Origin of the sequence: Peribacillus sp. NPDC096448, assembly GCF_044762675.1 — a bacterium.
GTDB lineage: Bacteria > Bacillota > Bacilli > Bacillales > DSM-1321 > Peribacillus > Peribacillus frigoritolerans_B.
This window is the reverse complement of record NZ_JBIWEU010000009.1, coordinates 57672-115342: the sequence shown is the minus strand read 5'-3', so window position 1 is coordinate 115342 and position 57671 is coordinate 57672. Positions and strand designations below refer to the sequence as shown.

Below are 57671 nucleotides of genomic sequence, written 5' to 3'. Positions count from 1 at the left end.
TAACCGTAAACAAGAAGGCCCAATACCAGTACGATAAGATTAATAATCCTTATTGTCACTGCAATATCTATTTTTTCATTTTTGTGATGTAAAATTAAGGCGATCACGTCAAAGCCAACAGTGGAGGCATTTGCTGTTATACATAAATAATATCCTATCGCTATTAAAATCGACGAAATGAAAATCACTAAAACCATATTCATATCAAAATTAACGTTCAATGAATAAAAAAAATTAAAAAAAACCATATAGCTAAGGGAACTTACGATCGACTTAAAAAAGTACTCTTTCCCTAGAAAAACTAAACAAATGATTAACAGTAATCCTGTAACGAAATTGGCGAGCATGGCAATGTTATAACCCCATAATGCATTCAATAATAATGCCGAGCTAGTTACCCCGCCATTAATAATTTCATTGGGAACGATTAAATAAGCATAGGCAAAGGTCATGGAAATGTTTCCTGCAATAATTTTCAATAAATCCTTCATAAACTCTCACCATCCTGTTCGATATTTTGATAATGTTTTTTCCCCCCTAAATATATATTTATACTTGAACGATAGATGCACATTCACCTTTTATTCGAACCTTTTCCCTTTCGATAGTTTGGAATGATTATACGGAGAATGCATTTAGCTGTTCAAGTGAATACAATAATTCGCTAACCAGAATCCTCTCTCCTTCTAAAAAATAAAATAAAACATCCCCATTGAAACTTGAAGATGTTCCTTTTTACTACATAATCATTAAGGCACTGCAGTATTTCTGTACAACTTATGTACCTTATGAATACCTTTAAACGCTTGACAAAACCTTTGATTTACATGAATGATTTGATTTAAATTCCCCAAGGCAGGACAAGGAGAAGGCTTTTACAGAGTAAAACATAATCCCCCCTTTCATAATCACATCGTATACTCGCTTCAACAGACTTAGTTCGAAGATGTCATTCAGCATGACCCCTAATCATTTCAAAAGTATTATTCCGCAATAAAAAAAGTTGAGGGATATGCCCCTCAACTTTTTAGTGTTCAATAACTATTTCCCAAGAAATGTTTCTTAGGTTGTGGATCAGCCATTTCATGTTACAGGTAAGGCTGCCTCATCTTTCATTAGCCTTTTTCGGTAAACCATATTGGACAGCTGTACACTCACTTCATAAAGCACAAGCAAAGGGACGATAACCAAAATGTCCGAAATTATATCAGGAGGCGTAATCAGGATCGAGATGATAACCAGGATGAAATAAGAAATCTTACGTGACTTTTTCAACACTGTTGGATTGATGATGCCTAATCTGGTCAGGAACATGACCACAAGCGGCATCTCGAATAAAATCCCGAAAGGTAAGATCAAATTAATCATGAACCGGAAATACTTTTCAGCTGTGAACATCATCTCGAACTGCCCGGCCGATAGGGAAGTGAGGAAACCCAGCACTATTGGAAACAACACAAAATATCCAAATGAGATACCGGTGATGAATAGAATGAAGAGACCGGGTATGAACCGAAATGTAACTCTTCTTTCTTCCGGTTTCAGCGCTGGAGCCACAAAGCGCCATAACTGATAGGCTGCTAGCGGAATCGTTGCAGCTATTGCACAGACCGCAGCGATAATCATATAAACCCACAGGATCTCACTTGGACCGAGCACGGCAAGCTTTCCTTCCAAATCCTTAATGAGCAGTTCATAAATATCCTGTACGAATATGAAACTCACTATGAAAAAAGCCAGAAAACCTATCAGTGTTTTAATGATTCTGCTTCGGAGTTCCTCCATATGTTCAATAACGTGTAAATCCTTCCCCTCCACTTTCACTCCTCCTTTTTAAACATATTATTTGCTGCAAATAGCTCTTCCCCTCGAACCCTTCTCATGAAAAGGAGCAGGCGAGTCTTTCCGCCCGCTCTATCCCATTAAATTCATCCCTCTTTTTTAACAGCTCTCAATGCGGCTTTATTCTCGTTTTCATCTTCTTTTTCTGTATCATTCACCAATCCTTTGGTTGCACTTTTGAATTCGGACAATGTCCGGCCAAATGCACGGCCTATTTCCGGCAGCTTGGACGGTCCAAAAATAATCAGTGCAATCACGAGGACGATCACCAAACCGGGTATTCCTATATTTGAAAGCATTCTTACTCACTCCTTTGATCTTCTCATTTTTCTTTGCTATTTTTTGTCATGCATCATAAGGTTCCCTATCAATTAGTCACTTTCCCCTGCTTTTTCATTCTTTGTTTTTCGTGTGCGCGATTATGGGCACGTGTCCGATCTTCCTCGACTTCGTTCGTTTTTTGTACACCTTCCATAACCGCTGCTGATGCAACCTTTCGCAGCCCTGTTTGATCCTTATCAAAAACAAAGGATGCTCTTGTCGATATATCCGCACCTGGTTCTGTCACGAATGGGACTACACGGTAATCCGCCTTCCAATGTTCTGGTGTTACTTTGCATCGGACATATCCCCTGTAATCATTAAAGAACTTTATATGCGGATTCTGGCTTAGTATTTTATCCGTGTCCGCACGCTTATCCGCACCATTTCCACCAGATGTGATCGAAGTGCCGACAAACTCCACACCGAAAATCTTTGAATTTGGATCATCGAAATCCGCCTTTAAATTGGCGGCCCAGCTTGCATGTACATCACCGGTCAGCACGACCAGATTTTCCATGTTGTTTCTTTTGATTACATCAATTAAGCGATCGCGTGCAGCCGGGTAACCATCCCAGGAATCCATGCTGAATTTTGGAGCGGTTGGTGTTCCATAATTCCGTTGTGCAAAGAAAATCTGCTGAGGCAGAACATTCCACTTCGTTTTTGATTTTGATAGATTGTCAGTTAGCCACTGTTCCTGCTCTGGACCTAGTAATGTCCGTTTCGGATCAAGTGACTCAGGCGTTTGCGGTGAACTTCCATCACCGTTTGCCTGATCATCCCGGTATTGACGTGAATCCAATACAAAGAAAGAGGCCAGGTCGCCATATGTGAAATTTCGGTATAAGCGCATATCCGCTCCCTTAGGCAAAGATGATTTACGAAGGGGCATATGCTCATAGTAAGCCTGATAAGCGGCGGCCCTTCTCTTGATGAAAGCTTCTACCGATTGTCCTTTTTCCGGGATGACATTTGCATAATTGTTTTCAACTTCATGGTCATCCCAAGTCACGACCCATGGGAAAGCTGCGTGTGCCGCTTTTAAATGGGTATCAGAGCGGTATTGTGCGTATCTATTCCGATAATCTTCAAGTGTAATGATCTCCGGACCACTATGTACACGGACATTACCTGTAGAGGAAACATATTCATTTGGTCCATATTCATATATATAATCGCCAAGGTGGAAGACAATATCCAGATCTTCTTTTGCCAAATGTTTATAGGCCGTATAATAACCATGCTCAAATTGCTGGCATGAAACAAACGCGAATGACAAGCTCGAAACACTTGAACCTATTGGCGGAAGTGTTTTCGTTTTCCCAGTCTGACTTACTTCCCCGCCGCTTTTAAAACGGTAAAAATAGACCTTATCCGGTTTTAACCCGCTTACTTCCACATGAACGGAGTGGCCAAGTTCCGGCCTGGCTATTTCCTTGCCTTGCTGGACAATCTTTCTGAAATTCTCATCCTTTGCCACTTCCCATTTAACGGAAATGGCTTCTTTTGGCATTCCTCCGCCATTCAACGGATCAGGTGCCAACCTTGTCCATAAAACTACACTATCCGAGAGCGGATCACCTGAAGCTACACCGAGAGTAAATGGATAATCACTGAATTTCGGGGCAGCATTCACTTCAATCCCGCCCATTGATTGGGCAAGGGCAAGACCTAATGATAGTCCAGCAAGCTTACTTGCTCCCTGGATAAAGTTCCGGCGGTCCATATTCTTACCTAATTCGCTCCAATTCTTAATTAATTCATCCATCGCTCTATCATTATTCATTGATCTTTCCCTCCTATTATTTGAATCTGGTTCAAGTATAGAAGGCCATTTTTAATGGTGTATGAAGATGTGTAAATCAAAAAATTCCCAATTAGGAATTTTTAGTCAGGACTTATGGTACCCATTGAATGCAAAAAGAGTTTTGATTCGCTCTTGCATTTACATAGACCTACAAACTTTTACATATAACGACAGTCTTTCAGCCTAGTTCTCTTAACGAATCATTTATTTAATCGTTACAAATGACTTCCATGGGCTATTTTTACAAAAAACTTTTAAAAATTTATAACTTCCAATCTGTATATATAAGCGCAAAGAAGCGGGTGAAATAGTAGAATAAAAAAAGATCGCCATTAATTGGCTGTATTTCATCGTTGTAGAAACCCTTAGATTCGAAGGAAGTTATAGGAATCCTCATTATTTTCCAAAATCAGACTAATAAATACTTAACAATATTTCATAAGTAAATACTCACCTTTCATTTAAAAACATCCTAATTTATGTAATAATAGTTTCAAAACTAAAAAAGAAAGTACTTGAGGGATTCTGCATTGGAGAGTATGGAAGAATTACATGAAAAAATTGAAATGTTGAGGAAAGAATTAATAACCACCGGATTGATATATGGATTTACTGCCCCAAAAACATTACATAAAAGCCAGGAACTGGATAGACTGTTGAATTTACTTGCGAAATGAAAAAGAAAATGATTTAGATTATGTCTAAAAACAGGAATGAAACCTAATTTGATTTTTCTACTAATACTTCATGGGATCATTACAACTGCAGAAACCATCACTCGGAATTATTTGAGATTATTTTTAATTGTCACGGTGCAGTTTTGCAGCATATTTCTCTTACCTCTTATACTTTTCTTGGACTCGTGACTAATTTTTATGTAATATCCGCTAAATCATTAGATAATTGTTAACATCATCACTCTTCCTAATTAAAAAGCATCCAAAATGAATGGATGCCTCAGACTGTAGAAATTTGGACGTTGATTGGAACGTAGGGCACTCGCTTTCCGCGGGCGGTCCGCCCTCGGCGCACTTGCGCCTGTGGGGTCTCCCATGGACTCGTTATTCCCGCAGGAGTCTCGCACCTTCCGTTCCAGTCAACTATGTTAAAAAAATTTGGATAATACTCCTTTTGCCAACAGTCATTTTTGTTTTAAAATAGATCTATTAAAACTTGAGATGATGAGTTTGCTTTCTAAACATGATTCTATTCAGCGAGATCAACTTGAAATGATTACTTTAGACCCACTGGTGCAGGCAAACCATTGAGTTCGTAAAGTGGAGACTTCCATTGATTTCTCTTTCATTTATGATTTAGTGAAAGATATGTATTCAGAGAAAGGACGTCCAAGTATTGATCCAGTTAGGTTTTGAGGGGATTTTCATTGAACATTATGGGACTGCTACATAAAAAAATAGAGCCAATGAGGAAAGAATTAATAAATACGGCATTGAAACATTGGATCACTTCACCAAAAACTTTACATATAATCCAGGAACTAGAAAAAACGTTGGAAAACTAGGGAAATGAAACTGACTGTTTTTTCGTCCGGAAATTCCCCAATTTCATAAGTCTAGCGTTCCCTAAGCATTCATTTTCCTATATCTTACGGTCATATCAACGATTGTTAATAATAAAACAAACCACAACATAGGATTATTCAAAGAGATTCCTACAGTAGATTTTCCGCCCATTACCGTTAATACTCCTATTAGCACCAACATATAAAAAATAAATACTGCTTCTCCAATTAATGAATTTTCACAATCTTTTTCAGTCTTTCGATTAATGACAATATAGACAACCGCTAATGAGACCATTCCAATTGTCAATGCAGTTTTAGGAATGTCTTTGAGAACGAGATGAGGGAAATAATCAAAAATCATAAGAAAAGAAAATAATAAAAAGATACCTATTCTCAATAATATTTTCAAATTCATCTTATTCCCCATTTCCTCGATTTATTATTTCCCAAACCAGTAATTGCATTGGAAATATTGAACTGATTTAGGTGATGTGTAATTACTTTTGCCGTAATGAACCACTGTCGCATGATAATTTCTTTTCTTTTCTGCAGTGCTATATGAACTTGATACCCAAGAACCCACATAAGTTGGACTAATTTTGGACCAGCTATTTAACTTTACAAAAAGCCAATTAGCGAATACACTATCTGTCAATTTTTTAGGAATCTTTTTCATCATATATGCAAAAATTAGATTTTTGGCTTCATTTACACCGGTATTTTTGTAGGTTCTATAAATAGGAGCTATTTCAGTTTTTGTTGAGCCACCTGAAATAGGTCCATATGCAGTTATACCACCAGAGTTTAGTGAATTAATACTCATAACTTCATTATATAGATTTTCAATCTCTTGCTCCGTTAAAATTGTATTACTTATTATTTCTAGTTCATTAAAAGAATAGGCATGTTCGTTTACTGCTTGTTGTTTCGATGTCTCGTTGCTAACTTCTATACTTGCAAAGGAAGGAGCTACAAAACTAAATAAAATAATCAAAGATAATGAAAAGGCAAATATATTCTTCATAATATTCTATTCCCCTTCTAGTAGATTTTTTTCTTAACATTTTTCTTACATTTAAGAAATAAATTCTCTCTCATAGAAGATGCTGTTTATGGAATGATCTAAGTAGAGGCTGAAGGACAAGGTTTTAAGGCTGAAGGCTGAGGCGGGCACAATTCCGATTTCTATATCTGTTTATATTATAAAATCCTCTCCTTTCCACGATCAGGTATTATCTACCACTTTATATTAACATTAGCACGAAAATATAACTATATTTATTTTATTTTTATAAAAAAATATAAAAAATAAGGGTCTTAAGAATCATTATTGAATTATCGTTACCTCTTTTATAAGCTGTGGGTTTTTATGACTTCATTCAAACTTGGAATATGTCTCGGTCAAGATTCTTTTCTAAAGAAGTAGTTTTTTATGTTCGGACAATTCTTTGACTGGTTCACATAGTCGTCGTAAAAGATACTATTTATTATGACTTCTAATAATTTTTAAAAGTATCATTTCCTCATACATTTAAATGCTTTCATAATATTTGTTAAGCAATATCAAAATTAATATATTATATTTCGCAGTTACACTTATTGCTTTTAAAAAGCTCAAGACAACTATGCCTCATATTAAACTATTGATTCGTTAGTTCAATAAGAAAAGAGCCGTTGTAACAGCTCCTTGTCCCTCGCTTTCCCCCCTCAAATGATAGAGGAATGTTTCTACTCATTTTTTACTCTTTGCATGCGTTTGACCTTATATTGTTCAAAATCCCAATTTGACAAAAATTCTTTTGCAGAAGTATAACCTGATTTATAGAGAAAGTCGAATTCATCCTCATTCAGTTCAAAATCCGTTGCGTTGATGCTGCCAGTAGGAATTTGAATCGTACGTTCAATCGTTTCTTTGTTCATATGTCGTAAATCATGGGCTTGAAGCATCGTTTTAAATATATTTTTGAAAAGGTGGATTGGCGTTGGTATAACCGGATCTATATTAACTTCATCTTTCACAAAATGGAATCCGAAAGTTGGAAAACGAGGATTGTCTGTATCAAATATCCATATTGGGAAGTTACTAAGTAAACCACCATCTAAAATGTAGGATTTTTTCCGGTCTTTTGATTTCCAAATAACCGGACGGAAGAAAAATGGTAAGGAGGCACTCATCATTACGGCAGTTGAAACTTTTAAATCAGCAGGAGACATCCCATAGCGGACCAAATCATCCGGCAAAATAAGCATCTGGCCATTCGAAACATCAGAAGCAATTATCTTCAACTTTCCGTCTGGAAGATCAGCGAATGTCTTAATCCCTTTTTCTGAAAGAAGAGAATCCACCCACGTCTCCAAATAATCGTTTTTGTAAATTCCAAGATGAAACATAAGTTCCAAAAAGAAGCCCAAAATGGGAATTCGATTCAAAATTGTCCTGCCTCGCATCTTTGAGTAATTGATTTCACTAAACCGTTCTCTAATTTCATGGCTTTTATAGCCACTAGCCAAAAGAGCAGCTATTACTGCTCCTGCTGATGTCCCAGCAAGTCTTTCCCATTCGACTTTTTCCTCTTCCATTGCTTGAATCGCTCCAATAAAAGCAATTCCCCTGACCCCCCCACCTTCAAAAACGGCATCTGCTTTCATTTTTTTCCACCTCTCGATAAGAGTTATTATTATTATTAACAACACTTGAAAATAAAGCGAATTTTCACACTCTTCCATCCCGAAAATCGGCCCCGTCAGTTAAAGAATAAAACCGAATCCAATCCCTGATTGGAATTAATGACGGTTCTATTTTTCTATCAAATAAATTCGCTAACAATATCAAGAATCTCATAAGTCTATAAGGTTGTGTATGACAATCCATAACACACCCTCTGTATTGTCATGTTCTTTGACCTTGCCAGCTTTTCAGGTTGTTAGCATGAATTAACCGTACTTCTAATCTCTGGTTATGCTTTTCCATCCCTGATTGACAATTGGTTGCATATCTATCAAGTTTGTTTTATCACCATCATTATTACTTCATGTCTATGGATTCCCTACTTGATAAAACTCTGGCTCTTCTGAAATATTATCAAAAGTCGATAGACCCCCTTAACAGTGGTGAACCAAACACATTGATGGCATAACAGTAGTAAGATAGCACCTTTACCATGGTATGTATAAAACGAAACATTTGCATGGACAAATTATCAGACCCCTACTAAAAACTTTATAATATCAAAATAATGTTTACGTTGTAGAACTAATGCCTAGTGGGAAGGTCATTTATGTAAACTATAGACACTAAGATTAGATTAGTATTGGGAACTATGAAATCAGCCTTTGATAAAGGTATTCTTTAAATTATGTCGAAAAGGATATGTAACAATTAAAGGAGTGAGAAAATGGAAAATAACCGTGCCAAGAAAATGTATGATTACCACGTTTGGGCTAATCAGCAAGTGTTCCACAACCTAAAACAATTACCGGACGGAGTCTATGGAGACACGATAAAAAGTGTCTTTCCATCCATCAAGGAAGTCCTAGTTCACCTTTACGCAACTGATATTACCTGGTTGGAAATAATGAAAGGAAGCACAGTTCAAGAAACTTTTAAGATAGTTGAACAGCGGCGGAAAGAAGTGGACGGAATCTCATTAAATGAACTGGAATCCTCATATGGTGAACTTGCAAAGGATTATGACAATTTTCTTACTTCGCAGCCTGATCTTGAACGGACCATTGTAACCGAACATCCCAAAATGGGGGTTTGTGAGTTTGTACTTGCCGACCTCATCCATCATGTAGTGAATCATGGGACCTATCATCGCGGTAATGTATCAGCGATGCTCCACCAACAAGGCGAGAGTGGCACACCTACAGATTATGTATTTTACTGTTTAAAATAAGCGGTTTGACAACCTATAGGATTCGCTGTAACATGCCGCTCATTCCAGATGAAAGCCGATGATCCCCTTGCCAGGGAATCATCGGCTTAATTTGGATGATTAAAATCCATACGTTCGTAGAATGGCTATATTCAGTCAGTAAAATTGCCTTCATTATATGTTACATGATCTTTAAAGCTTTATCCTTTGAAGGCGAAGTGCATTCAATACGACTGACACGGAACTGAAGGCCATGGCAGCACCCGCTAACCACGGGGCAAGCAGTCCGATTGCCGCAATTGGTATTCCGATTACATTATAGGCAAAAGCCCAGAAGAGGTTTTGTTTGATATTTCTCATCGTCTTCCTGCTCATGAGGATTGCATCAGCAATACTGTTCAAATCACCCCGGATCAAAGTGATATCGGCAGCTTCCATGGCTATGTCCGTCCCCGTTCCTATCGCCATTCCTATATCGGCTAGTGCCAGCGCGGGAGCATCATTTATCCCATCTCCGACCATTGCCACTCTTTTTCCGGCGGCCTGCAGTTTTTTCACTTCTTCCGCTTTCCCTTCAGGAAGGACTTCTGCAATCACATGGTCAATGGCAACGTGCTTGCCGATGGCATTTGCTGTCCTTTGATTATCCCCGGTTATCATGATGACCTGGATATCCATTGCTTTTAACCTTTCAATCGCCGTTAGCGAGGTATCTTTTATCGTATCCGCAACGGCAATGAGTCCTGCATATTCACCTTCTATGCTAGCGAGCATTGCCGTCTTCCCTTGCTCTTCAAATTCTTCCATCGCTGTTAGCGCTTTTGTAATATCGACGTTATTTTGCTTCATCAATTTGCGCGTTCCGACGAATAACTCTTTTAGATCCACTACAGCTCTCACCCCGTATCCAGGAATCGCTTCAAATTCCTCAACCGCAGCAAGTGATATCTGTCTTGATTGAATTCCTTGAACGATCGATTGCGCAAGAGGGTGTTCAGATTGTTTTTCAGCTGCACCGATTAGTGATAAAAACTGTTCTTCCTCCATTCCATTCTCGATGAGGACATCGGTCAGCACTGGGGTGCCATTCGTTACCGTTCCCGTTTTATCCAAGATGACCGTATCAATATGATGAGTGGTTTCCAGATGTTCCCCGCCTTTAAATAAGATGCCGAATTCGGCGGCCCGACCTGATCCTGCCATGATGGATGTGGGAGTGGCCAGACCTAGAGCACATGGGCAGGCTATGACTAGCACTGCAATCATCGCTTCAAAAGCCGGGGTGAATTCTCCAGGGTTAACCCAAATCATCCAAACCAGAAAAGTTAAAAGAGCGATGCCGACTACAATGGGAACGAAGACACCGGAAATTTGGTCCGCAAGACGTTGAATCGGCGCTTTCGAACCTTGAGCATCTTCGACGACTTTGATGATTTGGGAAAGAGCTGTATCCCTTCCGATTTTTGTCGCTTTCATTTTGAGAAACCCATTCTTATTCAATGTTGAACCGATTACAGTATCCCCGTTTGTTTTATCGACTGGAATGCTTTCACCCGTTAACATGGATTCATCGACGGCAGAGTTCCCTTCAACCACTTCTCCGTCGACAGGGATTTTTTCACCCGGCTTCACCAAAATCGTATCCCCCACGATGACTTCTTCAAGTGGTATTTCACGTTCTTCCCCATTTCTTAAAACCAATGCCGTTTTGGCCTGAAGCCCCATCAATTTTTTGATAGCCTCGGAAGAACGTCCTTTTGCTTTCGCTTCAAACAGCTTCCCTAAAAGAATGAGGGTGATAAGAATCGAACTAGTTTCGAAATAAAGCTGTGCCGTATTGTGATGGGACCCCATCGAGATGATCGCCTGATAAACACTGTAAAAATAGGCAGCGGATGTTCCCATCGCGACTAATACATCCATATTGGCACTTTTATTTTTCAAGGCTTTATAAGCTCCTACATAAAACTGCTTTCCAATCAGAAATTGCACGGGGGTAGCGAATGCCATCTGTACCCAAGGATTCATGAGGAAATCAGGCATATAGATAAACGAAGTAAAACTAAAATGGCTTACCATCGCCCATAACAATGGAAAAGAAAAAATGACCGAAAAGATGAATGTATTCTTTTGTTTTTGAATTTCTTTCTGACGGAAATTCACTGATTCCATTTTATCTTCCTTGATGATCGCCCCATATCCCAGCTTCTCCACCCGTTGAATGATGTCCATTGGGGAGGCTTCGGAAGGATCATATTCGACGGTCGCACTTTCAAGTGCTAGATTCACATTAGCCATGCTCACCCCATCCATCTTATTTAACCCTTTTTCTATCCTTGTTGCACAGGCAGCACAGGTCATGCCAGTAATCGCAAATTCCTTTTTCTCTTTTACTACATCATAGCCAAGATCTTGAATTTTCCTTTCAAAGTCCTGGTTGTTTACTTTTTCCGAATCATATTTAATGACCGATTTCTCAAGAGCCAAATTAACGGTGGCTTCCTCAACGCCTTCCATTTTGTTTAACCCTTTTTCAATTCGGTTTGCACAGGCAGCGCAAGTCATTCCTGAAATCTGTATACTTGTTTCTTTTATTTGGCTGCTCACTTCATCCCCGCCTCCCTATACCACTATGGGGTATATTCATTTGTAAAAAAGAAGTGCTTAACAGCACTCTCATAACTTACTCGACATCGTAGCCTTGATCATCGATTGTTTCTTTTATTTTCTCAAGTGATACTTTTTCCTTGTCAAACGCAACATCCACTTTTCCTGCATCCAAATGCACCTTTACGCTTTCAACACCTGCAAGTTTTCCTACATTCCCTTCAACTGCATTCACACAATGACCACAAGACATTCCACTTACATTCAATGTTACATTTACCATCTTAACCACTACTCCTTTATTTTTTCATTAATTTTTGTATCGTTACAAGTACTTCATCTATAACCTCTGTATCCCCTTCATTCAGACGTTCAACCACGCAATTCCTTAGATGGCCTTCCAATAAAATCTTGGCCACACTATTCATCGCGCTTTGTGTAGCTGCTATTTGGGTGATCACATCATCACAGTACGTATCTTTTTCAATTAGACCCTTTATACCGCGAATTTGACCTTCAATTCGATTTAACCGGGTCGTTAAATTCTTTTTTACTACTTCTGAGTGATGACTCTTTCGGCCGTGGGAAGAGGTCGTACAGCATTCTTCTTCATTCATCGTTTCTTGCCCGTTCATCATTTCATCCATTAACCATCCCTCCTCAAAAATTAATATACCATACCCTCCTACCCTATGCAAAGAGAAAGATTTATGTTCCTTATTTATTACTATTCGTTTAATAACTTTTTCTATTCTTTAGAAACGCGTAGCCAGTTTATTAAACAAAAAAACACTGAAGATTCTCATGTATCCTCAGCAAGACTGTAGACAAACTTTAAGAAAAGTGATTTGTCCTGCAACGTTTCTAAAAAAAGTTCCAGCATGATTTTTCCGCCGACTGTCTGCCATAAAACAAGCATCTGCGGGGTCTCGGCTAGCCAATTATTCGGCAAGAGTGTCGCAAATTTTTTCAATCTCGTGTTTCATCCATATAAAAAGAAAAAAACATGAAGGATAAACAATTTTTAAAAAAGGATTGGGTTGAAATACTTCGGCCCCCTTATTTAGAGAAAAGTGTTTTTATATGAATAAGTTGATTGGAACGGAAGGTACGAGACTCCTGCGGGAATAGCGAGTCCAAGGGAGAACGCGAAGCGTCGAGGGCGGACCGCCCGCGGAAAACGAGTGCCTGGAGAGGAAATCAACTTTCCTTGTTCGGGGTGAGATCATTCCGAACCTCATTTTGTAAAAAAATGACTGAGGATACTTTCAATGTATCCTCAGCGTTTTTATTTTCATTTAATTTAGATTCCAAAATGGGATAATCACAGTTCTTTTGAAATATTATTATTCCTTTTCTTTTTCACTAAAAGAATGATACCAATGATAAAAGCAACTGCGCTGTATAACCATGTATACATAAAGGCAAGGCCCAATCCGATATTTGCGTCAATATAATCGTTTTTCACATGATCTATGGCTAAATATAAAAGCGGTGCAGCTCCAATGATGAACAGGATAACCCAGAGAACATTCTTTTTCGGACTCCTTGTTGATAAAATAATAATGATGAAGGATAGCAAGAGAAACGCTTCTGAAGCTATCGTCATCGTTACCAGATTGCTCATAATAATTCACTCCTAATCGTGGTTGCATAATTGGAATATATTTATGTTCCCTTATATCTATGCTACTTTTCGTTCCTTTTTCATAAATCAATATTATTATCTAAAAAAACCTGAATCCCCTCCAACTGGAATGAAGGATCCAGGTTTCATGTTAATTTTTCTTGGATAATTGCAAGGCATTCTTGATGCTTTTCAGTGACTTTGAGCTACCGTACATCAAGACTCCACCACGATAGATTTTTGCTCCGATTATTCCAAGTAAAACAATGGTTAAAATTAACAATGCAATGCTAATGGCGATTTCCCAAAATGGAACTTCCAGCATCCCTACGCGTAAGAACATGATCATTGGCGTGAAAAATGGAATGAATGATGTAATCGTAATATAACTCGCTGACGGATTCCCCAGTCCGAACATCGCAATCATGAAGGCGATGACAACCAACATGGTCATCGGTGAAATCATTTGCTGGACATCTTCAATTTTGCTGACAACGGATCCAAGGCATGCCGCAAGAGTCGCGTACAGAAAATAGCCAAGCAAAGCAAAGATGATTGCATAAATGATCGTTGAGATATCGGTGCTGCCAAAACCGAAAAACGAGAAGAATCCCTCATCCATACCTGTCAAGTTTTGTTTAATCGAGAAATAGCCCACCCCAAAAAATAAAATCATTTGTGTAAGACTAAGCAAAGCAACACCCATTATTTTGGCAAACATCTGTGTGACTGGCGGGACACTTGAAATCAGGATTTCCATGACTCGTGATGTTTTCTCAGTAGCGACTTCCATTGCAATCATCGTTGCATACATCAACACACCGAAGTAGATGACGAATAGGAGCACATACACGAGACCTCGTGCTTGATTGAGATCCTCTTCCGTTTTTGCATTTTTCTCAAGCGCAATCGTATCAAATGCTGGCGGCGTATTCAATTGAGCGATTTCCTGCTCTTTCAAATTCAATTCCTTCGCAGTTATTTGACTCTTCAATTGAGTAAGCGCTAAAAGCAAATCATTACTTACCGCAGAATCTGAAATTTGATTCGCTTTATACGTTCCCTTGAAGCCGACGGTTTCATCCTTTTTGATTAATAAATACCCAACGATTTCTTCTGCGCTGACCATTTCCTCCGCTTCCTTTTCATCCTGGGCGGATATTATCGATAGGTTATCGTTCACACCTTCTACTGCTTTTTTATAAGAATCAAATAAACTACCTTCAGTTTGATCGATGACGGCAACCTTTTCCTGATCATCACTGTCGAATTTATCAATAAGATTCGAAATATTCGTTAGGACGAGAATCAGTGCCATCATAATGATTGTAGAAATGATAAAAGATTTCGTTTTTAATTTTGATAGATATGTATGGGAAAGGACAATCCAAAATTTATTCATAGACGGCACCTACTTTTTCAATGAAAATATCCGTCAGCGATGGTTCTTCCAATTCGAATTTCCTGACGAAACCTCTTGGAACAAGGTCACGAATCATGTTCTCAGCCACATCTTCACCAGTGACTTGAAGAATTTTCCCTTCCATCGTGTTCTTTACTTTTGTTACCCCTGCATAAGTATCCAAGAAAGATAAATCGAAATCAGCTTTAATTGACACGTTCTTTTTACCAAAAGAACGCTTTATTTCTTTTAATTTTCCCGCCACAACGGGGGACCCTTTATGCATGATGCAAAGGTGCTCACACATCTCCTCAACATGCTCCATGCGATGGCTCGAGAAAACGATCGTCGTGCCGCTGTCCCTTAAGTCGATGACCGCTTTCTTCAGTATTTCCACATTCACCGGATCCAGCCCGCTAAAGGGTTCGTCCAGAATAAGCAATTCAGGTTTATGAATCATGGAGGCGATCAGCTGGATCTTTTGCTGATTTCCCTTTGAAAGCTCTTCAACTCGCTTATCGATATACTCGGGTACCATAAAGCGGTCCAACCAATACTCCAACTCTTTCAAAGCATCCCGTTTGTTCATTCCTCTTAATCTAGCCAAATACACAATTTGATCGCGCACCTTCAGTTTTGGATATAGTCCGCGTTCCTCAGGAAGATAGCCAATCAATGAACTGGTCGTATAATCGATTTTCTTACCATCCCAGATCACTTCCCCTTCAGTTGGGTCAAGCAGGCCGAGTATCATCCGGAACGTAGTCGTTTTCCCCGCTCCATTCCCGCCTAAAAAGCCGAACATTTCTTTTTCGGGGATAGTTAAATCAAGCTTGTTGACCGCAGTGAAATCCCCGAATTTTTTCGTAACTTCTTTAATTTGTAAAACCAATGTGCAACCTCCTATTATATGATTCTTATTATATGTTAACGGAAATGTTTTCCAACTTCAACTATCACCAAGAACCACATATCACTTTTTCTCCTTCGATTATATGTAAGTTTACGCAAATGATGTCCCGTCCTGCTACGAAGATATTTACAATCCACCGGCGTCTTTCAAGGGCTAACTCTCAAATGAAATTTCACCATTACATACAACCTTAAATATCCATAGTGCCACCATCACGAATTCCTTGAATATGTGCGATATGATAACTCTTAATGATGACATTGTTTTAGAACATGTATTCTAACGAGATATTTGTAGTAATATATAAACTGCCTAAATGGATAAATAAAACCACTAAATCTTATTGGACCCCCTTAAACCCTTGTCTAAAGCTAGTTACTACTTTCTTATTGAGGACCTGTATCTTAAGGTGATGAGACCGAGATGATATGAATCCAAATCATCCAATAAAAACAATATTATACAAGAATTGGCCAAACGCAAATATTTATAAATAAATAAAATATGACTTTCAAATTTTCATTCATTTCTTTAACCTAACACTTTAGGATTGAATCCAGCAGCGATCAAGTATTTACCGTCTTTTCATCTTGGACAAGAATATTCTGCGTTGAAAAGACGTTTTAGACTCTATAACATGATAGCTTCCAGTAAAATGAAACCTATTTAAGTAAAACCCTTCGCAATCTCTATGGCAAAAGCATTTTCCTAACGATCCTTTTAAACTAAACGACACGGAAAAACCTACTCTAAGCTCGACGATTGTCCGTGGGAAGGGCGGGAAATGGGCAAAAATAAAAGGCCGCCAGTCAGTTAGTTTTCACTGACTTTCTGGACAACCCCTTGCATACTTCCTTCATAATCAAGATAGAAACGACAAAGCGAATGATCTCGCTTTGTCCATACCTCATAGTTTTATGGAGACCTGATTTGAATTATTGCACTTTCGACTCTGCACGATAATAGTCTATGATCGCTTGTATCTCCGGATCTGCCGGAACATTCGTGACGTCGTAGAGGAATCCATTGGATTCTATCAAAGTCATTTTTCCGTCGACGACTTCAAAAGTCAAATTCAGGCGGCCCAAATAATGTTCTTGTTCTCCGCCAGCTTGAGTAATTGGCACCATCACCTCTCCGTTGAATTCGTATTCGGGAGTTTCGATGACCTTGTGTGTATCTGCGCCGATTACCGCCGAGACTCCGGGAACCTGAGCCAGCTTATGGTCTTCTGGGTTTCCGGCATGCGAAAGGATAATGTTAACGTCTGACTTTTCACTCACTTCAGGAAGCAACGCATTCAACGCTTCAACCGGTTCGATGAAATCAAGGTCTGCAACATCATCCCAACCGCGAATTTCCGGCTTCATCGAAGTAAGGCCGATCATGCCGACTTTAACGCCAGTGAAAGTAAAACTCTTCCAAGGCTTGACATTCTGTATGTACTTTCCTGTTTCCCTGTCAATGACATTACCAGTAAGGATGGGGAAATTCACGTTGCGGTGGTAATCCTTTAACTGTTCATAACGGCTGTCCGGTGTGCCCTCCCCGGCAGGGTAAACGCGGAAGTCGTTGTTTCCTAGCGCCATCGCATCATAGTCCAAAGCTTTCAAAAGAGACGTCTCCAACTCTCCTTGACCCGCTTGAAACTCGCCGCGAAGGAAGACATCCCCGCCATCGACGAGAAGCACATTCTCCTCTTCATTGCGCACATTTTCAATGATGGTGGCATACTTCGCAATAGAATTGTGATGAATGGTTCCATCGTCCAGCTTGACGATGTCATCCAGATGACCATGAAAGTCATTCGTCTGGAGAATGGTGAGTTTAAACTTCTCTCCTTCCTTGAGCTTTTCCTCCGCATCTGCCGTAACGGGCTTTGCGACAAAAGCGGCAGCCATAGCCAGCGAAAAGCAGCCCGTCAAAAATATCTTCCCCACTTTTTTCATAATATTTTCCTCCAAGCAATTACTCTATTAAATTGTAAAACAAGTTATTTAGTTCCAGTCTTTTCAGATTTCTCAGGAGCTACTACTTTATTTTTCTCTTCAGAGTTAGTTTTTTCTTCTTTGTCATTACTGATCAAATCATTTGTTGCTTTTTTAAATTCTTTTAAAGTGTTTCCAAAAGCACTTCCAATTTCCGGTAATTTTGAAGGACCAAAAATGATTAACGCAATGACTAGAATGAGAATTAGGCCCGGGATGCCGATACTGGATAACAAACTTCCCACCTCCTATACCATGATGGTTTGTTAGTACTCAAAAAATGTATCCATTACTTATAAAATTGGCATACCATGACGCTCTAAAGCTGCTGCTTCTAATATAGACATGCCTTGTTCTTCTGCGAAAGCAGTAAGTTTATCCGAAACAACAGGAGCAATACTTGCTGGCGGCAGAGCCTGGTTCATAGCTCGTCTACGGGTAGAATTTCTACGTGCAAATGGTCCCCAAATCGCGAAGGTGATACCTGGAGTTTGCATATTTACAAAGAAAGTATTTCCATCCGGGGAAAATGTAGGGCCAGCAAATTCAGAACCGTTCATCATATTTTCAGCGAAATTATAAATATTTCCTTCAGGAGTTAATCCGACAATACGATCATTACCGCCACCATCTTCGGCGATCCAAAGATCTCCCCAAGGAGTGATTGTAATGTTATCAGGTGCTTCTAACTCATTTTTATCAGTAGACTCATAGAATAGTTCTAAGCTGTTTGTCGCTGGCGTGTAGCGATAAACACGGCCAAGGTGTGCTGAACCTGCACTTGTATCATCAAACCATAAAGTACCTTCAGAAAAATAAGCCCCTTCTAAGCGGCTGAACTGAATACAGCCTTTATCCTTAGCATCTTGCTGTGCGATTTCAGGATTTAATTTTTTCCAAACAACCCCGAATTTTTGTCTAGTACTAAATTGACTTGCAGCTGCAGCCGGCAATTCATCAATCGCTGCTGCTTCAAGTATGCCTCCCTTTTGCAGAGAACCTAGCTTTTGACTTCGGTCATGTGGTGTAAAACGGTACAAGAAGCTTGGACTTGCGTCTTCGGTTAAATACCAAATTCCTGTTGAAGGGTCAACATGCCCAGCTTCATGTGAGAAATAACCCATATCACGGATCGGTGTTCTTGACATTTCGTTTTCAGGATCAAGCGGATTTACTTCAAATACAAAGCCATGTCCCATATCACGAGTTTCTTCCATTGTTAACCAGGTCCCCCAAGTCGTAGCTCCACCCGCACAGTTACGGATCGTACCTGAACTTGATACATACTGATCAATGACTTTGTTATTTTGTCCAACGATTATTGTGGTGGTGCCGCCGGCAGCACCAGCGCTCCAAGGTTTTTTCCCGTTTACAGGGTAATCTGAATTTGTCCCATTTTCATGGTTTCTTACAAGAATGGTTGTACCCTTCTCCCCTTTAAAGGCAGCCATTCCATCGTGAGCAGAAGGGACAAGGTCACCATTAGGCATGATATCACCAGTTTTCGAAAGCATTTTGTAATGAAATCCCCTTGGCAGATCAAGAACTCCATTTGGATCCTTTACTAGTGGGCCATATCCGCCAAATCCACTTGTTGGATTGCTGGAATCCGCTGCAAATCCTTTTGTAGCCCCCGCAAGAGAAAATACCCCAGTTGAACCAAGTGTTAATGCTAAAGTACTCATTCCGCCAACTTTTAAGAAATTACGTCTGTTTAAACCGCTATTGCTCGATTTCATCAACATTACCTCCAAAAAATCTTTTTGAGGGGTGCTATATTCCTTATAGCAAACCCTACCCTCAAAATTAACAGACCTTTTTAAATGCTCTGTTAATCCCATGTGTTTTTTATTCCTTCGCAAGGAAAATAAACCAAAAGTCACGGTATATCGAAAAAAGTGGAATTTATAACCAAATTTATAACATGTAAAGGGTGGAAATTGATGGTATAAGTCAAAAGAGGAGAAAAACCTAAGGATTTTGTCATAAAAAGACCGATGCAAAATATTAAAGCTTATTAATCGTTTGTAAATATAAGAGATACACTATTACAAACTAGTTAACCCGATTATTAATCCAAATCTAATGAATATTTGAAAGAGGGATCGGTTATTGACATGCTATATAATTGATCTGGAAATATTCTAGTTGTAAACCCACTCCGACATACTCCCCAAATAAATTAAAGGGCATATTTGGATTACTGCCATTTTTCAGAGTGTCAAATACTAATAATTTAAAAATATCCATCAGTCACAAGCATATGCTCATATTTACATGCATGATATCTTTTTAATTCGTATAATAGAATAAAGGGGAATTAAGATGAGTCTAATTTACAAGAAGAGGAGCAATTTGTTCTGTGGATCCAATAGGCGAAGAAATAAACTGCTTAGCATTAAAAGTCAAAGAGATTATTCATTCTTCAGGATGTCAACATGAAAATGTAATCTTTCTGTGTATTGGTTCAGACCGATCTATTGGGGATTCATTGGGACCTTTAGTCGGGACGATGCTTAAAGAACATAAGGTGCCTTATCGTGTTTATGGTACCTTGGAAAATCCAGTTCATGCATTTAATTTAAAAGAGACATTGAAAGAAATTAAAAAACAATTCAAAAAGCCTCTTATTTTTAGTGTGGATGCATGTTTAGGGGATCAAAACCAGGTCGGTTCTGTTTTCTTGAAGGATGGACCTCTTGTCCCAGGGAAAGCTTTAAAAAAAGTATTACCTGAAGTGGGAGACTATCATATTATAGGAATGGTAAATTATATAGACCCGCTGCCAACGATGCAATTTTTAAATGATACTCGTCTATACACGGTTATGAATTTGGCGAATAAAATCGTAAAAGTCATTACTCAAGCGACCGACGAGACTTCTAAACCTTATTAAAAGAATGGGCTGTCCCAAAAACCACTAATAATAATTGGTTTTGGCACAGCCCTAATTGTTTAAGTTCGAGAATTTACTTGATAACGTTATACTTATATAATAGCGCCTGACAAGATAGCAACAATAATAAGGACTAATGAACAAATTAGTGCCCATTTAAATGCATACCGCTGTAGTTCCCCGATATCCGTCTTTACCATCCCTACGAGTAAAAGAGTCGAGGCCACGAGTGGACTTAAGAAATGTACAGGCTGCCCCAGGACGGAAGCTCTGGCAATTTCTAAAGGACTTACCCCATATGCTTCTCCTGCTTCGGCTAGAATTGGCAAAACACCAAAGTAGTAAGCATCATTTGATAATACGAACGTAAATGGCATACTTGTGAACGCAACGACCATCGGTAAAAAAGAGCCTAAAGAATCCGGAATGATGGCCACTAATGAATTTGCAATTGCGTCTACCATTTTCGTTCCGGAAAAGATCCCTGTGAAAATACCAGCCGCAAATACTAATGTGACAACGGTTATAGCGTTTCCTGCATGTGACCCGATTCGCTCTTTTTGCTGTTCTAAATTAGGGTAATTAATGATCGAAGCAAGAACAAACCCGATTAGAAACAACACCGGTACCGGTACTAAGCCCATAACAAGAACGACCATGACTGTGAGCGTCAACAAAAGATTGACCCATATTAATTTAGGGCGCTTAAAATCGTCTTGTATGGAGGAAGCTACCGCTGCTTCAGCAAGAGCCCCTTTCATTTCAGGGGCAGATTTGATATAAACAACGCCAAGCCTTTTGCGCTCTTTTTTACCAAGTACATAAGCGGTAAAAAGAATAGCTGCTATTCCTGATAATAGTGTTGGGATAATCGGGACAAAGAATTCATTTGCATCCAGACCTAATGATGCTATTGCTCTAGTTGCAGGACCTCCCCAAGGAGTCATACCACTCATAATACTGACAGCCAGCAAAGAAATAGTGGCAAGAATAAGTGGATTCATACCAAGTCGTAAGTAAAGGGGCAGCATAGCGGAAATCGTAATCATATGAGTCGTGGTACCATCACCATCTAAGGCAACGGTCATTGCGATTACTGCTGTTCCTATCGCTATTTTAACCGGATCCCCTTTTACGATTTTCAACATGGTTTTAATAAGTGGATCGAATAATCCAGCGTCAATCAGAACTCCGAAAAACAAAATAGCGAACAATAGCAAAGCGGCTGAAGGTGCGACTACCTTTATTCCATCGAGCATCATATCTCCGAGCTCTGGACCAAATCCGCCAATTAATGCAAAGATAATTGGAATGACTACAAGAGAATTAACAGGTGATAACCGTTTAGACATGATTAAATAAGTAAAGACAACGACCATTGAAATTCCAAGTAACGTTAGAATATTAATCCCTCCCATTAAAGAAACCGCTTACAAATTGGATGAAAAGTTTGAATAATCAAAAAACATTACATATCATTCTGTTTCCCTGTTGCTTTATTTTCTATTTTTAGAATAGTTCATATCATTAAATAAGTGAAATACATATTTTTTGTGCTTTTACGAAAAAAAAACTTATAATCCATTTTATATTAAATTAAGAAAGCACAATGAAATGGTCAATCATTTCATTGTGCTTTTTCGTTAAAGATTGGAATTTTTATTCAAGAAATCAATAAAGTTTTTCACAGTAGAGAGTTTTAATGAATCCTGGTTATACATTAACCATGTATTTCTTAACACCGGCTTCCCATTTTTGTAGGATAACCCGTATGTATGCAAATTATCTGAAGGCTGCAGGCATATTTCCGGCAGAATGGAAACACCAAGATCATTTTTGACCATCTCTTTGCACGTCTCCTGCCGATCTGTTTCCATAGTTACAAATGGTGGCTCTGGGAATCTATCATGCCACCAGCCATTTATTAAGTTTTTTAAAGAACTGTCGGTCTTATAATTTATGAATGGAAGTTCTGGCAAATTATCCAAGTCTACCTCTTTCTTAGAAATTAAACAAAGTCTTTCTTTATGCAGTAACGATTTGATTCCATACCATTCATAATTTCCACGCAGAATGCCTAATTGAACACTAGAGGAATCCAGAAGATGCATGATTTCAGTACTCCACCCTGTATTCACATTAAATTGTACATGAGGATATTGTGTTGAAAACTTTTTCAATATTTCTGGTAGTTTATATTGGGCAAAGTTACTGGAAACGCCAAGCCTTAACGTTCCTCTTACCTCATTTTTCATATTCAGCATATAATCTTTCGTTTTTTGCAACTTTTTCACCATTTCTTCCGCATAGCCCGCTAAATGTATCCCTTCTGAAGTGAACTCAATGCCTCCTTTTATTTTGAAAAATAGGTTTGTGCTAAATTCTTTTTCTAAATTTTTAAGCCGGTACGTTAGCGCCGGCTGCGATATATATAAACGTTCTGCGGCACGGCTAATGTTTTTTTCTTCATATAGTACCCTTATCGCAATCCAATCTTTTTCGTCCACTTAACCATCTCCCGATTTTTGGATTATAAGTTTTTTTATCATTTTTATTAAAAAAATATGTATTTTACTTATGAATAAACATATCATACTATATTTTCAAAGGAACCGGTAGTGCTATAAATATTGATTTGAGAAAAGGTGGTTATACAATGAAAGTACCTGTAGTTGTAATGCGCGGCGGGACAAGTAAAGGTGTGTTCCTTAACTTTGAACATATGCCTTCGAATCCCTTACACTGGGTGGATTTCTTACTTGACGTGATGGGCAGTCCGGATCGGAGACAGATTGATGGTCTTGGAGGAGCGAATTCATTGACAAGTAAAGCAGCGATTATCAAAAAGTCAGATTCACCGGTATTCGATGTGGAATATACATTTGCTCAGATCAGCATCGATAATCAAATGGTTGATTTTAAAGGAAATTGTGGAAATATATCATCTGCTGTAGGACCTTACGCAATTGAGCAAGGATTAGTCCCTATACAAGAACCTGTTACAACGGTGAAAATTTTTAATGTGAATACACAAAAACTGATTATTGCAGAAGTAGAGGTTGAAAATGGACATGTGAAATCAGAAGGATGCTGCTCAATACCTGGGGTGCCTGGTAAAGGATCACCTATTTATCTTTCTTTTACTCGTGCAGAAGGAGCAGTTACAGGAAAACTTTTCCCTACAGGAAATCCGATTGACATGATTAAAACCAAGGATCGGCTAATTCAAGTTTCTATTATTGATGTTGCCAATCCACTCGTTTTTGTAAGGGCACAGGATATTGGTCTAAGCGGAACCGAATTACCCAATGATTATTCACAGGAAAAATTAATTGAACTGGAAGAAATCCGGTCAATTGCAGCTGAAATGTGTCAATTTTCCGATAAGAAATCAGCTACTATCAAATCTCCTGCTGTACCTAAAATGACTCTAATTGCTCCTCCTATGGATTACGTCGATCTAAACGGATCTGAAAGAAAAGCGTCAGAGATGGATTTGATGATCCGAATGATGTCTATGCAAAAGCCCCATCAAGCGCTTGCTATTACAGGAGCCATCTGTGCAACAGCAGGGGCTTACTTACAGGAAACGGTTTTATCTGAGATGGTGAACATTAAACAAGAAATTTTCCGATTAGCCCATCCTGCGGGGATAATGGAAACAAAGGTTGATTTCTTGGCAGGACACATACGTGCTATTAAAGTGGTACGCACAGCAAGAATCATATTGGAGGGATACGTGTACACGAAAAAAAATTACGAGCATTCCTATCAATTAGCTTGATAGGAATGGATCTGCAAATTACAGCAAAAAAATTTCTTTCACTTGGGGGCTTTGTCAAATGTGGGTCTTCACTGTCTTTTTAAAGGAAAATATTAAAATATTTGAATTAGACATAGAAACGAAAGAAATATTCAAAAATATGAAAGGCACTAAAATTCCCCAGATAAGCTAAAACCCCTATAAAAATTAGGATACAGTTACTGAAACCAGATTTTTATGGTTACTATAATATTTTTAAAAAGCTAATTACTATCCATCATCTTGTTTAGAGAAAAATTCCAATACACAAAATCACTACCCTTTTTCATGCTGAATTTTAGTATCGAGTGGTAAACAGCAATATAACCGGTAAATCTTGATAAGTCAGGACTGTATTCATACGCGTTAATGCCCATCTATCCATTCACGCTGTTGCTGAACTCGAAAAGCTAGTAATGAAGAACCTTATTGTCTGGCCATCAGGACGATTAAAGCTATACAATCACTTCATCTGAAAAAGCTCCAATAGATAAACTGCTACTAAGTTTGATCCTTTTATATACCTATATGATATGAGTTTTAGTCAAAGCATAAAGACTTTTAATATGTTAAAATACCAAACAGCCAAGGACTTTTTTTAGCCTTGGCTATTTTTCCTTCATCTACTTCACATATCTCTATTATTTTTTGGACCATTCTCATCTAATAAACCATTCAAGGAAAAGACTCAGTGATTATTGATCGTTTCAACCTTTTCTTGAGTATAGCGTGCTGCGGATGAGCCAGCTAATTTTCCAAAGACTGCTCCAGACATTAACCCGGATCCACCAGGATAGTTTTCATAAAAAATCCCCCCAATCATTTCACCAGCCGCAAAGAGACCTTTTATCGGTTGTCCTTCTTTGTCTAACACATGACCCGTTGTATCTACATGCAAACCACCGAACGAGAAGGTAATTCCGCACGTTACAGGGAAAGCATAGAATGGACCTTGCTCAATTCGAAGTGCCCAGTTGGATTTAGGAGGGGTAATTCCTTTCGTTCCTTTGCCATCTTTCTCTGCGGGTCTAAAGTCACCATCTTGTACCGCACTGTTATACTCTTCGATCGTTTTAAGAAATTGTGTTTGATTGACCGGCAGTAAACTAGCCAACTCTCCAAGCGTATCTGCTTTATAAAAAGTCGCTTCTTCAAGGTCATATTCTTTACGCAGCATCGGGCGTACCTGTGCATCATAAATTTGATATGCCACATGTCCAGGCTGTTTTAATACCTCACGGCCGTATTTGGCATAAGTGTAATTTCGCAAATCTGCTCCTTCATCAACAAACCGTTTCCCTTCATTATTAAGCATGACGCTGTACGGATAAGAATGCTTTTTAAAAATATCTCCCGGCTTCGTGAAGTCCCCTACTTTTGGCGCTTTATAATCTGTCCCAATAGAATGACATCCAGACCACTGCCCAAATTTTTGAGCCCCTACTGCCATAGCCATGGAAATGCCGTCTCCTGTGTTGAACTCGGTTCCACGAACAATAGCCGCTTCCCATTCTTCACCAATATTTTCACTTCTCATTTTCTTATTGGCCTCAAAGCCGCCACAAGCCAAAATCACACCGGATGTCTGCACTGTTACCATTGTATAATCCTTCTCAACAACGACACCGGTTATTGAATTATGCTCTGATACAAGCTCCACAGCACGTGAATCGTACCAAACGTCGATGCCAATTTCTTCTGTCCGCGCAAAGAGCTGTCTCATTAATCCAACGCCTTTATCCTCCGTTTTGATAGGCAGCCCTCCCCAGAAATTGCGCTTGCCAGCTTGTACGAAAGATTGATTTTCATAATTCAATTCAAATTTTATTCCCTGATCACGCATCCAGGCAATTGTTTCATACGATCTAGAAACCAGCTGTTTTGCTAACTCAGGATTACTTTGTCCACCTGTTACTCGCATTAGATCATTGTAATAATCGGATTCCGTGTATTCAGGCATTACAATTAACTCGGATTCTTCATCTGTTAATTCAGGTATTATATTTCTGATTGCGTCCAAATTATTGTATGCAACACGAATGGCTCCATCCGTGAAGAAAGAGTTCCCTCCACGCTTTTCCACTGGTCCCCGTTCTAATACAAGAACTTTAGCACCTCCCTCTTTTGCTGAGATTGCTGCACATAAAGCTGCGTTTCCTGCCCCTACTACAACTACATCATAATTTTGTGTATTTGACATTTTTATCCCTCCTGTTAAGTAGTGATAACGCTTCATGTAAATAATAAGTGAAAATAATGAATAAAAATAATATTGTTTTTTTATTCGTTGCCATAGAAAAATTTTATGAAATAATGCTGGAAAGGCAAAACTATAGTGAGTCTATTGATTTACATAAAATGATAGATTTCTTTTTTCATTAGTTGTATTATACTTTTTAGAAATCAAATAAATTATCATTTTTTATAATTACCCATAAATATTTTTTATGGTTAAAGGAGAAAAATTTTATGGATGAAAAAGACTGGCTTATATTAATTACTCTTTACGAAGAAAGAAATATAACAAAGGCAGCACAACGACTATTTATTTCTCAGCCAGCTTTATCCTATCGAATAAAACAGCTGGAAAAAGAGTTCAAAACAAATTTAATCTCTAGAGGCAAAAGAGGTGTCGAGTTTACAGTTGAAGGGGAATACCTCGTTCAATATTCGAAAAATATGCGTAAGCAATTAGGAGCTGCAAAAGAACACATTTCAAATTTGGATAAAAAAGTAAAAGGAACTTTACGTTTGGGTGTATCTGGCTTGTTTGCCCGATATAAACTACCAGTATTATTAAAAGAATTTCTAACCCTATATCCAGAGGTTGAAATCAGTTTGAAAACTGGATGGAGTTCTCAAATTCATCAAATGCTTCAAAAAGAAGAAGCACACCTCGGGATCGTTAGAGGTCCTTACAACTGGCAGGAAAATAAAGTGTTATTTCAAGAAGAAAAGATTTGTATTGCCTCCAGTAAGAAAATTGAATTAAAAGAACTTCCTTTTCTTCCTAGAGTTAATTATCAGACAGACCAATCGTTAAGAAATACTATTGAAAACTGGTGGCAGGAAACATTTGCGTTACCACCCAAGATTTCAATGGAGGTAGATCGGATTGAAACATGTAAGGAACTGGTTCTTAATGGTTTAGGATATGCCATTTTACCAGAAATCTGTATTAAAAATGATGAACCACTGTATACTTTCCCCATTGTATTAAGCGATAATAATTATTTGCTTAGAGAAACTTGGGTTTTTTATCGGGATGTGACTATGGATTTGGCACAAGTGAAAGCATTTATTGATTTTCTTAATGATTCTAAACAATGAAGCAAGACGAAACGAAGTAAAACTAATTCAAAGGAAGAGAATTAATATGAAAAAGTGGGATTTAAATAATGCAAGCAAGACAATCCAATTTTCGGCTGCACTTCTAACTGCTTTTATTGGAGGCGGCCTTTTCTCTCTTATCAGGTTTCCAATCCCCTGGCTTCTTGGTCCAATGGCAGCCCTATTAATTGCATCACGTTTCAAAAGCGTTAAATTGATTTGGCCCGTTTCGATGAGAAATACTGGATTAATTATTGTAGGTTATTCAATAGGCATCTCCTTTACCAAGAGCTCACTGTCTGATATGATTAGTCACCTTCCCTCAATGTTGATCCTTACAATCTTAATTTTCCTTGTGTGTGCATGTTCTGCTTTTGTTATGTCAAAATATTCCGGCATTGACTATCCTACCTCCTTAACGAGTAGTATTCCTGGAGGTTTGTCACAAATCGTTGTGTTTGCAGAAGAAATGAAAGGTATTGATATTACTACCGTAACCTTTTTCCATGTTACAAGAGTGATAATGGTGGTTTTCTTAGTTCCCCTTTTAATTATCAGTCCCATTCTTGCAGCGAATCGTACCAATGATTCCTCTAAAATAATGGATAACGTTATTCCAGATTGGAGTGATTTATTTCCTCTTATCTTTCTGTTCGCCTTTATTTGTTTTCTCGCAGCAAGAATAGGGAAAATATTCAAGTTACCAGCTCCTTACTTTTTAGGACCAGTAATCGTTACTGCTGCAATAGGTCTTTTAGGTTTGCAGGGACCACCACTTCCTCTTTCACTTCTTGATATATCTCAATTTATGGTTGGCGGTTATATCGGTTTACTATTAAAACCGGAACAACTTGATAACAAAAGAAAAACCTTATTATTGGCTTTGATGAACGGACTAATCTTGATCTGCGCAACAATGTTTTTTAGTTTTCTACTGACCCAGTATTATGATTTATCGCCTATTACGGGTTTTTTAAGTTTAGCCCCTGGTGGAATGGATCAAATGGGAATCATTGCACAAGAAGTAAATGCTGATGTATCTACTGTTACCAGCTATCAACTATTTCGGATGGCTTTTATTTATGCCGCAGTGCCTCCATTACTAAAATTGGTATTAAAATTAAGTTTAAGAAAAAAAGACAAGAACAGAAATGTAAAACTAAATGTTAAATAAAAAGGCTGTTTTCACATACTTTGTTGCTATTTACCAAGTAGTGCGGTGTGGTTGATTTCCCCTCCAGATGCTCGCTTTCCGCGGGGCGGGCGGTGAGCCTCCTCGGCGTAAACGCCTGTGGGGTCTCACCTGTCCCGCTGCTCCCACAGGAGTCTCACACTTCCGCTCCAATCAACCTTAAATAGTTTCGTTTTAAAAACAACAATCTTTACGAAAAGAGCCAATAAAAAAGAGGAAGCTTTGCTCAAGGACAATGAAAAAATTGAGATTTATAAAGAAAAGAAGGTTATTATACACAATATTTAGATGATGACCTTCTTTTTTTTTACTAAAAGTAGCATTAAATATAAAAAAAATTTCGTTATTGAAATCACTTATCCTATGGCTTTATTTGCTCTCCTTCCCATTCTTTTTTTAAGAATAAATTATTTTGATACCAATACAAAAAAATATGTATTTAACTTATTGTTCTCCCTGTATTACCTTTAATAAAGAAAAGCGCATAAGCATAGTGTAAAACTTATTAATCTACCAGTTAATTATTCCGAAAAATCACAAAATTATTTCTAGTCACCCAGAGATCATTTGAAAGCGCATTCAAAATATGGGAGGGGATTTAATAATGTTTCTTACAATTTTAGGCATCTCCATGGTTACCGTTTTTACCTATTTAATTATGTCCAAACGTTTATCACCCATTGTTGCTTTAACTTTAGTTCCGATCGTTTTTGCAGTAGTTGGTGGTTTTGGAAGTAAAATTGGCACTATGATGATGGAAGGCATTAAGCTAGTCGCTCCTTCTGCAGCTCTATTATTATTCGCCATATTGTTTTTTGGTATTATGATAGACACAGGCTTATTTGACCCACTTATCAAAAAGTTATTAAAAGTTGTCAAGGGAGATCCTGTCAAAATTTCGATAGGTACCACAATTCTTGCATTACTCGTGGCCCTAGATGGAGACGGGACAACAACGTATATCATTACTGTTTCAGCTATGTATCCACTTTATAAACGAATCGGTATGAATCCATTGGTTTTAGCTACAGTAGCCATGCTAGCTTTAAGTGTTATGAGTGGTATGACCCCCTGGGGTGGACCTGCTACCCGAGCAATAGCAGTATTGGGACTTGATGCATCCGAATTTTTTGTTCCACTTATTCCCACCATGATCGGTGGTGCTATTTGGGTTATTTTCGTGGCATTTATTTTAGGGAAAAAAGAACGTAAACGATTGGGTGTAATACACATAGAAGAGTTAAAAAATGAAATAGCTGCTACTGTAGAAAATGAAGTCACTGATGCATTACCTCATCTTGACATTAAACGCCCTCGTTTTTTATGGGTTAACTTATTAATTGTGGTAGGCATTATGGTCATTCTTATTATGGGATTGGTACCTTCCCCTATTTTATTTTTGGTCGGTTTCACTATTGCTTTAATGATTAACTACCCTAATCTGGAAATGCAAAAAAGACGTATCTTGGCACACTCTGGAAATGCTCTAATTGTTGTTCTACTAGTTTTTGCAGCTGGAGTATTTGCAGGAATCTTTTCCGGTACAAAAATGGTTGATGCTATTGCTAATGGACTGGTTGCGATAATACCAGCTTCATTAGGACAGTTTTTCCCTGTCATTGTTGGCATTACAAGTATGCCATTCACATTCGTTTTATCGAATGATGCCTATTATTTTGGAGTTCTCCCTATTCTTGCAGAGGCAGCTTCAGCCTATGGTATTAGTCCGTTAGAAATTGCTCGGGCTTCTATATTGGGACAACCCGCTCATTTAATGAGTCCACTTGTTGCATCAACCATTTTATTAGTTGGCATGGTTGATAAAGACCTTGGAGAATATCAGAAATTTGCATACAAATGGGTCATCTTGACATCGTTAATCTTAACAGTATTAGCTATAATTAGTGGCGCTATTTCTTTTTTGTAAGGTATACAAGTCCTTGTCTACTTGTTTGCTAGTAAATGACCCTTTCCAAAAACAACTACTAAGGACTTTTATCAATTTCATAGATGTGAGGAACAACAACTCTTGAAAGAATGACTCAGCGGCATATCATTAAGGGATAATTACATATTCTACACATCGTAATCTAATATGGTGTTTGTCCCTAAATAGAAATATAATTTAATAGATATATGAAAAAGTAAGTATGAAAAGGTGGAGTTTCATTGGATATTTTATGGTGGGGGTTAACGATCGTCTTATTTGCTTTAAGTTTTGTAGGAATTATCTATCCTATTATCCCTTCGGTTGTTGCCATTTGGGGAGGATTCGCAGTTTATCAATTCCTCATTAATCCTGATGAGTTATCGTTATGGTTCTGGATCAGTATGGTTGTGTTGAGCGGTGTATTAATCGCGGCAGACATTATCGCAAATAGTTATTTTGTTAAAAAGTATGGGGGGGCAAAAATATCCGAGACAATAGCAGCTATTGCCACGATTGTTGGTTCATTTGTCTTTCCTCCTTTTGGAATAATTCTCGTACCATTTTTAGCAGTCCTCGTTTCGGAATTAATCATTCAAAAAGATATAATGCAGGCTACTAAAGTTGGGTTTGCAACTATCATCGGTTTTTTAGGCGGCAGTTTAGCCAAAGTATTAATTCAATTATTGATGATTGTTTGGTTTATTTTAGCGGTAATCTTTTAATTATTTATAAACGGCCACATAAGGAAAAAGCTGACTTTCAACAGTCAGCTTTTTCTATTAACATAAGCCCCATTAACTTATCTGGTACAAGATAATAAGAAAAAAAGTGATGGAGGAAAAGGAACTATTAGTGTGGCCTAATGTGAACAATTCTTTAACGATATAACTTTTCACAACTGCTCCCTTCCGTGTCAAAACTCAAGTCATGATCCCCGCCCAAGTTTTCACAGCCGTCGCTAAAATCAATAGAGCCAGTATGACTTGCAGCACTTTTACATTCATTTTTTTACCGGCCATCGCCCCAAGCGGGGATGCTAATAAACTCGCTACCACCATGATCAAAGCCGGATAGAAGTCAACTTGCCCCGTTGAGATTTTCCCTGCTGTTGCACCAACGGATGAAATGAATGTGATTGCTAATGAAGACGCAATCGTGACCCTTGTTGGAATTCTTAAAACGATAAACATGATGGGAACTAATAGAAAGCCGCCTCCGGCACCGACAATCCCGGCACCTAAACCAACGATTAATGCTAGGATGGCCGCAAGCCATTTATTAAAGGTAACTTGATCCACAGGAATGTCATCTATCCCTTTCTTCGGAATGAATATCATGACCGCCGCTATCAACGCCAAAATGCCATAGACGATATTCACTCCGTTTTCCGACATCGATTGTGATCCAAAACTTCCAACCACGCTTCCAATCAACACACTGATTCCCATGTAGAGAATAAGCGTTTTATTTAAATGTCCGCTATTACGATAGCTCCATATACCTCCGATGGAAGCGAATAAGACTTGTACAGCACTTATACCTGTCACATCATGGGCACTAAATGCAGCTAAACCGAAGATTGGGGGAATAAACAGCAGCATTGGATAATTTATTATCGAACCGCCGATGCCGAGCATCCCTGAAACGTATGAACCTATAAAACCAATCAAAAAGATGGTAATGATAAAGGTTATATCCATTGTAAGTGCCTCCCTTAAAAGAAGGGAACCCAAATGGTCCCCTCCTCTTTATCAGCCTTTTCTGATCCAAAATTTCAGTATATCATTTTCTTCTGCCATTTCCACCAGTTCATGGCCACCGGATTTTGACCAAGCGGCTAAGTCTGCTTTAGCTCCTTTATCGGTTACATGTATTTCCAGCACTTGCCCGGTTTGCAAATCATTCATGGCTTTTCTCGTTTTGACGATCGGCATTGGACATGCAAGTCCCTTAGCATCTAGCACTATATCTGAATTCATATTTCATCTCTCCTATTTTCTTGGTTTCTATTTTTATCGGTATTAGCGAACCGCACAGCGATTTGGTCCAATTTCCATTTCGCGCTGTTTTTCATCATCGGGTTCGATTTTCCCCATATTGGTTTCGCGAATTTCTTGATAGGCGTTTGGCTGTGGCGGTAAATTACCTGTTACCAGCCCTCTGAATTCCGTTTCATCCGCTATGTTCAATCCGTGATTTTCAGCAAACAGCGTACCCAACTTTTTAGCGACACTTCCATCTTCATTCAATTCATCAATAATCATGAAATGTGATGGCAATACAATTAACTCGTCTGATAATTCTTTATAACGTGTATACAGTGTTTCTCTCAAGTCCCCTACCCAATCCTCAGCCAAACCAGCTAGGTCCGGCCTGCCAATGGAATCGATGAATAGTATATCCCCGCTTAGCAAGTATTTTTGATCCACCACAAATGAAGTGGATCCAATGGTATGGCCCGGGGAGTATAATGCTTGGATATCAATCGCTGTATGACCGATCGTTATCACTTTCCCGCTTTCTAATGGCTGATATTCAAAAGTTACTTCAGCCGCATCTTTTGGCGGCAGCCAGTAAGCTGCATTTGTTACTTCCGCGATTCGTCTTCCACCTGAAATATGATCGGCATGTAAGTGCGTATCCAGAACATGTGTAACCTTCACCCCGATATCATCGGCGAAATCAAGATAGGCATCTATCATTCTTGTGGAATCGATAACTGCTGCTTCACCATTGGAAACGACCATGTAAGATAAACAGCCTTTACCAAGCCGAACAAATTGGTAAATTTCGGCACCATTTGTCAATTCGCCTATCCTCACTGGTTCCAAGTGTTCACTCCATGCTTTCATGCCGCCCTTTAAATAAAAAACATCCAATCCAGCTTCAGATAACATTTCAGCTACCATGACGGATGAGCCTTCCTTTGCACATACTACCAGGATTTCTTTATTGGCCGGGAGTTGATCGAGAATTTCTTCCACGCCATCCAGAAGATCAAAGTAAGGGATATTAAGGAATTCGAAATTCCGCCCTTCAATTTTCCAATCATTAAAGTCACTTTCATTTCGAACATCCAAAATAAATAAGTCGTTTTTATTGATTACTTTCTTTGAAACTTCAGCGGCTGTCATTTGCTTAAACGCCATTCTTTATACCCCCTATAGTATTAATGACTTAAAAAATTTTTCCTTCATTAAAAGGTTAATGTAACATCACCATCTTTTGCGAACTCCAAAAATGTGACCGCTCCACCTACTTCGATACCGTCAACGAAAGCTTCTTATTCCAAGCCCAATACCATGGTCATTTGACACCCCTTTATTCATTCACGGATTTTTGTGAAGGACCGTTCCATTGGCTCATACCTGGTGCAACATTGAAAACCCGTTCAAATCCAGCCGCGGTCAGTTTTTGTGCAGCAAGATCACTTCGGCTGCCTGTACGGCAAATCACGAAAATCTCTGACTCTATTTCCAGTTCACCCATACGTTGTTCCAATTCACCCAATGGAAGGGATCTTGCTTCTGGAATATGATTAAAAGCATATTCTGCGGATTCTCGGACATCCAGGATGATCGTATTTCTGTTTTCTTCCATTACTTGTAGAAGTTCTTCATTTGAAATGATTTTTTCATGCTTCTTCACTTCTGTTTCTTCTCCGCTTGCTTTCCGAAGATAATGTTTTAGTGTGGTTCCTTCTTCAACCGTACCCAAGTATTGATGACCTGAACTTTCCGCCCAGGCTTTCATATCGGCGGTTGACCCTTTATCAGTTGCTTGAACTTCCAGTACTTCCCCCGCTTCCAGGCCATTCATTGCTTTTTTCGTTTTTACGATTGGCATTGGACAAGCTAAACCTATAGCATCCAAAACGGAATTTGTTTTAATCATTTTATTTCCTCCTTTTATCATAGGGATGGGGGTATATTCAAATTTATTATTTTTCTGTAGGACCTTCCCATTCATTCATACCACCCATCATATTCAACACTTTATATCCATGACCCTCAAGTAACTGTACAGCCTTTGAACTTCTGCCCCCTGACCGGCAGACCATGATATACTCTTTTGATTTATCCAGATCCTGCATTCTAAATTCCACTAGGCCCAACGGGATGTTCAAAGCATTTGGTATTTTCCCTGCCTTTACTTCATCCACCTCCCGCACATCAATAATGTGGACTGGCGAGTTTCCCTTCAATAATGCGTTCACTTCATTCGGTAAAATTTCTTTCATCTTTTAAGATACTCCTTTTATTCGCGCCAAGAAATCATGCCGCCTTTTACGTTGGTGACTTCATTAAAGCCTAGTTTTTTCAATGCTTTACTCGCATTACTGCTCCTCATCCCGCTTTGGCAGATTACAATCACTTCACTATCTTTTGAAAGTTCTTGTGTCCTTTTGCCAAGTTCGTTTAATGGTATATTTATAAAGCCCTTAATGTGATTGTCCCTATATTCATTAGGGGTACGGACATCAATCAATTGCTTATTTCCTTTATTATTCAACACAGCTTTTAGCTCAGCAGCATTTATATTTTTTATCCCCTTTACAGGGACAAAGCGCTGATATAAAAACCAAACGATGAAACCTAATATGATGAGATTAAATATAGTTCCCATTGGACTCATCCCTCCGGTACCCAAATTTATATAAATAAGTTTACATTTCCATCCTCTGCTTCAGCTAAATAAGCCGCAACACCTGCATACTCAATTCCATCCAATAATTCCTCTTGCTGCAAGCCCAATAAATCCATTGTCATCGTACAGGCTATCAGTTTGATTTCTTGTTCTTGGGCCAACCCAATTAAATTTGGGAGTGACATGGCGTTATGCTTTTTCATCACATGTTTGATCATTTTGGGACCCATCCCAGCAAAGTTCATATTGGATAACCCCATTTTATCAGAACCACGCGGCATCATTTTCGCAAACATTTTTTCAAGAAATCCTTTTTTTAATGAAACCGGCTCATTCTTCCTTAAAGCGTTCAATCCCCAGAATGTATGGAAGATGGTCACTTCATGATCGTAAGCCGCAGCACCATTTGCAATGATATAAGCAGCCATTGCCTTATCATAATCACCACTAAATAAAATGATGGTCGTTCTTTTCTTTTCATTCATTATGCTTTCCCCCTGATAGAAATTTCATTTCACGCTTTTATACCCAACGGGGTATATATTATGCTAAAAAAAATAGTTGGTCAACCCACTTCACAAAAAAAATAAATGATACTCTTTATTTACTTGGTCCATGATTGATTGAAGTCAAACCTTCATTCACTTCGAATATTTTCCCATTAACATTCTCTATACCAAACCCTTTTAACCGAGCTGTATGCATAGTCAAGTACTTATATGCGGATTCCTTCGTTTCAAACAGATAAATGCCACCTGCTTCCTTTGCCTCACTATCTTCCGTCCAAATCTTCCAGATCAAGCCTTCTTCATCATTAATGCTTTTTGCTAAATCTGTAAATTCTTTTACCATTTCGTTGCCGAATGGTCCCTCCATTTTAAAATCCACTTGTAAAATATAAGACATGAATAACACTCCTTTTTCTACAGGTCAATTCTTTTACCTGCTTCTTATTAGTAAATTAACCGCTTCCTTGACTAGATGATCAGTGCCTTCTCCATTCTCGACGTTTTCCCGAACGCATTGTTCAAGATTGGCACTTACGATAACACCCATGGTCCTATCGATGGCACTTCGAGCAGCTGACAACTGAGTGACGATTTCCCTGCAATCCTTACCCTGCTCCATCATTCCAAGAACACCCTTGATTTGACCTTCAATCCGCTTCAAGCGATTAATGACACTTTTATCATACTCCATACCCAGCCCTCCCATCTATTTACAACAATCACTAATCTCCTTTTGATTAAAAAGCGCAGCACCAAGTTCACCTTCCCTATTTATCAAAAACCATTATCGTGAATTTGCGTGCTTTTCTCTTGAGTTTGCGCATTTTACTCGTGAGTTTGGGCATTTTACTCGTGAATTTACACGTTTTACTCGTGAGTTTGGGCATTTTACTCGTGAATTTACACGTTTTACTCGTGAGTTTGTGTTTTCTTAACTGGTAGGCTTATATTATACCCACCTGGGTATATTGTCAAGCCGTTTAATCTTCACTGTTAAAAAATAAACGCCACCTAGTACTAAACACAAAAGGATTAAACTGACCTCTTGGCATAAGTTTACTAATACAATCACCAAAAATAAAAACGTGCCTTTTTGTGGGCACGTTTTTATTTTTGGTCCTACCTGTATCTAAATTCGCATACAAGCGATATTGGTCGCAGTTTAACGTCCTACTACGCTTTTACCTTGAATGGGGACACTTCTACTGTTCCCCCATTCCATCAAGATTGTTTGACCCAAAGTTTTCGAGCAAAGCACGCGCTTCATCTGTTGACTCTGTGTTCATTAATTGAACTCTTAATTCACTTGCCCCTCGAAACCCACGGACATATATCTTAAAAAAGCGATGAAGAGCCTTGAACGGACGTAGCTCTAATTTTGAATATTTATCATGGAGATCCAGATGCAACCTTAAGAGATCAAGCAATTCCTTACTACTATGATCTTTCGTCTCCTTTTCAAAGGCAAATGGATTATTGAAAATACCACGCCCAATCATAACTCCATCAATACCGTATTGATGAGCGAGCTTTAAGCCAGTTTGACGGTCAGGGATATCCCCATTGATCGTCAAGAGCGTATCTGGTGCCACCTGGTCACGAAGTTTCTTAATCTCCGGGATTAGTTCCCAATGAGCATCTACTTTACTCATTTCCTTTCTTGTACGTAGATGAATGGAAAGATTAACAATGTCTTGTTCCAATATGTGTGTTAGCCAGTCGTGCCATTCGTCTACATCTGTGTAACCAAGCCTTGTCTTTACACTTACGGGCAATCCTCCTGCTTTTGCTGCTTGTATTAATTCTGCTGCAACTTCTGGACGACGGATAAGGCCACTTCCCTTCCCATTCTGTGTCACATTAGGTACAGGACAGCCCATATTGATATCCACACCCCGAAAGCCTAGTTCCGCCATACCTATGCTCATTTGCCGAAAGTATTCAGGCTTATCCCCCCATATATGGGCTACAATTGGTTGTTCATCCTCTGTAAAAGTCAAACGCCCACGCACACTGCGGATGCCCTCTGGGTGACAATAACTCTCCGTGTTTGTAAACTCTGTAAAAAACACATCAGGTCTGGCTGCTTCACTCACTACATGGCGAAAAACTACATCCGTCACATCTTCCATTGGTGCCAGTATAAAAAAAGGTCGTGGTAAATCACGCCAAAAATTATCTATCATAGTAAAATTCAAATCCTTCCATATGGGAAACCAGGCCAACCTCTTATCCCAAAATTAAATAGTAAAATGTACCTGCTTCTTCTTTTACATTTTTACCATGCTTAAACACTTTTTATCAAACTGATCCCGACATCCGGGTTTGTATCGGAAATGTTTATTATAACTTCACAATCTCTGTACCACAACCAAAATATCTCCTGCTGAAATCCACCCCATTAACCAGCATCCCACTGTTCGAGTTAATTAAAGTTTTGCTAAAAAAAGACTGAAAAGCAAATTGGAAGAAAAGTGGATTGACAAGCGGTTAACAGGAAAAAGCCCCCAAAATCGCAAAAGTATAAATGAGATGATAAATAAACGACTTGCGATTTCCATTTTACTTCTCCAGGTTATGACTGATGTAAATTTAATAAAACCTGAATTAGAGTTGAATGTTCGAAATGGTTTTAATATACCCAAGTACATAATTTCGAGTAGCCAAAGCCAACATATAGGGGAAGAAATTGAAATGGTCGAGGAGGGAATAATTTGAAGGCATCTGATTTGTTTGTAAGATGTTTAGAGAATGAAGGGGTTCAGTATATTTTTGGGATACCTGGTGAGGAAAATACGGATCTTATTGATTCTTTAATAAACTCTGATATTGAATTTATCTTGGTCCATCATGAACAAGCTGCAGCTTTTATGGCAGACATCTATGGCCGGCTAACTGGGAAGCCTGGCGTCTGCTTGGGTACATTGGGACCGGGTGCAACTAATTTATTGACAGGGATAGGAAGTGCTTATCTGGATTATTCCCCTGTTGTCGCGATTACAGGTCAGGCGGGCCTTGATCGCATTCATAAGGAGTCGCATCAATATGTGGACATTATTGGCGTTTTTGAGGAAGTAACGAAATGGAATCAACAAATTAAGGTGCCGCATACGATTCCCGAAATTATCCGTAAAGCATTTAAAACGGCTGTCATAGAAAAGCCGGGAGCTGTTCATATAGAACTTCCGGAAGATGTGGCGATGATGGATACGGAAGGGGAACCCCTTCCGGTTACACCAATGCCTAGATCCCGCCCAGCCGAGGAAGAAATCAAAAAAGCCGTCGAATTAATAAATCGCGCTAAAAATCCTATTATGCTAGCTGGTAATGGCGTGATCCGCGATGGAGCTGCTGAGGTTTTGCGGAAATTTTCAGAAGAGAAGCAAATTCCCGTTGTGAATTCGTTCATGGCCAAAGGAGTTTTACCTTCTGACCATCCATTGTCCCTTTTTACAGTAGGGATGCAAGCAAGGGATTATGTTCTATGCGGGTTTGATTTGGCCGATCTTATTATCACCGTCGGCTATGATTTCGTCGAGTATTTGCCAAAGTATTGGAACGATGAAGCAATGAATCCGATTGTCCATATTGATGCTCGACCGGCCGAAATAGATGCTTATTACCCCGTTCAAGCAGAATTGGTCGGGAACGTTACGGAGGCACTTGAAGCCTTGACGACTGGTGTAGCAAAAAAAGAACTTTGGCCAGAAGTGAAAAGGTTAAGGTCTCAAATCATTGAAAAATTTCATGCCTCGGATGATGTATCAGGAAGCCCTATCATCCCTCAGCGAATCATTGCCGATTTGAAAAGGGCGGAAAAGGGCAATGCCATTGTCATTTCGGATGTGGGTGCCCATAAATTATGGATTGCCTGGATGTATCAGCCGGAAATCCCTAATCACACTATCATTTCTAATGGCTTTGCATCGATGGGAATCGCCATTCCCGGCGCAATTGCAGCCAAATTGGCAAAGCCTGATAAACCTGTCATTGCGGTTACAGGGGATGGTGGATTCCTGATGAATGGAGTTGAATTGGCAACTGCAAAACGTCTAGGCCTTGCCTTCGTGATAGTCATTTTCCATGATTCAAAATACGGCCTAATTGAGTGGAAGCAATTGAATAAATTTGATCGTACGAATGCGATTGAATTTACAGACCCAGACTTTTTAGGGTTCGCAAAAAGTTTTGGGGTTAAAGGAGTGAAAGTAACCCACTCTGATGAATTGCTTCATTCATTAGAAGAAGCGATTTCGAGTCAGGAAATTGACTTGATTGATGTGGATGTCGATTATTCGGAAAATGTAAAGCTCTCGAAAACACTAGGTGATTATATTTGTAAATTATAGAAGCAGATTTTATTGGAGGGATTTCAGATGAAGAAAAAGTGGCAATTGTGGATCGGTGGTAAATGGCGGGAGGCTAAATCATATGAGCCATTATATAATCCCCATTCAAACGAAGAAATTGCACAAATCGGACAGGCTGAACCAGCGGATGCCATTGAAGCGATTGTTGAGGCCAATGCAGCTTTTCAGAAATACCGATCCTATCCGGCTCATGCACGAGCAGAAATTTTATTTAAAGCTGCAGCAATCATGGAAGAACGCAGTGAAGAACTTGCAAGAATCATTTCTCTAGAGGCGGCGAAAACGATTCGAAACGCTCGTGAAGAAATGAATCGTACGGTTCAGACATATCGTTTTGCTGCAGAAGCGTCAAAGAACAATTATGGAGAACAAATCCCGATGGATGCGGCAGTTGGTGGGGTAAACCGTTTTGGCTTTACGGTTCGCACCCCGATTGGCGTCGTTACCGCGATTACCCCCTTTAACTTTCCCTTTAATCTGGTCGCCCATAAAGTTGGCCCGGCTATTGCGGCTGGAAATTCGATTGTGTTAAAACCTGCCGAACAAACCCCGTTGAGTTCACTGGTTCTTGCCGATATTTTTAAAGAAGCAGGTTTGCCGGATGGAGTATTGAACATCATACCGGGCAAAGGGGATGTTTTAAGTGAAGCGTTGACGACCCATCCACATGTAAAAAAAGTGACTTTCACTGGGAGTGTAGAGGTCGGACACCTTATCCAGCAGCAGGCAGGCTTCCGTAAGCTTACACTTGAACTCGGGTCCAATTCCCCTTTCATCATTGATGAAGGAGTCGACATCGATCAAATTATTCAAAGAAGTGTAATGGGTTCATTTACGAATAATGGGCAGGTGTGCATCTCGATTCAACGAATTTATGTCCACAAATCACTATACCCACAATTTTTAGATCGATTCGTCAGTGCTACAAAACAGCTCGTCATCGGTTCTCCCCAGGAGGAAAATACAAATATTACAGCGGTTATTTCAAAAAAATCATTGGAACGGTTACAAAGTTGGATTGACGAGGCAGTACAGGAAGGAGCAAAAATCGAGTGTGGCGGTACAGTGGAAGGCAATGTACTATTGCCTACCGTTTTAACAAATGTAAATCGTGACTCAAAGGTATTTCGTTTCGAAGTATTTGGTCCAATTGTCTGCATTTTCCCTTTCGATACATTGGATGATGCCATCAATGATGCAAATGATTCGCGTTACGGATTGAACTCAGGTGTGATGACTCCGAGTATAGAACGAGCTTTTTATGCGGCGGAACGCTTGGAAACAGGTGGAGTCGTAATCAATGATATCCCAACTTACCGGATTGATAATATGCCTTATGGCGGCTGGAAGGATAGCGGAGTTGGCCGGGAAGGCGTCAAATATGCGATGCAAGAAATGATGGAGCAGAAGTTTATCAGCTTTAAAATAAGCGACCATTGAGAAATATTAACCCGTAGTAAATGAGACGGCGATATCTTAAAGATTTCGTCTTCTTGTTTTGTCTTCAATTATTTTTTTTATTGTAGTCTTTGTTCTTATAATTAATGGGCACAATCATTTCTTCATTTCATCATCACTTCTATACATAAGCGATTTTTTCATAACTAAAAACTGTTTTTTTATTTTCTCTTTCAAAAATGCCTCTAAGTTACATACTGAAGTAATCTAGTCGAAAAAAATAAAAAGCCACCATAAACGGCAGCTTTCACCAGTCACTTCAATTCTTCAATTATTTCAGCACCATAAGAGTTGTCGATTAAGCAGCGCGATGTACCCGTGGAATCCTTTTTAAAAACATATGTCGCTGTTCTTTCCATCGAGAATTCGGAATCGTCCTTTTGAATGGCACTTAGCTGGGCTTTTGCCACAACCAATGCCGTCTCACCCGTTTCGATTATTGCCATCTTTTCTTGATTGACGATTAAACTGTGATTAAAGTATTCAGCGATAGCAATGAATGCCCGGCGAATTTCCTCTTTCCCTTTTGCGAATCTTCCTGGTTTGACAACTAAAGTTGCATCCTCTGAATAGAACTCCATTAAATGATCGAAATCCTCATTATTTATTGCCCTGTCCGCATTTTTTATGACTTGTTCCAGCTCGTGATTCTGTATATTCACCCTCCTATTCAGCTTCTCTTAAATTAGACCGCTCTTTTACTAATTGATGTTCGACTGTCATGATGGAGTTTCCTGCTCTATAGTGAATAAGAAAAATAAACAAAGTAAAGAACAAAGTAAGAATGAAATACGATGGTGCCATCCCTGCTCCCTTCCTTCTCCCTATTAACAAGAAGACTTTTTAAAAACAATGCCTGGCTCCATTTATCGAATTAAAGGTATATCAATTTTACAGATAAATGGGAAACATTTCTCTTCCAATATGCTTATAGCATGCCCTTTCATCCAAAATCAGGTTTAAAGGTGAACGATATACTAGTGTTTATCGGGGATGGATTAGGCTACTGCTACCTAAAGAAATCACTGAGTAATTTAGAATAAAATAGCATGTCCTTGGAACATTAACTCTTGCTGAACGTTTTAGTGTTTGCACATGGCTTAAAAAAGGGGTAAAATAATATAAATCGTAATGATTACGTTTTACTTTTTCGTACAATATTTATGAGAAAGGAGAAAAATACGTGACAAAGAAATCGAAGGTGGCAAAAGTGAAGCAGCACTGATATTAGTTGAAAATCACGCTTGACCTGAAAAAGGAATTAAAAGCGGAAAAGTAGACTTCCCCTACTTGACTGCATAATCGTTTCTAGGTTACTGGATGACCTTAAGGATATTTAAGAAAGATCAAGGTGTTTAGAATCGCCCTTTCGGGAGTTAATACATAAAGGTTTACTTCCAGGCATCAAAAAATCAAGTCGGTTAACACAGCCTTTCAAGGTTTTAGCTCTACTGAAGATAATTACTCGATATTAAGGGAATTTAGTCGTTTAGAAAGTTTAAAATGAGCTAATAATTGATTGTAAATCGTAATTATTACGATTTATTAGGAGGGAAAATTAAATATGGCCACATGGAATTTAAGTAATACGAAGCATCATGTTCTCCTTTGTAACGGTAGCAGCTGTAATGAGATCGGATCAGAGGAACTGACTCAAGCAATTCGTAAAGAAATCTCAGACCGACAGGTAGACGACACCATTCATACAACTCGCACACGTTGTAATGGAAGATGCCATGATAAGTGCGTTGTCATCGCCTATCCCAGAGGGACATGGTATAAGGATTTAAAACCTGAGGATGCCTCCCCCTTCGTCGATTCACTCCTTGCTAATGAGGATTATACAGCGAAAGTAAGTCACTCATTTCTTGGAGATGGTTTTGAACGCGCAGAAGGAGTTGTCACCGGGGTTCAAAAGACAAGGAAAAAGTAATCAGAGTATCAAAAATAAAATAAATGGAGAGAAAAAATATGAATTTAATCGAAACAAACAAAATCCCGGTCACCATTCTGACTGGATATTTAGGTGCAGGTAAAACAACGCTTTTAAATCGGATCCTTACAGAAAAGCACAATCAAAAGATCGCGGTTATTGTTAATGAGTATGGTGAAGTTGGGATAGACAACCAGTTAGTAGTCGATGCTGATGAGGAAATATTGGAGATGAACAATGGTTGCATCTGTTGTACGGTTCGAGGGGATTTAATTCGTATCCTACGAACTCTGGTCTTTTCAAGTGAACAGGGCAAGACAAAATTCGACCGTGTTTTGATTGAGACAACAGGTTTAGCTGATCCGGCACCTGTTGCCCAGACCTTTTTTATGGATGAATTACTATCCGATAAATTCGAAGTGGACAGTATTGTCACTGTAGTGGATAGCATGCATGTTACAAAGCATTTGGATAGTCATGATGAGGCACAAGAGCAAATTGCTTTCGCTGATGTGATTATTCTAAATAAAACGGATTTAGTATCTGATGACGACCTGAATACGTTGGAGCGAAGACTTACCAACATGAATCCTGCAGCTAAGAGAATGCATGCTCAAAACTGCAATATAAATTTAAGGGACATTTTGGGAATTAATACGTTCGATGTGAATCGCAAGCTTGAAATTGACCCACATTTCTTAGAAGATCATCACCATCACCATCATGATGATAAAGTGTCATCGATCGCCTTCCGCGAAGAGAAGCCACTCGATTTCGAAAAGATAAATGAATGGATGAGTTACCTTGTTCAAGAAAAAGGGGAAGATCTATTACGATATAAAGGCATTCTTCATATACAAGGAATCCAACAACGAATAGTATTCCAGGGACTTCATATGTTATTTTCAGGAAGACCAGATCGGAAATGGAAAGACAGTGAAACAAGACGAAGTGAACTTGTTTTTATTGGAAAGGACCTAAATAAAGATGAGTTAGAACAGCAATTTAAAAATTGCATAGCAAACTAACGGAAAGAACCCGATGTAGAGATTAACTGAAAATTTTCAGTTAATCTCTACATTCACAATGAAAAGGCAACTTCCTTACCTATATTTGTTCACTTCACTTAGCTAAATAATCTTTTAACTGATCTGTTGATAGAGTTTTGAATTAATCAATCAATGCTAAAAAGTTTTTTCCAAGTATGTATTCCTTTTGGTTATCAGGAATTTGAAGTGAATCAACCCAACTTTTCTTTGTAAAATAGTCATAATCATTAAACTTTTTCATTCCATATGGTCCGTCGCAACCATAAAGAACTTTACGATATCCTAAAGATTCCACTGCCTTCTTTACAATAGATGGATTAAGATAATCACTTGAGGTATCAACAAATACATTTGGTTGATTCTTAACGTAGTTCCATAGTTTTTTCCAAAAAGGAAGACCGGCGTGAGCATAAATTAATTTAAGTTCTGGGTAATTCTCAGGTAAGTATTTATAGGAGTCTGGTTCAGAAGATAGATGAATAATCATTGGTATACCTTTTGTTTCACACATAGCTGCAACTGGGTCAAGTGCCTTAATACTATATTCATGCATGAATGGATGAGCTTTCACCCCAATAAAACCAGGTTTATTAAGATATATTTCTACCTCTTCCACTGATACATGAATCATCGGGTTAACTGCTACCCAGCCTAGTAACCTGTCTGGAAATCGATCAATTGCAGTAGCAACAATATCATTGTCCGGCTTGGTGAAAATCTTGTATGAATTTCCATAAAGTTTCAAATAGCCATCCTTTACTAGACCATCATAAATTCCGAGCCCAATTTGAGGTACATTTAGTATTAGAAAACGGAATAAGTGTTGTAAACCTTGTTGAAAAATGCTATCCAATTCAAACATTGTTCCGTTCATGGGGGCAATTAGCGCTGTTTTGGTTACATCATTTTTATCCATACCCTCTATCATTTTTTCTAGAGTCAACATTGTTTCATCCACATGAAAATGGCAATCAATAATCATTTTAATCCCCCTTCGAATTAACCGATCTTAATTATACGATCAAACCACTTCATTGTATCACCATCCATGACCCGAACTAAACTGCCTCTTTAGCACCTTAAGAAAAAGAGCTGCCCATGCAACTCCCTAATTGAAGAAAAACCCTTAGATTAAGTCATGAAGTTGGTTTTTATCTTAAATGGTTTTGTGTAAAAATACTCTACTAATGCCTTAATCTCACGGCTTTCGGCTCGTTTGAAATGGCGGCAGTAGCTGTAAATGGTACAGGAACCTGCGGAATGTAGGCGAAACATGAGTCATACAAGTAGTCTTTATCGCATCATTTAATACCGAAGCGACACGACATGTAAGGTAGCGGTTCATTTCTTTCTGTACAGTCTGTAGTGCTACCGCATGTAATGTTCAATAAGAAAAAACGTCCATACTTTATTGTAGGGCCGCCCCATTTAAAAAAATTCTGATGGTAACAAACAAAATAAACTAAACGTTCAAGTCGGTATTCTTGAAACAAGAAAATATTTACTCCATCATCTTCCTCATATTCTGTATCTCTATATTAATCTTCCGTATTTGCTTGTCAATTTCATCAATTTGAAGGTTAGTGGCTCCTTGTTTTCTTTTTTCCAACAGTTCATCTCGTAATCTTTTTAAAAAAACCACTCTACCTAACAAGCCCATCCCATACCCACCTTTGTTTATAAATTCCTTTAACCAAAAGAGGACTAGTATAAATTTTTCACCTTTCTGGACCATTGCCTCACATTTATTTCCCCATTCATTTTTCCTTTATAACTAATCTCTTCAATTAAAAACTCTTTTCTGAGATTTAGACAGACTTGATAGAAGGTATTTTTATAAATATAATTGGTAATGGAAAAAAAAGCAATTGGTATGTTAGGTTAAATAACATAGTTTCATTGGCCATATTAATCAACTAATATATTTTGTGGTTTAACAATGAAGCCTTTTTAGTAACCAGAAAATCATATCGACAGTGGGATAATTCTTATTTTTCAAATGCACTTTATCTCTAACTGAAAAGGAAAAAGACGATATCATTACTTTTAACGCCATCGTAGAAAGAACAAGATGATACCCCGAAATTAAAAATGAATTTTAATTCCTGCATAATGCTAATAATATTTCCTACAATACGAAACAGATTTTCACTTAATATGATGCACAGGTGAATGTAACCCTTTACACCAGAAGGCCGCCAATTGGCGGCCTTCTGGTGTTCAAACCCTTTTAGTAATTACCGTATCCCCCCTTTTATCCAGTCCGTCATTCGTTCAAATACGCCCATGCATATTGAGCATAAAGTTCTGCACCGGTAGAAAGCGCATCTTCGTCGATGTTGAATTTCCCGTGATGATGGGCCCATTCCGTATCCTTTTCAGGGTTTCCAGATCCAACTAAAGCGAAGCTTCCGGGTACTTCATCTAAATAGAAGCTAAAATCTTCTCCCCCCATTGTTGGCTTTTCATTGTATATTGCGTCTTCGCCAAACGCTTGTGTGGCCACCTTTTGCACTAGTTTGGCACTATATTCATCATTAATGACAGCTTGCGTGCCACGGTAGTAATCAACCTTTGCGGTGGCACCGTATATATTTGCAACATTTTCAGCATAAATCTGAAGCTGTTTTTCAATATGGTCACGTGTTTTAGGATCAAAACAACGGACAGTCCCTTCAATGACGGCATTTTCTGCAATGACATTAAATCGTGTGCCGACGGACATTTTTCCTACGGTCAAAACAGCGGGATTTTGTGGGTCGACCGTTCTTGATACGACAGACTGTACATTCATGACGAATGAAGAGGCAACAATAGTGGCATCGATGCAATCTTGTGGCATTGCACCATGCCCCCCTCTTCCTTTAAACCTTACTGTAAAGATGTCCGCTGAAGCGAATGAAGGTCCTTGAGTGCAAGCAACCTTGTTTGTTGGCATTTGCGACCATATATGTATGCCAAAAACATTATCAACCCCTTCAACAGCCCCTTGTCTAACCATTTCCTTTGCACCTGTTGCTACTTCTTCAGCTGGTTGAAATATTAATCGGACATTCCCAGGTAATTCTTCTTTTATTACATTTAGTGCCTTCGCTGCAATTAATAGCATGGATGTGTGTGCATCATGACCACATGCATGCATTTTTCCTTCCTCTTTTGAAGCATACGGCAAGTCTTTATTTAATTCTTCAACAGAAAGGGCGTCCATATCTGCTCTTAATGCTACAGTCTTTCCAGGTTTACCGCCTTTAATTTCTCCAATGACACCTGTAGGTTCCGCTTTTCGATAAGAGATCCCTAATTTCTCAAGGTATTCACAAATAAAGGCAGTCGTATTTTCTTCTTCCCATGATAATTCAGGTTCGCTATGAAGTTTTCTGCGTATTTCTGTCAATTCATCACTATAATTTTGAATCGCTTCTTTTATCGTTTGATTAATCATTCTTATTCCACCTCCGTTAAACTTTTAGCCACTTCGAAAAAGATTTGCACTCCATTTGCTAAATGACGTGCATCAGACCATTCCTCCGGACAATGACTTAGTCCTGCTTTACTTGGAACAAAGAGCATGCCAACATCAGTAACATCGGAAAAAACCATCGCATCATGACCTGCACCACTATTAATGGAACAGTATGGAATTTCCAAATCAGAACTTTTATCTTTAAATAAAGCTTTAATCTCACTACTCAATACCTTTGGCGGCATATATAACAGCTGTTCCGCCGTTGTATGGATCCCCTGTTCATGGTAGGATTCGATCAATTCCTTCATCCGCTTGATGACATTGTTAATATGTTTTTCCTTGCTTGATCGAATATCTACCGAAAATACGACTTTATTTGGGATGACGTTGGCTCCATTTGGTAAAACATTCAGTCGTCCTGTCGTGATAACCGTTCCTTCTCCTTCCTCAATTGCAAAGCTCGGTAATTGAGAAATAATTTGAGCGGCAGCAACCAGTGCATCCGTACGGCGATCCATCGGGGTTGTGCCTGCATGTCCGGCCTTACCTTCAATGGTTACTTCAAATTGAGTTAAACCAACAATAGCTTCAACGACACCTATGGGGATATTCTTCTCTTCAAGGATAGGTCCTTGTTCTATATGCAATTCGAGAAATGCTTTAATGTTATTGGGATTTCTCCTTTTCGGAAGAGATGGATCCAGTCCAATTTTTGACATCGCTTCAATCGTTGTGATACCTTCTTCATCCCTTAAGTTTTTAAAACTTTCCTCACTAAGCGTTCCCACTATTCCTCTCGACCCCATTAGTCCTCCGCCAAAACGAGCACCCTCCTCTTCAATCAGGGCAACGATTTCCAATGGATATTTAGGTGTTAATTGATTTTCTGCAAATAAGGCAGCCACTTCAAGAGCGACAATTACACCAGCTGGTCCGTCATACGCACCGCCATTTGGTACGGAATCAAAATGTGAACCGACCATAACGCTTGGTGCATCTTTTAAAGTACCCTCAAGCTTTCCAAAAATATTTCCAAACCCATCTTCCTGTACTGTTAGACCGTATTCCATCATTTTATTTTTAATATAATTGCGTGTAAGTAAGTCTTCCTTGCTATAAGTAAGCCGGGTAGTCCCTTTTCCGGGTGTTGATGTAAATTCGCTCAAATCATTTATTTGCTTTTCTATACGTTCGATAAGACTCACTTAGAATCCCTCCTATTTTACAAGAATTGTACGAATATTCCTGCCAAAATAACCGATACGATTGTAACCGATATAAATCCACCAACAAGCATTGGCGGCAGCATATGACTTAGCAATGCTTCTTTTTCATTTTCGTCTTTTGTTAATGAATTGACGACTTCATTGGTAATAATGTAATCGGCTGGAAATCCGTATAATGCTGTTAAAGATACAGCAAAGGCCATTTCTTTGCTGACTTTTAACAATTTCCCTGCAATGAATGAGAATATATACATGCCAATCACAGCTAAGAAAATGCAAACAACAAGTGGGTAAAGAATCTCCATCATCATACTTGGTGTTGCATTTTTTAATCCATCAAAGACGAAAAGCATAAGGGCCATGATGGCAAATCCAAATCCATTTGCTTTTTGCAGAGTCTGTCTTTCCAAGAAACCGATACTTTTTCCGACAACCCCGAATAGTAAGCAAAGAACAAATGCATTTATGGATATAATTGGGGCTAATCCAGTCGAAACAAGGTAAGCGAGAAAAGCAACAACAGCAAGTCTGAAAAATTTAAAATATTCCGTATTATATTTTTCAGGAAGTTTTTTAAACAGCTTAAGTTCAGTCATGCCTTCTGCAGCGCCTGCAGTATCACTCTTTTTTACCGTTAATTGCCCATTGCGATATTGCCCCAAAAGCTTCTTCCCTTCTTTCTTCAAGACAATTGAAGTTAAAGGATATCCAGCAAAGCCTTGCATTACATAAATAACAATGGCAAAAACGGACAAACTTGTAAGTCCTGCGTCTGCCGCTCCTTCCGACATGATTATTGAGGATACCATCCCGCCCACTAAAGGCGGAATCGCTACAAGGACAGTTTGCAGATCAAATATAAATATGCCAATTCCGAATAATAGTGCAACAATACCAAAAATACCAGATAAGGAGATTACAATCGTTTTCCATTGATTTACCAATTCCCTTATTGAAAGCAATGTTCCCATATTCGTGATCAATAGGTACATCATCATGGTTGCCACTACCGGTGGAACACCTGCTATTGAAACGATGTCTTGCGGGAAGAATGTCCAATAACCACATAGAAACAGGATTGCTGAAATGAAAACGGAAGGCACCCATGCTTTTGTTCGAACCGCCACTATGTCTCCTACAAATAAAATCAGAATTACAATAACTAAAGCCAACATCTGTGACATATGAGTTCCCTCACCTTCCAGTTTAATAGTTTGAATATTCTTATAAAATAATAACACTGAATTATTTGAATTTAAAGATAATTTTATATTTTCAGGTAATTATGCACAGATAAAAGGAAATGTAAGTGTTTTAATTTGATTTCAAATACCAAATATTCACAAATAATTAAGGGCTTGGATATATCAAAATAATTTAATCATAAAATAGACACTTTATCTCCTGAAGTGACTGAATTATTTTAACACCAACTAATCTGTCCATTTATTTCAAAAAGAAAAAGCCGTCTAAGGATGGCTCAGGCTGTAGACAAACTCGATATTAATTAAGATAGCCTACATTTTTTTGAGGGGGTGTAAAATATGAACGTTAATTTCCATTTCAGGCACTCGCTTTCCGCGGTCGGTCCGCAGAAGTCTCGATTACCCGCTCCAATCAACTTTGTTTAAAACTCCAGATGGAACCCCTTTTGATACAAACTTAGTCGACTAGTCCAGCTCTGATTAATTATTAAAAAATATCATTAAGTAAACTCTTTCTACAAATATAATCTTAGATGTATTATTACTCTAAAAAAGGTACGTGATCGGCAGAACCTTTTGTCAACCATTGGGCAGTGTACGTGATGACGGCAAATCTCATCTTTGGGGTGCAATCAATTTATATATGAGAAGGATGCTTTGACAACCCAGAATTTCTCTATCAATAAAAAATACTTACCTTAATAATTGTTGCCGTGGAGTCGTCATCGTGATTTGATAACTTTATATTTAAATGGTTGCAGAAATGATCTATGTTTAAGATTACCAAGTCACCTTGCTTTAAAACAATAGTCTCTTTATCATCGATACTCATTGTACTCTTTCCTTTGAAACAATAGTAGGCGTCGGTCCTTTTCGAAGCTTCCCCATTATCCAACACTTCAGCATGGGTTCCATCATTCACATTAATCGTGCTAATGTCTCCTTCGCATCCTTCCGCTAACATCAAATTAAAGTCAGTGACCCTTCCAATACTGCGGGTTGTCCAGCCTCCATCAAACCGATCCTGTTCAAATGGCTTTAAATGTACACCGTTTTTCCCCTGATATTGCAGCGACATTTCACCATCAAGGATCATGATTATTCTTTGAATGCCTGGAAGATGAGTAAATAAGGATTCGTCCACCTCGACATCTGCTGTACTTATCCGCCATTTGAAATCACGCTTCGAGTAATCTCCATCTGCAGGATAAATGGCTAGTTGAGTTGTTTTACCACCAGACCAAAGACTCGTTATTTGTTCACTTTTCCTTATTATTTTTAGTGAATATGACAACGATTTCCCCCCTTTAATTATTAAATTTTTTCTGTACAAATCAATTTCGGCCAGGATGGATACTATTATCAGAGAGGCATAACAGAGCTTATTCTACTTATCTCTGATCATCGCAGCATCATTCTTACTAAATCAGGCTACACACATGGTAGATGATGCCTACTTGATATTGATAGGATTCCGGTGCATTAATAATCATACAGATAAACCATTTTGAATTACCTGCTACATGGGCTATTTCGGAATAAAAAAATCAATACCGAATGTTTTGGTACTTCCAAAAACATTCGGTACCACTATATCCAATCCATTTTTTGACAAAGGTGAACTTTGCAGTAAACCCACTTTTTCCATGCCTTAATAATCCCGATAAACTATTAATTAAGAACAAATTATCATTTAAATAGATTAATACTTATGATGATGATTGGCATGGCAAAAACATCAATAAGAAATGCACCGACTATCGGAACGATTAAATATGCTTTACTTGAAGGCCCATATTTCGAAGTAATTGTTGACATATTTGCCATAGCATTTGGTGTAGCCCCTATACCATGTCCGATGAACCCTCCAACCATAACTGCCGCATCGTAGTTTTTGCCAAGAAAGCGAAACATGATGAATATGCTTAAAAGTATAATGAAAATTACTTGTATCACCACAATTAAAATAATTGGTAAAGCAAGGTCGGCAACTTCCCATAATTTTATACTCATTAATGCCATCGATAAGAAAATACCTAAAGTGATATCTCCAATAAAATTAATACTTGGCATTTCGATAATTTTTCCATTTATTTTATCTAAAATATTCCTAACTATTACAGCCACTATCATTGCTCCAACATAATTCGGTAAAACATAACCTGTCTTCGCCGAAAATAACTCTCCTAGATATGAACCTAAAGCCATACAAAATGTCAGAATTAATACTTGTTTCATAAATGAAGCTACATTCAATTCTATTTTGTCTTCCATTTCTTTCTTTTCTTGAATTTCAATATCCTTTTTACTTGGTGTTAATTTATGTTTATTAATTAGATACTTTACAGTTGGACCTCCAACTAATCCACCAAATACTAATCCTAATGTAGCTGCTGCTATTCCAATTGCTTGGGCAGATTGAATTCCCAGCGATTCAATCGTACCACCAAATGCTGTAGCTGCACCTATGCCACCTTCCATGGAAATTGCTCCTGCCATCATACCAATCAATGGATCAATCCCAAAAACGGGTGCTAAAGAAATTCCGATTAAATTTTGAGCAAATGCCAGAAACCCACATAACAACCAATATATTAATAATAATTTACCGCCGACTTTTACTAATTGAAAACTGGCACCCAACCCAACAGATGTAAAAAACGTTAACATGAATAATCCCTGGAGTGCCGTATCCAATGAAATGGTTATATTTAAAAAGGTTTTAAGACTTGTAGCTACGATTGCAAAAAGTAACCCCCCGACAACAGGTGCAGGGATACAAAAGTGTCTAAATAATTTGACATTCTTAACGATAATACCGCCTAATGCTAAAAGCAGTATCGCTAAAAAAATAGTGATCGTTTGATTAATCTCGATGTTCATATCGTCTATCTCCTCTCCACACACATGAATACTTCATTTATTAGGTTTGCAGCTAGTTTTGCAGTGCGATTATCACAATCTAATGATGGATTCACTTCACAGATATCAAATGAAATAGTTTTCGGATGTGAAGTAATCTTGCGAATCAATTGTCTAACCATTTTTCCAGTAAGACCAAATGAGGAGGGGGCACTAACACCCGGTGCTTCAGAAGCGTTTATAACATCCATACAAAGTGTCAATATAATATAATCATGTTGATTTATAAAATTCAGAATTTTATATTCATTTTCCTCAGACTTCCCATCTACTAATTCTTCTTCCAATATCCAAGAGCAACCAAGAGTAGTTGCAGTGTCAAATAATTTTTTTGTATTTCCATAACGTTGAATGCCAATAGGCAAATAACTAGCTTTATGATCATTATCTAATATTTGTTTAAACATCGTTCCAGAAGAAGTTATTTCTTCATATGAGCGTAAGTCAAAATGAGCATCAATGTTAAGAATACCTATTTTGGCATTGGGTCCAACACTCGACCTAATTCCTAGATAATGACCATAAAAGGTTTCATGTCCGCCCCCCAATATAACGGGAAACATATTTTTAGTTAATATTTTCTCTACGTGGCTTCCCAATTCAGCTTGTGCTGCCTCTAACTGTTGATTTTCACAAATGATATTTCCAAAATCAATTAGACTATCTGCTGATTGGCCATGCCAAGATAGAGAAGATAAGGATTTACGTATTTCATTGGGAGCTGCTTTGCTTCCAAGTCTTCCTTTATTCCTGCGTACGCCTTCTTCACATGAGAACCCTATTATTCCACATGTATTATTTATTGATGTTGTCTGATTATCTTTAACTATTTGATGAATTCTAAATTCATCTTTATCTATTAGACTATCTGTTCTGCCTTTCCATAAATCCATATTTGGTAACGCATACATTTATTTTTCCTCCCCATAAATAAAAATACTCCATATTTGCAATCGCCAATAAAATTCGGGTTGTAGTATATTAAAAGATCTGGTGCAATGGCTTGTCCTTTTTGTTTCGTTAAATTTTGATAGGCTATTGACTTATACTACCTGATGCATTTCGCACATCCCCGCTTTCGCCGCACTGTAACTTCCAGTTGAGCTCTGTAGACCATTATGGTGTATATCTATAACCCCCCCATTCTGATTAATGGTTTACTACAATTTTATTTAAGCAAGTTTCATGCCAGCTCCATCTCCCTAAAAACAGTGGAAAATTCAGATATATTCAAAATAAAAAGCAGGCGAAAATTGCCGCTCGGCAATTTTCGCCTACTTTTCTTCCCGATATTTCTTCAACTTGTCCCGCAATGTCCTTTCCCCGATGCCAATTGTTTGCGCTGTCCTCCTTTGATGACCGTTAAAAGCGGCAAGGTTATGAAGAATCACTCTTTTTTCGATTTCTTCAAGCGGTTCGCCTACATAGACAGGGATTAAGGTATTGCCGAAAAATGCGCGCGAGTTTTTTTGGATGTCGGAAGGTAAATCGGCTTTCTGTATGTAAGACTCATTCGTAAGCGCTATTGCCCTTTCAATCACGTTCTGAAGTTCACGAATATTTCCTGGGAAGTCATATTGCTGTAAAAGCTGCAGCGCTTCATGGGAAATTCCTTCTACTGGTTTTCCCATTCGATCACCAATTTTTGCAATGAAAAATTCCAACAACAAAGGAATGTCCTCTTTTCGTTCACGTAAAGCCGGAAGGTGAATCGGAATTACATTCAATCTGTAATATAAATCTTCACGAAATCGATTTTCTTTTACTTCTTTAACCAAGTCTCTGTTTGTCGCTGCAATGATCCGGACATCGATGCTGACTTCTTCCATCCCGCCAACGGGCATTACCTTTCTCTCTTGGAGAACGCGCAAAATCTTCCCCTGAAGCGCCAAATCCATCTCACCGATTTCATCAAGAAAGATTGTTCCTCCTTCCGCCAAAACAAACAGTCCATATTTCCGCTGTGTCGCTCCTGTAAATGCGCCCTTTTCGTACCCAAATAATTCTGATTCCAACAGGTGAGTCGGAATGGCGGCACAATTAATAGCCTGAAACTTTTTGTTTCTGCGCTTGCTTTGATTATGGATTGTTCTGGCGACGACTTCTTTACCGGTTCCACTTTCCCCTTCTATGAGGATGTTTGAATCGATATCCTTCACTTTTTCGATGAGGGAGAATATTTTGCGCATTGCCAAACTTTCACCGATAAGGCCATTCACACCTGCCACCTTATCCAATTCTTCACTCAGCCATTTCACTTTGGACTGAAGGGTGTATACTTCTTCTGCTTTTTGCATCAGCACTTCCAATTCATCAATATGAAGCGGCTTTGTCGCATATGAAAACGCACCCTTACGCATTGCTTCTACGGAAGATGGGATGGTACCGTAGGCCGTCATCATAATGACAACAGTCGAGGGGGAGAGGCGTTTGATTTCTTCTAACACTTCCATCCCATTGTAACCCCCGATTTTCAAATCCAGCAAAACGATGGCGATTTCTGCCCTTTCGAGAAGCGGAAGCGCTTGACGTGGGTCTGTAAACGAATAAACGTGATACTGGTCTTCCAATGCAAACGTAAGTGACTGACAAATGGTTGGCTCATCATCAATAATCATGATATCGTGCATCGTCTTCACCCTTTCTGTATTAATGCTGTAAACAAATGGTCACTACTGTTCCCTTTCCTACTTCACTTCTTGTCTCGATAGTGCCATCGTTTTCTTTGACAAGCTGATACGTAATAGAAAGCCCTAGCCCGACCCCGTTTGGTTTCCTGGTGTAAAACGGTTCAAAGATCTTATCAATGTCTTCTTCCGAAATGCCGATTCCTTCATCCTCGATTTCAACGACAGTGAACATATCCCGATAATATGCCCGAAAAATAAGGGTTCCCCCAATATTGGACGCCTGAATGGCATTAAGAATGACGTTAACCAGTACTTGTTTGATTTGCTGTGTATCTGCAGTTGCCTGAATGTCTCCAGCGAACTCTCGAACAATGCTCAGGTTTTTTTCTTTGATTTTCGGCTTAAGCAATAGCTCAATCCCTGCCATGGCCTCATTCAGCGAAAATGTGACAGGCTCTGATTTTTTAGGGCGGGCATAATCGAGCAAATCGTTAATCAATGTATTAAGTCGGGTAATTTCACTAGTGACCTGTTCGGAAAAGAACGTTCGGAAATCTGCGCTTGCAAATTTTTTCGGCAGCAATTGCGTATAGGTAAGGATGGATGTTAACGGATTTCTTATTTCATGAGCGATACCCGCCACGAGTTGACCCAGTGAACGCAATCGATCATCCTGAGCTACTTTTCTCTCCAGTTGTTTTTGTTCCGTACTATCGAAAAAATTCAACACCGCACCTACACTTTCTCCCCCAATAGTCTGAATCGGATACATGCTGTAAGTTATATGCCTTTTTTCACTCGCATAATGAGACCATACCGTTTCCTTTTGCAAGAAAACTCTCTTTTTCTCTAATGCAGCCTTAATCTCCTTTTCCGGGATGAAACGGGCAGTTGGCAGATCCTGAAAACGTTTTCCAACAACATTACCGTCCACCCCCAAATATTCCATGGCCCTAACATTAATCATCGATACAAGACCTTGCTGATTCAGTGTAATAAGCGAACTGTAGGCACTGTTTAATACTTGCTGCTGAAAGTTGATGTTTTCCTCAAGAAGCAGCATCTTCTCTTCCAAGTCTTTATTCACGTGCTCAATTTGCTCGGTTCGCTTAGCCACTTCGCGTTTAAGGCTGAGATTCCACCATAAGATGAGAGAAATCACAATGAAGGTAAGAATAAGACCAATTTCCAAA

Annotated in this window: 52 protein-coding genes and 3 pseudogenes (2 of these 55 cut by a window edge); 13 read left to right on the top strand and 42 right to left on the bottom strand. The window is 38.7% G+C overall.

Going from position 1 to position 57671, the window contains the following annotated elements; translation table 11 throughout:
* The 4 genes from ACIQ0C_RS16340 to ACIQ0C_RS16325 all read right to left on the bottom strand — a co-directional run.
* A protein-coding gene (locus ACIQ0C_RS16340; protein WP_403061775.1) for a YitT family protein crosses the window boundary here: on the bottom strand, positions 1-491 show its 5' portion. It extends 142 nt beyond the left edge of the window; 491 of the gene's 633 nt are visible here — the first part of the coding sequence; the start codon lies at positions 489-491; the stop codon falls past the left edge of the window.
* 592 nt (positions 492-1083) lie between these two features.
* On the bottom strand, positions 1084-1818 hold the full coding sequence (gene tatC, locus ACIQ0C_RS16335; RefSeq protein WP_403061772.1) for a twin-arginine translocase subunit TatC: 735 nt from the start codon (positions 1816-1818) through the stop codon (positions 1084-1086).
* Positions 1819-1928: 110 nt separating this feature from the next.
* Entirely contained in the window at positions 1929-2141 is a 213-nt protein-coding gene (locus ACIQ0C_RS16330) for a twin-arginine translocase TatA/TatE family subunit (RefSeq protein WP_096338675.1), read from the bottom strand.
* 68 nt (positions 2142-2209) lie between these two features.
* Positions 2210-3952 carry an alkaline phosphatase D family protein gene (locus ACIQ0C_RS16325; RefSeq protein ID WP_403061769.1) on the bottom strand — a complete coding sequence of 581 codons (1743 nt, stop codon included), beginning with the start codon at positions 3950-3952 and terminating at the stop codon, positions 2210-2212.
* A 560-nt stretch (positions 3953-4512) separates the two neighbouring features.
* On the opposite strand from ACIQ0C_RS16325, the gene ACIQ0C_RS16320 reads away from it, so the two are divergent.
* The gene (locus tag ACIQ0C_RS16320) at positions 4513-4650 is read left to right on the top strand and encodes an aspartyl-phosphate phosphatase Spo0E family protein (RefSeq protein WP_402841160.1); all 138 of its coding nucleotides are present in this window, start codon (positions 4513-4515) and stop codon (positions 4648-4650) included.
* Between the two features lie 504 nt (positions 4651-5154).
* A pseudogene (locus ACIQ0C_RS16315) lies at positions 5155-5337 on the top strand (transposase); the annotation flags it as partial.
* Between the two features lie 219 nt (positions 5338-5556).
* On the opposite strand, the gene ACIQ0C_RS16310 reads toward ACIQ0C_RS16315, so the two are convergent.
* The 3 genes from ACIQ0C_RS16310 to ACIQ0C_RS16300 form a co-directional block, all read right to left on the bottom strand.
* Entirely contained in the window at positions 5557-5913 is a 357-nt protein-coding gene (locus ACIQ0C_RS16310) for a hypothetical protein (protein WP_402840981.1), read from the bottom strand.
* A gap of 24 nt (positions 5914-5937) precedes the next feature.
* Entirely contained in the window at positions 5938-6522 is a 585-nt protein-coding gene (locus ACIQ0C_RS16305; protein ID WP_402840979.1) for a hypothetical protein, read from the bottom strand.
* A 704-nt stretch (positions 6523-7226) separates the two neighbouring features.
* Positions 7227-8147, bottom strand: coding sequence for a patatin-like phospholipase family protein (locus ACIQ0C_RS16300; RefSeq protein ID WP_402840977.1), 921 nt, complete (start codon positions 8145-8147; stop codon positions 7227-7229).
* 746 nt (positions 8148-8893) lie between these two features.
* On the opposite strand from ACIQ0C_RS16300, the gene ACIQ0C_RS16295 reads away from it, so the two are divergent.
* Positions 8894-9397, top strand: a complete 504-nt coding sequence (locus tag ACIQ0C_RS16295) for a DinB family protein (protein WP_402840974.1) — start codon at positions 8894-8896, stop codon at positions 9395-9397.
* A 171-nt stretch (positions 9398-9568) separates the two neighbouring features.
* Here ACIQ0C_RS16295 and ACIQ0C_RS16290 read toward each other — a convergent pair whose 3' ends face one another.
* The 10 genes from ACIQ0C_RS16290 to ACIQ0C_RS16245 form a co-directional block, all read right to left on the bottom strand.
* The gene (locus ACIQ0C_RS16290; protein WP_403061767.1) at positions 9569-11983 is read right to left on the bottom strand and encodes a heavy metal translocating P-type ATPase; all 2415 of its coding nucleotides are present in this window, start codon (positions 11981-11983) and stop codon (positions 9569-9571) included.
* A 76-nt stretch (positions 11984-12059) separates the two neighbouring features.
* Entirely contained in the window at positions 12060-12266 is a 207-nt protein-coding gene (gene copZ / locus ACIQ0C_RS16285; protein ID WP_402840968.1) for a copper chaperone CopZ, read from the bottom strand.
* 16 nt (positions 12267-12282) lie between these two features.
* Complete coding sequence (locus ACIQ0C_RS16280; protein WP_402841158.1) at positions 12283-12621, bottom strand: metal-sensitive transcriptional regulator; 339 nt, start codon at positions 12619-12621, stop codon at positions 12283-12285.
* Positions 12622-12785: 164 nt separating this feature from the next.
* Positions 12786-12956, bottom strand: a complete 171-nt coding sequence (locus ACIQ0C_RS16275; protein WP_403061764.1) for a hypothetical protein — start codon at positions 12954-12956, stop codon at positions 12786-12788.
* Positions 12957-13307: 351 nt separating this feature from the next.
* Positions 13308-13610, bottom strand: coding sequence for a hypothetical protein (locus ACIQ0C_RS16270; RefSeq protein WP_403061762.1), 303 nt, complete (start codon positions 13608-13610; stop codon positions 13308-13310).
* Positions 13611-13761: 151 nt separating this feature from the next.
* Positions 13762-15012, bottom strand: a complete 1251-nt coding sequence (locus ACIQ0C_RS16265; protein ID WP_403061759.1) for an ABC transporter permease — start codon at positions 15010-15012, stop codon at positions 13762-13764.
* Positions 15005-15904 (bottom strand): ABC transporter ATP-binding protein, encoded by a 900-nt coding sequence (locus ACIQ0C_RS16260; RefSeq protein ID WP_402840957.1) that lies wholly within the window; start codon positions 15902-15904, stop codon positions 15005-15007. Before ACIQ0C_RS16260 ends, ACIQ0C_RS16265 begins: the two co-directional genes overlap by 8 nt.
* Before the next feature lie 956 nt (positions 15905-16860).
* Positions 16861-17874 (bottom strand): bifunctional metallophosphatase/5'-nucleotidase, encoded by a 1014-nt coding sequence (locus ACIQ0C_RS16255; RefSeq protein ID WP_403061756.1) that lies wholly within the window; start codon positions 17872-17874, stop codon positions 16861-16863.
* Positions 17875-17918: 44 nt separating this feature from the next.
* On the bottom strand, positions 17919-18149 hold the full coding sequence (gene tatA / locus ACIQ0C_RS16250; RefSeq protein WP_403061753.1) for a twin-arginine translocase TatA/TatE family subunit: 231 nt from the start codon (positions 18147-18149) through the stop codon (positions 17919-17921).
* Positions 18150-18206: 57 nt separating this feature from the next.
* Positions 18207-19652 (bottom strand): alkaline phosphatase PhoX, encoded by a 1446-nt coding sequence (locus ACIQ0C_RS16245; RefSeq protein ID WP_403061750.1) that lies wholly within the window; start codon positions 19650-19652, stop codon positions 18207-18209.
* Positions 19653-20275: 623 nt separating this feature from the next.
* On the opposite strand from ACIQ0C_RS16245, the gene yyaC reads away from it, so the two are divergent.
* On the top strand, positions 20276-20809 hold the full coding sequence (gene yyaC / locus ACIQ0C_RS16240) for a spore protease YyaC (RefSeq protein WP_403061747.1): 534 nt from the start codon (positions 20276-20278) through the stop codon (positions 20807-20809).
* A gap of 92 nt (positions 20810-20901) precedes the next feature.
* Here yyaC and ACIQ0C_RS16235 read toward each other — a convergent pair whose 3' ends face one another.
* Entirely contained in the window at positions 20902-22212 is a 1311-nt protein-coding gene (locus tag ACIQ0C_RS16235; protein ID WP_403062083.1) for a CitMHS family transporter, read from the bottom strand.
* A gap of 240 nt (positions 22213-22452) precedes the next feature.
* Positions 22453-23316 carry a LysR family transcriptional regulator gene (locus ACIQ0C_RS16230; RefSeq protein ID WP_034313052.1) on the bottom strand — a complete coding sequence of 288 codons (864 nt, stop codon included), beginning with the start codon at positions 23314-23316 and terminating at the stop codon, positions 22453-22455.
* A 149-nt stretch (positions 23317-23465) separates the two neighbouring features.
* Here ACIQ0C_RS16230 and ACIQ0C_RS16225 point away from each other — a divergent pair, with 149 nt between their 5' ends.
* Entirely contained in the window at positions 23466-24593 is a 1128-nt protein-coding gene (locus ACIQ0C_RS16225) for a 2-methylaconitate cis-trans isomerase PrpF family protein (protein ID WP_403061742.1), read from the top strand.
* A 706-nt stretch (positions 24594-25299) separates the two neighbouring features.
* On the opposite strand, the gene tcuA is transcribed toward ACIQ0C_RS16225, so the two are convergent.
* Positions 25300-26811, bottom strand: a complete 1512-nt coding sequence (gene tcuA / locus ACIQ0C_RS16220; protein WP_403061739.1) for an FAD-dependent tricarballylate dehydrogenase TcuA — start codon at positions 26809-26811, stop codon at positions 25300-25302.
* Positions 26812-27080: 269 nt separating this feature from the next.
* Between tcuA and ACIQ0C_RS16215 the strand changes: the two genes are divergently transcribed.
* The 4 genes from ACIQ0C_RS16215 (at position 27081) to ACIQ0C_RS16200 (ending at position 31785) form a co-directional block, all read left to right on the top strand.
* A complete protein-coding gene (locus ACIQ0C_RS16215; protein ID WP_403061736.1) occupies positions 27081-27941 on the top strand; it encodes a LysR family transcriptional regulator in 861 nt (286 codons plus the stop codon).
* A gap of 46 nt (positions 27942-27987) precedes the next feature.
* Positions 27988-29115: an AbrB family transcriptional regulator gene (locus tag ACIQ0C_RS16210; protein WP_403061733.1), complete on the top strand. Its 1128-nt coding sequence runs from the start codon at positions 27988-27990 to the stop codon at positions 29113-29115.
* A 622-nt stretch (positions 29116-29737) separates the two neighbouring features.
* On the top strand, positions 29738-31060 hold the full coding sequence (locus ACIQ0C_RS16205; protein ID WP_403061730.1) for a CitMHS family transporter: 1323 nt from the start codon (positions 29738-29740) through the stop codon (positions 31058-31060).
* Between the two features lie 242 nt (positions 31061-31302).
* Positions 31303-31785 carry a DUF456 domain-containing protein gene (locus ACIQ0C_RS16200; RefSeq protein ID WP_403061727.1) on the top strand — a complete coding sequence of 161 codons (483 nt, stop codon included), beginning with the start codon at positions 31303-31305 and terminating at the stop codon, positions 31783-31785.
* Positions 31786-31983: 198 nt separating this feature from the next.
* Here ACIQ0C_RS16200 and ACIQ0C_RS16195 read toward each other — a convergent pair whose 3' ends face one another.
* The 11 genes and pseudogenes from ACIQ0C_RS16195 to ACIQ0C_RS16145 all read right to left on the bottom strand — a co-directional run bounded on the left by ACIQ0C_RS16195 (position 31984) and on the right by ACIQ0C_RS16145 (position 38405).
* On the bottom strand, positions 31984-32763 hold the full coding sequence (locus tag ACIQ0C_RS16195; protein WP_403061724.1) for a sulfite exporter TauE/SafE family protein: 780 nt from the start codon (positions 32761-32763) through the stop codon (positions 31984-31986).
* A 51-nt stretch (positions 32764-32814) separates the two neighbouring features.
* Positions 32815-33042, bottom strand: a complete 228-nt coding sequence (locus ACIQ0C_RS16190) for a sulfurtransferase TusA family protein (protein WP_402840923.1) — start codon at positions 33040-33042, stop codon at positions 32815-32817.
* A 42-nt stretch (positions 33043-33084) separates the two neighbouring features.
* On the bottom strand, positions 33085-34212 hold the full coding sequence (locus tag ACIQ0C_RS16185) for an MBL fold metallo-hydrolase (protein WP_403061721.1): 1128 nt from the start codon (positions 34210-34212) through the stop codon (positions 33085-33087).
* A 47-nt stretch (positions 34213-34259) separates the two neighbouring features.
* Positions 34260-34382: pseudogene (locus tag ACIQ0C_RS16180) on the bottom strand (DsrE/DsrF/DrsH-like family protein); the annotation flags it as partial.
* Between the two features lie 2 nt (positions 34383-34384).
* On the bottom strand, positions 34385-34957 hold the full coding sequence (locus ACIQ0C_RS16175) for a sulfurtransferase TusA family protein (RefSeq protein WP_403061718.1): 573 nt from the start codon (positions 34955-34957) through the stop codon (positions 34385-34387).
* Between the two features lie 46 nt (positions 34958-35003).
* The gene (locus ACIQ0C_RS16170) at positions 35004-35303 is read right to left on the bottom strand and encodes a rhodanese-like domain-containing protein (RefSeq protein ID WP_403061715.1); all 300 of its coding nucleotides are present in this window, start codon (positions 35301-35303) and stop codon (positions 35004-35006) included.
* 17 nt (positions 35304-35320) lie between these two features.
* Positions 35321-35689 (bottom strand): rhodanese-like domain-containing protein, encoded by a 369-nt coding sequence (locus ACIQ0C_RS16165; RefSeq protein WP_403061712.1) that lies wholly within the window; start codon positions 35687-35689, stop codon positions 35321-35323.
* Between the two features lie 26 nt (positions 35690-35715).
* Positions 35716-36195, bottom strand: a complete 480-nt coding sequence (locus ACIQ0C_RS16160; protein ID WP_403061709.1) for a DsrE/DsrF/DrsH-like family protein — start codon at positions 36193-36195, stop codon at positions 35716-35718.
* A gap of 115 nt (positions 36196-36310) precedes the next feature.
* Positions 36311-36616 carry a monooxygenase gene (locus ACIQ0C_RS16155; protein WP_403061706.1) on the bottom strand — a complete coding sequence of 102 codons (306 nt, stop codon included), beginning with the start codon at positions 36614-36616 and terminating at the stop codon, positions 36311-36313.
* A gap of 33 nt (positions 36617-36649) precedes the next feature.
* On the bottom strand, positions 36650-36910 hold the full coding sequence (locus ACIQ0C_RS16150) for a metal-sensitive transcriptional regulator (protein WP_403061703.1): 261 nt from the start codon (positions 36908-36910) through the stop codon (positions 36650-36652).
* A gap of 511 nt (positions 36911-37421) precedes the next feature.
* Entirely contained in the window at positions 37422-38405 is a 984-nt protein-coding gene (locus ACIQ0C_RS16145) for a tRNA dihydrouridine synthase (RefSeq protein ID WP_403062081.1), read from the bottom strand.
* Positions 38406-38933: 528 nt separating this feature from the next.
* On the opposite strand from ACIQ0C_RS16145, the gene ACIQ0C_RS16140 reads away from it, so the two are divergent.
* Both ACIQ0C_RS16140 and ACIQ0C_RS16135 read left to right on the top strand, forming a co-directional pair.
* Positions 38934-40568: an acetolactate synthase large subunit gene (locus ACIQ0C_RS16140; protein WP_403061700.1), complete on the top strand. Its 1635-nt coding sequence runs from the start codon at positions 38934-38936 to the stop codon at positions 40566-40568.
* Between the two features lie 27 nt (positions 40569-40595).
* Positions 40596-42029, top strand: a complete 1434-nt coding sequence (locus ACIQ0C_RS16135) for an aldehyde dehydrogenase family protein (RefSeq protein ID WP_403061697.1) — start codon at positions 40596-40598, stop codon at positions 42027-42029.
* Between the two features lie 272 nt (positions 42030-42301).
* On the opposite strand, the gene ACIQ0C_RS16130 is transcribed toward ACIQ0C_RS16135, so the two are convergent.
* Positions 42302-42703 carry a YybH family protein gene (locus ACIQ0C_RS16130; protein WP_403062078.1) on the bottom strand — a complete coding sequence of 134 codons (402 nt, stop codon included), beginning with the start codon at positions 42701-42703 and terminating at the stop codon, positions 42302-42304.
* 908 nt (positions 42704-43611) lie between these two features.
* Between ACIQ0C_RS16130 and ACIQ0C_RS16125 the strand changes: the two are divergent.
* Together ACIQ0C_RS16125 and ACIQ0C_RS16120 are read left to right on the top strand one after the other, a co-directional pair.
* Positions 43612-44003: pseudogene (locus ACIQ0C_RS16125) on the top strand ((2Fe-2S) ferredoxin domain-containing protein).
* Between the two features lie 15 nt (positions 44004-44018).
* Complete coding sequence (locus ACIQ0C_RS16120) at positions 44019-45008, top strand: CobW family GTP-binding protein (RefSeq protein WP_402840888.1); 990 nt, start codon at positions 44019-44021, stop codon at positions 45006-45008.
* 142 nt (positions 45009-45150) lie between these two features.
* On the opposite strand, the gene ACIQ0C_RS16115 is transcribed toward ACIQ0C_RS16120, so the two are convergent.
* From ACIQ0C_RS16115 to ACIQ0C_RS16070, 10 genes are all read right to left on the bottom strand, one after another.
* Positions 45151-46011 (bottom strand): amidohydrolase family protein, encoded by an 861-nt coding sequence (locus tag ACIQ0C_RS16115; protein WP_403061694.1) that lies wholly within the window; start codon positions 46009-46011, stop codon positions 45151-45153.
* Positions 46012-46530: 519 nt separating this feature from the next.
* Complete coding sequence (locus ACIQ0C_RS16110; RefSeq protein WP_156500350.1) at positions 46531-46689, bottom strand: hypothetical protein; 159 nt, start codon at positions 46687-46689, stop codon at positions 46531-46533.
* 606 nt (positions 46690-47295) lie between these two features.
* Entirely contained in the window at positions 47296-48471 is a 1176-nt protein-coding gene (locus ACIQ0C_RS16105) for a M20 family metallopeptidase (protein ID WP_403061691.1), read from the bottom strand.
* Between the two features lie 2 nt (positions 48472-48473).
* Positions 48474-49700, bottom strand: coding sequence for a Zn-dependent hydrolase (locus ACIQ0C_RS16100; protein WP_403061688.1), 1227 nt, complete (start codon positions 49698-49700; stop codon positions 48474-48476).
* Between the two features lie 17 nt (positions 49701-49717).
* Positions 49718-50905, bottom strand: coding sequence for a hypothetical protein (locus ACIQ0C_RS16095; RefSeq protein ID WP_403061685.1), 1188 nt, complete (start codon positions 50903-50905; stop codon positions 49718-49720).
* A 700-nt stretch (positions 50906-51605) separates the two neighbouring features.
* Positions 51606-52220: a HutD/Ves family protein gene (locus tag ACIQ0C_RS16090; RefSeq protein ID WP_403061682.1), complete on the bottom strand. Its 615-nt coding sequence runs from the start codon at positions 52218-52220 to the stop codon at positions 51606-51608.
* Positions 52221-52615: 395 nt separating this feature from the next.
* Complete coding sequence (gene gltS / locus ACIQ0C_RS16085) at positions 52616-53809, bottom strand: sodium/glutamate symporter (protein ID WP_403061679.1); 1194 nt, start codon at positions 53807-53809, stop codon at positions 52616-52618.
* 5 nt (positions 53810-53814) lie between these two features.
* The gene (gene hutG, locus ACIQ0C_RS16080; RefSeq protein WP_403061676.1) at positions 53815-54759 is read right to left on the bottom strand and encodes a formimidoylglutamase; all 945 of its coding nucleotides are present in this window, start codon (positions 54757-54759) and stop codon (positions 53815-53817) included.
* 363 nt (positions 54760-55122) lie between these two features.
* Positions 55123-56478 (bottom strand): sigma-54-dependent transcriptional regulator, encoded by a 1356-nt coding sequence (locus ACIQ0C_RS16075; RefSeq protein WP_403061673.1) that lies wholly within the window; start codon positions 56476-56478, stop codon positions 55123-55125.
* Positions 56479-56497: 19 nt separating this feature from the next.
* A protein-coding gene (locus ACIQ0C_RS16070) for a transporter substrate-binding domain-containing protein (RefSeq protein ID WP_403061670.1) crosses the window boundary here: on the bottom strand, positions 56498-57671 show its 3' portion. It continues 800 nt past the right edge of the window; the window shows 1174 of its 1974 coding nt (coding positions 801-1974); its start codon lies beyond the right edge, outside the window — the gene reads right to left on this strand; it ends in the stop codon at positions 56498-56500.

Excerpts from the sequence above, each read along its gene's own strand:
- ACIQ0C_RS16330 (WP_096338675.1), bottom strand. The coding sequence starts at position 2,141 with ATGCTTTCAAATATAGGAATACCCGGTTTGGTGATCGTCCTCGTGATT.
- ACIQ0C_RS16325 (WP_403061769.1), bottom strand. The coding sequence starts at position 3,952 with ATGAATAATGATAGAGCGATGGATGAATTAATTAAGAATTGGAGCGAA.
- ACIQ0C_RS16320 (WP_402841160.1), top strand. The coding sequence starts at position 4,513 with ATGGAAGAATTACATGAAAAAATTGAAATGTTGAGGAAAGAATTAATA.
- ACIQ0C_RS16310 (WP_402840981.1), bottom strand. The coding sequence starts at position 5,913 with ATGAATTTGAAAATATTATTGAGAATAGGTATCTTTTTATTATTTTCT.
- ACIQ0C_RS16305 (WP_402840979.1), bottom strand. The coding sequence starts at position 6,522 with ATGAAGAATATATTTGCCTTTTCATTATCTTTGATTATTTTATTTAGT.
- ACIQ0C_RS16300 (WP_402840977.1), bottom strand. The coding sequence starts at position 8,147 with ATGAAAGCAGATGCCGTTTTTGAAGGTGGGGGGGTCAGGGGAATTGCT.
- ACIQ0C_RS16295 (WP_402840974.1), top strand. The coding sequence starts at position 8,894 with ATGGAAAATAACCGTGCCAAGAAAATGTATGATTACCACGTTTGGGCT.
- copZ (WP_402840968.1), bottom strand. The coding sequence starts at position 12,266 with ATGGTAAATGTAACATTGAATGTAAGTGGAATGTCTTGTGGTCATTGT.
- ACIQ0C_RS16280 (WP_402841158.1), bottom strand. The coding sequence starts at position 12,621 with ATGATGAACGGGCAAGAAACGATGAATGAAGAAGAATGCTGTACGACC.
- ACIQ0C_RS16270 (WP_403061762.1), bottom strand. The coding sequence starts at position 13,610 with ATGAGCAATCTGGTAACGATGACGATAGCTTCAGAAGCGTTTCTCTTG.
- ACIQ0C_RS16265 (WP_403061759.1), bottom strand. The coding sequence starts at position 15,012 with ATGAATAAATTTTGGATTGTCCTTTCCCATACATATCTATCAAAATTA.
- ACIQ0C_RS16255 (WP_403061756.1), bottom strand. The coding sequence starts at position 17,874 with ATGAAAAAAGTGGGGAAGATATTTTTGACGGGCTGCTTTTCGCTGGCT.
- ACIQ0C_RS16245 (WP_403061750.1), bottom strand. The coding sequence starts at position 19,652 with ATGAAATCGAGCAATAGCGGTTTAAACAGACGTAATTTCTTAAAAGTT.
- ACIQ0C_RS16225 (WP_403061742.1), top strand. The coding sequence starts at position 23,466 with ATGAAAGTACCTGTAGTTGTAATGCGCGGCGGGACAAGTAAAGGTGTG.
- tcuA (WP_403061739.1), bottom strand. The coding sequence starts at position 26,811 with ATGTCAAATACACAAAATTATGATGTAGTTGTAGTAGGGGCAGGAAAC.
- ACIQ0C_RS16215 (WP_403061736.1), top strand. The coding sequence starts at position 27,081 with ATGGATGAAAAAGACTGGCTTATATTAATTACTCTTTACGAAGAAAGA.
- ACIQ0C_RS16210 (WP_403061733.1), top strand. The coding sequence starts at position 27,988 with ATGAAAAAGTGGGATTTAAATAATGCAAGCAAGACAATCCAATTTTCG.
- ACIQ0C_RS16205 (WP_403061730.1), top strand. The coding sequence starts at position 29,738 with ATGTTTCTTACAATTTTAGGCATCTCCATGGTTACCGTTTTTACCTAT.
- ACIQ0C_RS16195 (WP_403061724.1), bottom strand. The coding sequence starts at position 32,763 with ATGGATATAACCTTTATCATTACCATCTTTTTGATTGGTTTTATAGGT.
- ACIQ0C_RS16190 (WP_402840923.1), bottom strand. The coding sequence starts at position 33,042 with ATGAATTCAGATATAGTGCTAGATGCTAAGGGACTTGCATGTCCAATG.
- ACIQ0C_RS16185 (WP_403061721.1), bottom strand. The coding sequence starts at position 34,212 with ATGGCGTTTAAGCAAATGACAGCCGCTGAAGTTTCAAAGAAAGTAATC.
- ACIQ0C_RS16175 (WP_403061718.1), bottom strand. The coding sequence starts at position 34,957 with ATGATTAAAACAAATTCCGTTTTGGATGCTATAGGTTTAGCTTGTCCA.
- ACIQ0C_RS16170 (WP_403061715.1), bottom strand. The coding sequence starts at position 35,303 with ATGAAAGAAATTTTACCGAATGAAGTGAACGCATTATTGAAGGGAAAC.
- ACIQ0C_RS16165 (WP_403061712.1), bottom strand. The coding sequence starts at position 35,689 with ATGGGAACTATATTTAATCTCATCATATTAGGTTTCATCGTTTGGTTT.
- ACIQ0C_RS16160 (WP_403061709.1), bottom strand. The coding sequence starts at position 36,195 with ATGAATGAAAAGAAAAGAACGACCATCATTTTATTTAGTGGTGATTAT.
- ACIQ0C_RS16155 (WP_403061706.1), bottom strand. The coding sequence starts at position 36,616 with ATGTCTTATATTTTACAAGTGGATTTTAAAATGGAGGGACCATTCGGC.
- ACIQ0C_RS16150 (WP_403061703.1), bottom strand. The coding sequence starts at position 36,910 with ATGGAGTATGATAAAAGTGTCATTAATCGCTTGAAGCGGATTGAAGGT.
- ACIQ0C_RS16145 (WP_403062081.1), bottom strand. The coding sequence starts at position 38,405 with ATGATAGATAATTTTTGGCGTGATTTACCACGACCTTTTTTTATACTG.
- ACIQ0C_RS16135 (WP_403061697.1), top strand. The coding sequence starts at position 40,596 with ATGAAGAAAAAGTGGCAATTGTGGATCGGTGGTAAATGGCGGGAGGCT.
- ACIQ0C_RS16120 (WP_402840888.1), top strand. The coding sequence starts at position 44,019 with ATGAATTTAATCGAAACAAACAAAATCCCGGTCACCATTCTGACTGGA.
- ACIQ0C_RS16115 (WP_403061694.1), bottom strand. The coding sequence starts at position 46,011 with ATGATTATTGATTGCCATTTTCATGTGGATGAAACAATGTTGACTCTA.
- ACIQ0C_RS16110 (WP_156500350.1), bottom strand. The coding sequence starts at position 46,689 with ATGGGCTTGTTAGGTAGAGTGGTTTTTTTAAAAAGATTACGAGATGAA.
- ACIQ0C_RS16105 (WP_403061691.1), bottom strand. The coding sequence starts at position 48,471 with ATGATTAATCAAACGATAAAAGAAGCGATTCAAAATTATAGTGATGAA.
- ACIQ0C_RS16095 (WP_403061685.1), bottom strand. The coding sequence starts at position 50,905 with ATGTCACAGATGTTGGCTTTAGTTATTGTAATTCTGATTTTATTTGTA.
- gltS (WP_403061679.1), bottom strand. The coding sequence starts at position 53,809 with ATGAACATCGAGATTAATCAAACGATCACTATTTTTTTAGCGATACTG.
- hutG (WP_403061676.1), bottom strand. The coding sequence starts at position 54,759 with ATGTATGCGTTACCAAATATGGATTTATGGAAAGGCAGAACAGATAGT.
- ACIQ0C_RS16075 (WP_403061673.1), bottom strand. The coding sequence starts at position 56,478 with ATGCACGATATCATGATTATTGATGATGAGCCAACCATTTGTCAGTCA.